The organism is Brachybacterium sp., assembly GCF_036379615.1.
Classification (GTDB): Bacteria; Actinomycetota; Actinomycetes; order Actinomycetales; family Dermabacteraceae; genus Brachybacterium.
Window position 1 is genome coordinate 1 of the sequence record NZ_DASVGJ010000033.1, and the last position, 57671, is coordinate 57671.

Annotated in this window: 48 protein-coding genes and 1 tRNA gene (1 of these 49 running past the window's edge); 22 read left to right on the forward strand and 27 right to left on the reverse strand. The window is 71.3% G+C overall.

Annotation, left to right across the window (positions count from 1 at the left end; all coding sequences use genetic code 11):
* The 3 genes from VF289_RS05475 to VF289_RS05485 all read right to left on the reverse strand — a co-directional run.
* Positions 1 to 899: pectinesterase family protein (locus VF289_RS05475; RefSeq protein ID WP_330881901.1), on the reverse strand; the 899-nt coding region annotated here is incomplete at its 3' end.
* Positions 900 to 922: 23 nt separating this feature from the next.
* A complete protein-coding gene (locus VF289_RS05480; RefSeq protein ID WP_330881903.1) occupies positions 923 to 2917 on the reverse strand; it encodes a DUF6807 family protein in 1995 nt (664 codons plus the stop codon).
* Positions 2917 to 4503: a glycoside hydrolase 43 family protein gene (locus tag VF289_RS05485; RefSeq protein ID WP_330881905.1), complete on the reverse strand. Its 1587-nt coding sequence runs from the start codon at positions 4501 to 4503 to the stop codon at positions 2917 to 2919. The genes VF289_RS05480 and VF289_RS05485 overlap by 1 nt, the downstream gene beginning before the upstream one ends.
* 339 nt (positions 4504 to 4842) lie before the next feature.
* Here VF289_RS05485 and VF289_RS05490 point away from each other — a divergent pair, with 339 nt between their 5' ends.
* The 9 genes from VF289_RS05490 (at position 4843) to VF289_RS05530 (ending at position 15403) form a co-directional block, all read left to right on the forward strand.
* Positions 4843 to 5847, forward strand: coding sequence for a sugar ABC transporter permease (locus tag VF289_RS05490; protein WP_330881907.1), 1005 nt, complete (start codon positions 4843 to 4845; stop codon positions 5845 to 5847).
* Positions 5848 to 5851: 4 nt separating this feature from the next.
* Positions 5852 to 6511: a YesL family protein gene (locus tag VF289_RS05495; RefSeq protein WP_330881909.1), complete on the forward strand. Its 660-nt coding sequence runs from the start codon at positions 5852 to 5854 to the stop codon at positions 6509 to 6511.
* Complete coding sequence (locus VF289_RS05500) at positions 6508 to 8010, forward strand: extracellular solute-binding protein (protein ID WP_330881911.1); 1503 nt, start codon at positions 6508 to 6510, stop codon at positions 8008 to 8010. The genes VF289_RS05495 and VF289_RS05500 overlap by 4 nt, the downstream gene beginning before the upstream one ends.
* A 117-nt stretch (positions 8011 to 8127) precedes the next feature.
* On the forward strand, positions 8128 to 9630 hold the full coding sequence (locus VF289_RS05505; RefSeq protein ID WP_330881913.1) for an extracellular solute-binding protein: 1503 nt from the start codon (positions 8128 to 8130) through the stop codon (positions 9628 to 9630).
* 55 nt (positions 9631 to 9685) lie between these two features.
* Positions 9686 to 10969 carry a glycoside hydrolase family 28 protein gene (locus tag VF289_RS05510; protein ID WP_330881915.1) on the forward strand — a complete coding sequence of 428 codons (1284 nt, stop codon included), beginning with the start codon at positions 9686 to 9688 and terminating at the stop codon, positions 10967 to 10969.
* Between the two features lie 8 nt (positions 10970 to 10977).
* Positions 10978 to 11409 carry a DUF4064 domain-containing protein gene (locus tag VF289_RS05515; RefSeq protein WP_330881916.1) on the forward strand — a complete coding sequence of 144 codons (432 nt, stop codon included), beginning with the start codon at positions 10978 to 10980 and terminating at the stop codon, positions 11407 to 11409.
* Positions 11406 to 12380: a carbohydrate ABC transporter permease gene (locus tag VF289_RS05520; protein WP_330881918.1), complete on the forward strand. Its 975-nt coding sequence runs from the start codon at positions 11406 to 11408 to the stop codon at positions 12378 to 12380. The genes VF289_RS05515 and VF289_RS05520 overlap by 4 nt, the downstream gene beginning before the upstream one ends.
* 124 nt (positions 12381 to 12504) lie before the next feature.
* Positions 12505 to 13452 carry an alpha/beta hydrolase family protein gene (locus VF289_RS05525; RefSeq protein WP_330881920.1) on the forward strand — a complete coding sequence of 316 codons (948 nt, stop codon included), beginning with the start codon at positions 12505 to 12507 and terminating at the stop codon, positions 13450 to 13452.
* Between the two features lie 265 nt (positions 13453 to 13717).
* Complete coding sequence (locus VF289_RS05530; protein ID WP_330881922.1) at positions 13718 to 15403, forward strand: ribonuclease J; 1686 nt, start codon at positions 13718 to 13720, stop codon at positions 15401 to 15403.
* Positions 15404 to 15482: 79 nt separating this feature from the next.
* On the opposite strand, the gene VF289_RS05535 is transcribed toward VF289_RS05530, so the two are convergent.
* Both VF289_RS05535 and VF289_RS05540 read right to left on the reverse strand, forming a co-directional pair.
* Positions 15483 to 17027, reverse strand: coding sequence for an HNH endonuclease signature motif containing protein (locus VF289_RS05535; protein WP_330881924.1), 1545 nt, complete (start codon positions 17025 to 17027; stop codon positions 15483 to 15485).
* A gap of 281 nt (positions 17028 to 17308) precedes the next feature.
* Positions 17309 to 18148 carry a helix-turn-helix domain-containing protein gene (locus VF289_RS05540; RefSeq protein ID WP_330881926.1) on the reverse strand — a complete coding sequence of 280 codons (840 nt, stop codon included), beginning with the start codon at positions 18146 to 18148 and terminating at the stop codon, positions 17309 to 17311.
* Between the two features lie 56 nt (positions 18149 to 18204).
* Between VF289_RS05540 and VF289_RS05545 the strand changes: the two genes are divergently transcribed.
* Complete coding sequence (locus tag VF289_RS05545) at positions 18205 to 19053, forward strand: phytanoyl-CoA dioxygenase family protein (protein ID WP_330881928.1); 849 nt, start codon at positions 18205 to 18207, stop codon at positions 19051 to 19053.
* Positions 19054 to 19078: 25 nt separating this feature from the next.
* On the opposite strand, the gene VF289_RS05550 is transcribed toward VF289_RS05545, so the two are convergent.
* Entirely contained in the window at positions 19079 to 19330 is a 252-nt protein-coding gene (locus VF289_RS05550) for a hypothetical protein (RefSeq protein WP_330881930.1), read from the reverse strand.
* Between the two features lie 45 nt (positions 19331 to 19375).
* Here VF289_RS05550 and VF289_RS05555 point away from each other — a divergent pair, with 45 nt between their 5' ends.
* Positions 19376 to 20119, forward strand: a complete 744-nt coding sequence (locus VF289_RS05555; protein WP_330881932.1) for an HAD family hydrolase — start codon at positions 19376 to 19378, stop codon at positions 20117 to 20119.
* 17 nt (positions 20120 to 20136) lie between these two features.
* Here the strand turns inward: VF289_RS05555 and VF289_RS05560 are convergent, their stop codons facing one another.
* On the reverse strand, positions 20137 to 20610 hold the full coding sequence (locus VF289_RS05560) for a diadenosine tetraphosphate hydrolase (RefSeq protein WP_330881934.1): 474 nt from the start codon (positions 20608 to 20610) through the stop codon (positions 20137 to 20139).
* 58 nt (positions 20611 to 20668) lie between these two features.
* Here VF289_RS05560 and VF289_RS05565 point away from each other — a divergent pair, with 58 nt between their 5' ends.
* Positions 20669 to 20866, forward strand: coding sequence for a hypothetical protein (locus VF289_RS05565; RefSeq protein ID WP_330881935.1), 198 nt, complete (start codon positions 20669 to 20671; stop codon positions 20864 to 20866).
* A 17-nt stretch (positions 20867 to 20883) separates the two neighbouring features.
* On the opposite strand, the gene VF289_RS05570 is transcribed toward VF289_RS05565, so the two are convergent.
* The 4 genes from VF289_RS05570 to VF289_RS05585 all read right to left on the reverse strand — a co-directional run bounded on the left by VF289_RS05570 (position 20884) and on the right by VF289_RS05585 (position 25676).
* Positions 20884 to 21429: an AAA family ATPase gene (locus tag VF289_RS05570; RefSeq protein ID WP_330881937.1), complete on the reverse strand. Its 546-nt coding sequence runs from the start codon at positions 21427 to 21429 to the stop codon at positions 20884 to 20886.
* Between the two features lie 36 nt (positions 21430 to 21465).
* Positions 21466 to 21660, reverse strand: coding sequence for a hypothetical protein (locus VF289_RS05575; protein WP_414644443.1), 195 nt, complete (start codon positions 21658 to 21660; stop codon positions 21466 to 21468).
* A 122-nt stretch (positions 21661 to 21782) separates the two neighbouring features.
* The gene (locus VF289_RS05580; RefSeq protein ID WP_330881939.1) at positions 21783 to 23303 is read right to left on the reverse strand and encodes a hypothetical protein; all 1521 of its coding nucleotides are present in this window, start codon (positions 23301 to 23303) and stop codon (positions 21783 to 21785) included.
* 117 nt (positions 23304 to 23420) lie between these two features.
* Positions 23421 to 25676 carry a glycosyl hydrolase family 95 catalytic domain-containing protein gene (locus tag VF289_RS05585; RefSeq protein ID WP_330881941.1) on the reverse strand — a complete coding sequence of 752 codons (2256 nt, stop codon included), beginning with the start codon at positions 25674 to 25676 and terminating at the stop codon, positions 23421 to 23423.
* 279 nt (positions 25677 to 25955) lie between these two features.
* Between VF289_RS05585 and VF289_RS05590 the strand changes: the two genes are divergently transcribed.
* Genes VF289_RS05590 through VF289_RS05600 form a run of 3 tightly spaced genes read left to right on the forward strand, consistent with a single transcriptional unit; the run spans position 25956 to position 29223 of the window.
* Positions 25956 to 27119 carry a Gfo/Idh/MocA family oxidoreductase gene (locus tag VF289_RS05590; protein ID WP_330881943.1) on the forward strand — a complete coding sequence of 388 codons (1164 nt, stop codon included), beginning with the start codon at positions 25956 to 25958 and terminating at the stop codon, positions 27117 to 27119.
* A 5-nt stretch (positions 27120 to 27124) separates the two neighbouring features.
* Positions 27125 to 28390 (forward strand): DUF993 family protein, encoded by a 1266-nt coding sequence (locus tag VF289_RS05595; protein ID WP_330881945.1) that lies wholly within the window; start codon positions 27125 to 27127, stop codon positions 28388 to 28390.
* Positions 28387 to 29223, forward strand: coding sequence for a sugar phosphate isomerase/epimerase family protein (locus VF289_RS05600; RefSeq protein WP_330881947.1), 837 nt, complete (start codon positions 28387 to 28389; stop codon positions 29221 to 29223). Before VF289_RS05595 ends, VF289_RS05600 begins: the two co-directional genes overlap by 4 nt.
* Positions 29224 to 29297: 74 nt before the next feature.
* On the opposite strand, the gene VF289_RS05605 is transcribed toward VF289_RS05600, so the two are convergent.
* The 7 genes from VF289_RS05605 to VF289_RS05635 all read right to left on the reverse strand — a co-directional run bounded on the left by VF289_RS05605 (position 29298) and on the right by VF289_RS05635 (position 36921).
* A complete protein-coding gene (locus VF289_RS05605) occupies positions 29298 to 30641 on the reverse strand; it encodes a GntP family permease (protein WP_330881949.1) in 1344 nt (447 codons plus the stop codon).
* A gap of 155 nt (positions 30642 to 30796) precedes the next feature.
* Positions 30797 to 31921: a LacI family DNA-binding transcriptional regulator gene (locus tag VF289_RS05610; protein WP_330881951.1), complete on the reverse strand. Its 1125-nt coding sequence runs from the start codon at positions 31919 to 31921 to the stop codon at positions 30797 to 30799.
* Between the two features lie 205 nt (positions 31922 to 32126).
* The gene (locus VF289_RS05615) at positions 32127 to 33119 is read right to left on the reverse strand and encodes a hydroxyacid dehydrogenase (protein WP_330881953.1); all 993 of its coding nucleotides are present in this window, start codon (positions 33117 to 33119) and stop codon (positions 32127 to 32129) included.
* Complete coding sequence (locus tag VF289_RS05620) at positions 33116 to 33898, reverse strand: sugar phosphate isomerase/epimerase family protein (protein ID WP_330881955.1); 783 nt, start codon at positions 33896 to 33898, stop codon at positions 33116 to 33118. The genes VF289_RS05615 and VF289_RS05620 overlap by 4 nt, the downstream gene beginning before the upstream one ends.
* 320 nt (positions 33899 to 34218) lie before the next feature.
* Positions 34219 to 34656 (reverse strand): hypothetical protein, encoded by a 438-nt coding sequence (locus VF289_RS05625; protein ID WP_330881957.1) that lies wholly within the window; start codon positions 34654 to 34656, stop codon positions 34219 to 34221.
* Between the two features lie 180 nt (positions 34657 to 34836).
* A complete protein-coding gene (locus VF289_RS05630; protein ID WP_330881959.1) occupies positions 34837 to 35544 on the reverse strand; it encodes a CE1759 family FMN reductase in 708 nt (235 codons plus the stop codon).
* 219 nt (positions 35545 to 35763) lie between these two features.
* Positions 35764 to 36921, reverse strand: a complete 1158-nt coding sequence (locus tag VF289_RS05635) for an LLM class flavin-dependent oxidoreductase (RefSeq protein ID WP_330881961.1) — start codon at positions 36919 to 36921, stop codon at positions 35764 to 35766.
* Between the two features lie 306 nt (positions 36922 to 37227).
* On the opposite strand from VF289_RS05635, the gene VF289_RS05640 reads away from it, so the two are divergent.
* The 5 genes from VF289_RS05640 to VF289_RS05660 all read left to right on the forward strand — a co-directional run bounded on the left by VF289_RS05640 (position 37228) and on the right by VF289_RS05660 (position 44199).
* Positions 37228 to 38247 (forward strand): isopenicillin N synthase family dioxygenase, encoded by a 1020-nt coding sequence (locus VF289_RS05640; protein ID WP_330881963.1) that lies wholly within the window; start codon positions 37228 to 37230, stop codon positions 38245 to 38247.
* 8 nt (positions 38248 to 38255) lie between these two features.
* The gene (locus tag VF289_RS05645; protein ID WP_330882139.1) at positions 38256 to 39614 is read left to right on the forward strand and encodes a cystathionine beta-synthase; all 1359 of its coding nucleotides are present in this window, start codon (positions 38256 to 38258) and stop codon (positions 39612 to 39614) included.
* Entirely contained in the window at positions 39611 to 40768 is a 1158-nt protein-coding gene (locus tag VF289_RS05650; protein ID WP_330881965.1) for a cystathionine gamma-synthase, read from the forward strand. Before VF289_RS05645 ends, VF289_RS05650 begins: the two co-directional genes overlap by 4 nt.
* Positions 40769 to 40930: 162 nt before the next feature.
* Positions 40931 to 42988 carry a S9 family peptidase gene (locus VF289_RS05655; RefSeq protein ID WP_330881967.1) on the forward strand — a complete coding sequence of 686 codons (2058 nt, stop codon included), beginning with the start codon at positions 40931 to 40933 and terminating at the stop codon, positions 42986 to 42988.
* Positions 42989 to 43125: 137 nt separating this feature from the next.
* Positions 43126 to 44199, forward strand: coding sequence for an Rv2578c family radical SAM protein (locus VF289_RS05660; RefSeq protein WP_330881969.1), 1074 nt, complete (start codon positions 43126 to 43128; stop codon positions 44197 to 44199).
* Between the two features lie 60 nt (positions 44200 to 44259).
* On the opposite strand, the gene VF289_RS05665 is transcribed toward VF289_RS05660, so the two are convergent.
* From VF289_RS05665 to VF289_RS05705, 9 genes are all read right to left on the reverse strand, one after another.
* The gene (locus tag VF289_RS05665; RefSeq protein WP_330881970.1) at positions 44260 to 45627 is read right to left on the reverse strand and encodes a hypothetical protein; all 1368 of its coding nucleotides are present in this window, start codon (positions 45625 to 45627) and stop codon (positions 44260 to 44262) included.
* Positions 45628 to 45679: 52 nt separating this feature from the next.
* Positions 45680 to 46978 (reverse strand): hypothetical protein, encoded by a 1299-nt coding sequence (locus VF289_RS05670; RefSeq protein ID WP_330881972.1) that lies wholly within the window; start codon positions 46976 to 46978, stop codon positions 45680 to 45682.
* Positions 46979 to 47134: 156 nt separating this feature from the next.
* A tRNA-Ser gene (locus tag VF289_RS05675) sits at positions 47135 to 47219 on the reverse strand.
* Positions 47220 to 47399: 180 nt separating this feature from the next.
* Positions 47400 to 48779: a tyrosine--tRNA ligase gene (gene tyrS, locus VF289_RS05680; RefSeq protein WP_330881974.1), complete on the reverse strand. Its 1380-nt coding sequence runs from the start codon at positions 48777 to 48779 to the stop codon at positions 47400 to 47402.
* 266 nt (positions 48780 to 49045) lie between these two features.
* Positions 49046 to 50227 carry a hypothetical protein gene (locus VF289_RS05685; protein WP_330881976.1) on the reverse strand — a complete coding sequence of 394 codons (1182 nt, stop codon included), beginning with the start codon at positions 50225 to 50227 and terminating at the stop codon, positions 49046 to 49048.
* 255 nt (positions 50228 to 50482) lie between these two features.
* Positions 50483 to 50590 (reverse strand): methionine/alanine import family NSS transporter small subunit, encoded by a 108-nt coding sequence (locus tag VF289_RS05690; RefSeq protein ID WP_330881977.1) that lies wholly within the window; start codon positions 50588 to 50590, stop codon positions 50483 to 50485.
* A gap of 105 nt (positions 50591 to 50695) precedes the next feature.
* On the reverse strand, positions 50696 to 52336 hold the full coding sequence (locus VF289_RS05695) for a sodium-dependent transporter (RefSeq protein WP_330881980.1): 1641 nt from the start codon (positions 52334 to 52336) through the stop codon (positions 50696 to 50698).
* A gap of 243 nt (positions 52337 to 52579) precedes the next feature.
* Positions 52580 to 54148, reverse strand: coding sequence for a PTS ascorbate transporter subunit IIC (locus VF289_RS05700; protein ID WP_330881982.1), 1569 nt, complete (start codon positions 54146 to 54148; stop codon positions 52580 to 52582).
* Between the two features lie 79 nt (positions 54149 to 54227).
* A complete protein-coding gene (locus tag VF289_RS05705; RefSeq protein ID WP_330881984.1) occupies positions 54228 to 55100 on the reverse strand; it encodes a PTS sugar transporter subunit IIA in 873 nt (290 codons plus the stop codon).
* Positions 55101 to 55295: 195 nt separating this feature from the next.
* Between VF289_RS05705 and VF289_RS05710 the strand changes: the two genes are divergently transcribed.
* A complete protein-coding gene (locus VF289_RS05710; RefSeq protein WP_330881986.1) occupies positions 55296 to 56666 on the forward strand; it encodes a M20 family metallopeptidase in 1371 nt (456 codons plus the stop codon).
* A 102-nt stretch (positions 56667 to 56768) separates the two neighbouring features.
* Positions 56769 to 57671: the 5' portion of an AbgT family transporter gene (locus VF289_RS05715; RefSeq protein WP_330881988.1), read on the forward strand. 699 nt of this gene lie beyond the right edge of the window; only the first 903 of its 1602 coding nucleotides appear in the window; its start codon is at positions 56769 to 56771; its stop codon lies beyond the right edge, outside the window.

The following is a 57671-nucleotide window of genomic DNA, read 5'->3' on the forward strand; positions in this document are numbered from 1 at the left end:
GCCGGGTCGGGCGCGGCAGCGAGCTGCGGGCCCCTGCTCTCCCGCTCGCCCCAGTCGTCGCCGTGCTCGGCCAGCCGCGCGTCCTCCCAGTCGAAGCCCCCCATCCCGCTCCACGGATCGACCGCCACGTGCGGTCCGACGACGCAGGAGCTGACGATCCCCTGCCCGATCGCATCGGGCTTCCCACCGGGGTGCCAGGGCCGCCCGAGCCGCACGCTCCCGGCCGGGACCCCGTCGGCCGCCGTGAGCCGCGCCCCGTGCACGAGCAGACCGCGCGGGTTCTCGCGCGCCGTCGAGGGGGCCAGCAGGAAGCCGGGGCCGACGCTGCGGATCTCCCCGCCCTCGATCAGGGCGGTCGCCCGGCCGTAGAGGAAGTCGACATCGCCCTCGATGAGGCAGTCGCGCAGGTGGGCGCGGCGCACCGACGCCCAGCCGGGGGCGTCCAGCAGAACCGTGTCCTGCCGGCCGAGCAGGTGGCAGCGCTCCATGAGGATCCGGTCGCCGCGGGTGCGCAGGGCGATCGCCTGGGTGTCGGGCCACTCGGGGTGGAGTCGCTTGTCGAAGGAGTTGGCGACGGTCAGATCACGCACGGTGACATGGTCGGCGTCGATCGTGAGCGTCGCACAGTCCTGCACGAACGGCAGGCCCGTGCGGTCCCGCGCCCCCTGGTGGAGACCGAAGACGATCCGCACGTCCTCGGCGCGACCGGTCGCGGAGCGGATCAGCAGCTCGCTCTCGCGCGGGGCGATCACCACCTGCTCGACGTACTCGCCGGGCTCGATCACGATCTCCCGCACGGCAGGGTCCTCGAGTGCGAGGGACAGCGAGGGGAGGGTCCCGGCGCGGCGGCCGACGAGTGCCGTGGTCCCGGGAGCGGAGAGTGGGATGCCGACGGTCATGGTGCTCCTTCGCACGGGCAGGATCAGCCGAATGCGGCGGCCGGGCCCTCGGCGGCCGTGATCGACGCGAGCAGAGCGGGCACGTCGTCGACGCTCACCGGGTGGTCGAACACGGCGGTGCGCACCACCACGTCCAGGTGCGCGCCGGGGTCGAGACGGCGCGGGGCGTCCCATGCGAGGCTGCTGCCGGTGCCGATGTAGTCCGAGATGCGCACGAACCACGGGTCGAGCCGACCCTGCGCCTCCTCGTCCTGCACCATCAGCAGGCTGCTCCAGGTGGTGCCGTGGCGTCGCTGGATGATGACGAAGGGACTGCGGGACCCGTGCGCCGCGGCTTCCCCGCGCCCGCCCTCGACCAGCACCTGCACCTCGTCGGCAGGGGGCAGGCGCCAGAACAGTCCGCCGTAGCCCGCCCCGAGCCGGCCGCGGTTCGCGGGACTCGTAAACGTCACGGGGTCGGTGACCGGCCGGAGCCGGCTCCGCCAGCGCAGGCCCCATCCGCGCGGGCCGGGCAGCGCGTAGGAGCCGAGGTGACGCTGCTCGTCCAGCAGGCCGGAGCCGTCGTGGGCACGCCACTGCACGCGGGACGAGAGCTCCCGCCCGGCCGGGTCCAGCGACTCCCGCAGGGACTCCTGCACCCCATGGTTGTCCAGCAGGGTCGACCCTCGGCCCTCGACGTAGGTGCGACCGCCCCAGTAGGTGGTGCCGTTGACGTCGGGGACCGTGAGGGACAACCCGAAGTGGTGGCGATGGTCGGTGGGATTGGTGACGGTCATCGCCCGGCCCGCGAGGGAGCGCACGGGATGCAGGTGCGGGCGAGGGCTGTGCACGGGCGGCATGCTGCTGCCGGACGCGGCCACGGCCAGCAGCGTCCCTCCGGCCAGCAGGGTCCAGTCCCGGCCCTCCTTCACCCAGCCGAAGGGCACGTTGCCGATGTCCTCCAGGAGGGAGTCCTCGACGAGTCCGGATCCGGAGACCGTGGGGACCCGGGACGGAGGGACCCGACCGGTGCTGTTCCCGACCAGCAGGATCGGCTCGAGGACCCGCACCCTGCTGCCGGCAGCTCCGTCTGTGCCGTTCGTGCCGTCTGTGCCGTCGAGCCGTTCGCGCAGGAGCGACCACGCGACCGCCCCGGCGTCGAGCTGCTCCTGGCCCACCGTGGTCAGTTTCGGCACCGCGAACTGGGTGAGGTCGATGCCGTCGAATCCCGTCACCGACACATCGCCGGGGACGTTGACCCCGAACTCGTTCAACCGGGACTGCAGCCCGAAGGCGACCAGATCGTTGAAGGCCAGCGCCGCGGTCGCCCGGGAGGCGAGCACGGCCTCCGCCGCGTCGTACCCGGCGGACATGGTCGCTCCGCCCGGCAGCACCTGGAGGGTGAGGGACGGGTCGGCGCCGGTGAGGGAGTGCAGGGCGGCGAGGCGTTCGCGGTGGGCGGCGCTGCGCGGCGGCCCGGCGAGGTACACCAGGTCCCGGTGCCCGAATCCGGTGAGATGCTCCACGAGCTGGCGCATGCCGCTCGCGTAATCGATCGCGACGACGCCGGTGCTCCGGTTCAGCGGCCTGCGGTTCAGCACCACGACGGGGTCCGCCCGGGCGATGACCTCCTCGAGGCTCAGATCGTCCATCCTCGGGGAGACCAGCATGATCGCGTCGCACTGCCGGCGTGCGTCCCGGGCGAGAGTCGCCTCGGAGTCGGGTGAGCCGGCCTCCGCGACCAGCACGCTGTACCCGTCGGCCTCGGCGGCCCGGGAGATGCCGCGCAGGAGCGACTGGTACATCGGGTTCCCCAGATCGGGGATGATCAGCGCGATGGTGCGCGTGCGCCCGGTGGAGAGGTTGCGGGCGGTGATGTTGGGCTGATAGCGCATGCGCTGCGCGGTCTCCCGGACCCGGGCTCCGATCCCGGGGTCGACGGAGGTGTGCCCGTTCAGCACCCGGGAGACGGTGGCGCGGGACACCCCGGCCGCCTCGGCCACCTGCGTGATGGTGGGGCCGCCTCGTCCTCGTGTCATCAGATCTCCCGTTCGTCGCGTCGCACGACCACCGGCCCGAATCGGGCACGACGGTCCTCGAGTCGATGGTGCACCATGCCGAGGGCCGTGGCGAAGAGCCCCACCTCCGCTCCGATCCAATGCCCCTCGACGGCCTGCCAGTCCGCGAGCAGCGGCACCCGGGCGCCCTCCACGAGGGCCGTGAGGGTCACGCGCCCGGTGGGTGCGGTGAGGAGCTCGAGCCCGACGGTGACCTCGGCGCCCGGGTCCTCGTGGAGAACGCGGTGCGCGAGGGTCTCCTCCTCGGCGCCGTCCGCGGTCATCGTGGCGGAGACCAGCGAGATGCCGTCCGCGTCGCGACGCAGCCCCGCCCAGGCGTAGGCGTACCCCAGGACCACGAGCCCGGCGCGCTCCTCGGAGGCGGGAGCCGCGGCGGTCGCCGGGGTCGGCAGGGTGAGGTCCACCGTCCAGGTGGAGGGCTGGCCGGGCAGCTGCTGACCGAGGATCGCCCCGAGATCGCGCAGGTCACCGCGGGGGCTGGGGACGAAGGCCAGGTCCAGGCCCCCGTCGCCGGTGCGGTGCCAGGAAGGGTCCGGGTTCGCCTGCCAGTGCCAGCGCGGGGTGAGGACCGGGGAGTGGAAGTCGTCAGATCGCTGCGGCTCCGACCAGGGCTGCGCCTCGCCCTCGGCTCCGCTCGGGCCCTGCAGCGTCGCACCGAGCGCGGGCAGCTCGGCGAGGGGCCGACCGCGGACGGCGTCGAGGGGCTCGCCCATGTGCGGCCAGCCCTCCTCATCCACCGTCACCGGCTGGACATGGGTGACCCGACCGAACACGCCGCGGTCCTGGAAGTGGAGGAACCACAGGTTGCCGTCCTCGTCGTCGACGAGAGCGCCCTGATGCGGTCCGTTGACCGGGGAGGAGTCCTGCTCGAGCACGATCCGGTGCTCATAGGGGCCGTGGACGTCCCGAGCACGGAAGACCACCTGGTAGCCGTCGGCGACCCCTCCGGCCGGGGCGTAGATCCAGTACCAGCCGTCGCGACGGTAGGCCTTGGGCCCTTCGAGGGTGAGCATGCCGGGGATGTCGGCCCCGTCGATCACGGTGCGGGTGGGGGAGAGGGCGGCGGTGAGGTCCGGCGTCACCTCGAGCACGCTGAGCAGGTTCTTCACCCGGGCGCGGGACTTCGCCCAGCCGTGCACGAGGTACGCGCGGCCGTCCTCGTCCCACAGCGGGCACGGGTCGATCAGGCCGTGGCCGGCCAGCAGCAGGTGCGGCGCGCTCCACGGCCCGGTCGGGTGCGGGGCGGTGAGCACGAAGATCCCGTGGTCGGCATCGGGGTAGACGATGAAGAACGTGCCCGCGTGCTCGCGCAGCGCCGGCGCCCACACACCGCTGCCCCGTCGGGGCAGGGAGTAGTGCTCGGCGGGCACCACGGCGGGCAGCGCGTTGGTGACGTGCTCCCAGTCCACCAGGTTCTCCGAGCGCAGCACGGGCAGGCCCGGTGCCCGGTTGAAGCTCGAGGCGATCATCCAGTACTCCGAGCCCACGCGGATCGCATCGGGGTCGGGCCAGTCCGCGTCGAGGACGGGGTTCGAGAGATGCTCCACGGGGACTCCTGAGCTGAGGTGAGATGCCGGACGATGCACGAGCCGGGGAACCGGTTTCTGGCGTCCTGGTCGCACACCGTATCAGGGCCGGGTTGCAGGGGGAAGAGCGTGCTGTCGAGGCGTGCCGCGCGAGCGCGATCCGGCGATACCTGATCGTGACATCGCTATGAACTGGTGTTTTGTCAGAAATGCAGGTGCAGTCGGCCGGCAGCCTCGAGGAGATTCGGACTGAGGCGTTGACACCGATTGTCACCGAGTCCAGACTGTGGCGAACGCGAGCAACCGGTTACCCAGGGAACGGTTTCTCGCCGACTCTCAATGAGGAGCAGAGGTTTATCCATGGTGTCTGACCCCGTGATCGACTCCGGTGCGAGCGCGCCCCGGCTCGACGTCCCAGCGCTCGCCCCCTCGGCGGGATCCGCACCGCTCGCACCGCGCAAGCGGAGCGTGGGCTCCCAGCTGTGGAGGTACCGGACCCTCTACCTGATGGCGATCCCCGGCATCCTCTACTTCCTGGTCTTCAAGTACGTGCCCATGGGCGGGCTCATCATCTCGTTCCAGGACTACAAGCCGTTCCTGGGGATCCTGAACAGCCCGTGGGTGGGCTTCGAGCACTTCGTGCGCCTCTTCACCGAGAACACGTTCACGATGCTGCTGCGCAACACCCTGATCCTCTCGATCCTGCTCATGGTGATCTCGTTCCCGGTGCCGATCATCCTCGCGCTGCTGCTGAACGAGCTGCGCTCGAAGTGGTTCCAGCGCAGCGTCCAGACGATCATCTACATCCCCCACTTCATGTCCTGGGTGATCGTGGTGTCGATCTTCTACGTCATGCTCACGATCGACGGCGGAGCCATCAACAACGTCGTCCAGCAGCTGGGATTCGAGCCCATCGGGTTCCTCACCGACCCCGAGTGGCTGCGGCCCATGTACGTCTTCCAGCACATCTGGCGCACCGCGGGGTGGGGGACCATCGTGTATCTCGCCGCGCTCACCGCGATCGACATGAACCTCTACGAGGCGGCGGAGATCGACGGCGCCAACCGGTGGAGGCAGACCTGGCACATCACGCTCCCCGCCATCCGCGCCACGATCATCGTGCTGTTCATCCTCTCGATCGGGGACTTCCTCGAGCTGGGCTTCGAGCACATGTTCCTGCTGCTGAACTCCCTGAACCGCGAAGTCGGAGAAATCTTCGACACCTACGTGTACACCGCCGGCATCCAGAACGGCCAGCTCAGCTTCGCGACGGCCGTGGGCCTGTTCAAGGGACTCGTGGGGCTGATCCTCGTGATGATCGCCAACTCCCTCGCCAAGAAGTTCGGCGAAGAAGGCGTGTATTGAGGTCATGTTGTTCTCCTTCGAATCCTTCGCGACGCTGAACCACTGGCTCGGGGCCTTCTGGCGCCTGATCCAGCTGAACCTGCTGTGGATGCTCATGACCCTGATGGGCCTGGTGGTCCTGGGTTTCGGCCCGGCGAGCTATGCGCTCGCGAGCTGCCTGGACGGATGGGTCCGCCGCGGGGAGGGACCGCCGACGACGGCGACCTTCTTCCGCCGCGCGAGGGAGCAGGGATTCCGTCCCGTGGTCATGGGATGGGTGCTGCTCGGGGCAGGCACGGTCATCGTCGTGAACCTCCTCAGCCTGAGCGACTGGTACCTGCGGGTCGCGAACCTCGTGGCGCTCGCCGCGCTCGTGCTCATCGGCGCCTACGTGTTCTTCGTGATGGCGGCGACGGAGGTGGTCGGAGCGAGGCGCCAGATCGTCACCGCGCTGCTGCTGGGCATCGGCTCGCTGCACTGGAGCGTGCTCGGCGCGACCGGCGTCGCCCTCGCCTACCTCGCGATGTTCCGCCTCGCGATGCCCCTGCTCCTCCTCCTGGGGGCCGTGCTTCCGGCCCTCCTGGTGGCCCTGATCCTGCGCTCGGCCTGGCGGGATCTCCCCCGAGACCCTGAAGCGGTGCGCACCGATGCGCCCGCACCCCTGACGAAAGGTGTTCCCGCATGATCCAGCGCAGAAGTCTCCTCAAGGCCCTCCCTGTCGCAGCGGCGGGTGGTCTCGCCCTCTCCGCCTGCGGCGGGAACAGCGGATCCGGCGGGTCGGGCGGCTCCGACGGGTCTCTGACCTGGATGTCGATGCTGCACACGCCCACCACACCTGACGCCGCCGGCCCGGTGATGACGGGGCTCCAGGAGCACTCGGGCATCGAGGTCGAGTTCCAGTGGGTGCCGGACGCCTCGAAGGAGGAGAAGATCACCGCCGCGCTCGCCTCGGGCTCCCTCGCCGACATCAACACGTTGAACCAGGGCATGGCCTCCGTCCGCGAACCGCTGGCCTCCGGACTGTTCTGGGACGTCGAGCCGCTGCTCGCGGAGTTCCCGAACCTTGCGGCGATCAATCCCGCCATCATCGACGCGGCGCGGCTGGACGGGGTGCTCTACGGCGTCCCGTTCCAGAAGCCGATGGCCCGCTACGGGGTGCTGGTGCGTCAGGACTGGCTTGATCGCCTGGGTCTGGAGGTGCCGCACACGACCGCAGAGCTCGAGGAGGTCGCGAGGGCCTTCGCCGAGGGCGACCCCACCGGCACCGGCTCCCAGACCACCGGGTTCATCGACCGCGAGGAGAGCTTCATGGTCGGCTTCCGTTCCTTGAGCGGGTACTTCGGGGCGGGGGATCGTTTCGAGCTGGATCCCTCGGGGAAGATCGTCCCCGCTGCCACGACCGAGGCGTTCAAGGAGGCGATGGAGTGGTACCGCGGCGTGTACGAGGCCGGGGGGATCAACAAGGAGTTCATCACCACCCAGAAGCAGAACCAGCAGCAGGCGATCGCCCAGGACAAGGGCGGTCTCGTGGTGACGGGGCTGTTCGAGGCGAAGAACTACGTGGCGCTGGCGAACGAGATCAACGCCGAGACCGAGGTCGAGTGGACCCTCATCAATGACATCACCCATGAGGACGTGCCGCGCCGGATCCTCTCGGACACCAACGGCGGCATGGGCGGGCTGATGGCCCTCAACACCCAGACCCTGAAGAGCGAGGAGGACGCCAAGCGCGCCCTCGGGCTCATCGACAAGCTCCTGGACGAGGAGTCCTTCGAGCTCATGACCAACGGCGTCGAGGGGACGCACTTCGAGATCGACGCCGACGGCGCGGTGACCATCACCGATCAGACCCGCTGGGAGCAGGAGGTTCAGCCCTACTCGAGCTCGCGGCCCTCTGACCAGGTGGTCCTGTACAAGTCCACCGATCCCTACGTCAATCTCGCCAACGAGCTGATGGCGGAGAACGACGAGTTCGCGATCGTGAACCCGGCCCAGTCCCTGTCCTCGACGACGTACGACGCCCAGTGGACGACGATCGAGACCGCTCTCAACGACGCCTACAACACCTTCATCATGGGCCAGTCCTCCATGGCGGACTACGAGTCGACCATCGAGTCGCTGCGCGGCCAGGGCCTGGACGACATCATCGCCGAGTACACCGAGGCCCACGACGCCGTGAGCTGAGGATGCCGGTGCCGACGGGCTCCCAGCGCCCGTCGGCACCGCCCTGCACGTCCTCCCGAACCCACCCGCACGATCCCTCCCAGGCCGAGGACGGCCGACATCGAAAGGAATCCCAGGATGATTCAGCGCAGAACTCTCCTGACGTCCCTGCCCCTCGCCGCGGCCGGCGCCGTGGGCCTCGCCGCCTGCGGCTCCTCAGGCAGCGGCGGCGGCTCCGGCAGCGCCTCGCCGCTGACCTGGATGTCGATCCTCCACACACCCACCACGCCGGCGGCCGGCGGCACCGTCGAGTCGGGCCTGTCCGAGAGCACCGGCACCCCCTTCGAGATGCAGTGGGTTCCAGCCTCGTCCTGGGACGAGAAGGTCAATGCGGTGATCGCCTCCGGAGACATCGCCGACATCACCACCAACGTCTCGTGGAACCAGTCCGCGGTGCGCCAGGCGCTCACCTCGGGCATGTTCTGGGAGATCGACGATCTCCTGGGCGACTACCCGAACCTGGCCGGCATCAATCCCGCCACCCTCGATGCGGGACGCATCGACGGCAAGCTCTACGGCGTGCCGATGGTCAAGGAGGTCGCCCGTTACGGCGTGCTGGTGCGCCAGGACTGGCTGGACCGACTGGGCCTCGAGGTGCCCCACACGATCGAGGAGCTCGAGGAGGTGGCGATCGCCTTTGCCGAGGGCGATCCCACCGGCACGGGCGCGGAGACGACCGGCTTCATCGACCGCCAGGAGTCCTTCGGTGTGGGCTTCCGCTCGCTGACCGGCTACTTCGGCGCTGGGGACCGCTTCCAGCTCGACGAGGCCTCGGGGAAGATCATCCCCGCCTACATCACCGACGAGTTCAAGGAGGCGATGGAGTGGTACGCCGGCGTCTATGCCGCCGGCGGCATCAACCAGGAGTTCATCACCACCCAGAAGCAGAACCAGCAGCAGGCGATCGCGCAGGACAAGGGCGGCATCGTGGTGACGGGCCTGTTCGAGGCGAAGAACTACGTCGCGCTCGCGGAGTCCATCTCCCCTGACACCGAGGTGGAGTGGACCCTCATCAACGACATCACCCACAAGGACGTCCCGCGCCGCATCCTCTCGGACACCAATGGCGGCATGGGCGGCCTGTTCAGCTTCTCCACCCAGAGCCTGCCGGAGGAGGCCGATGTGCGTCGCGGTCTCGAGCTCATGAACGCGCTCCACGAGGAGCCGAGCTTCCAGCTCATGACCAACGGCGTGGAGGGGACCCACTTCGAGTTCGACGGCGAGGGTGCCCTCGAGATCATCGACCAGGCACGGTGGGAGACCGAGGTCCAGCCCTACAACGGCTCGCGCCCCAACTACGTCGTGGAGACCTACAAGTCCACCGACGAGTACGTCAACCTGGCGAACGAGATGATGGCGGAGAACGAGGAGTTCGCCATCACCAATCCGGCCCAGCAGCTCACCTCGCCCGCGTACGACAGCTCGGCCTCCACCATCGAGCAGGCCCTCAGCGACACCTACTCCAAGGTGGTCATGGGCCAGGCGACGATCGCGGACTACGAGGCGACCATCGAGGCGGTGCGCGGGCAGGGCCTCGACGACATCATCGCCGAGTACACCGAGGCCTACGACGCCCTCTGAGCCTGCCCCGTCGGCTCCACCGCACCGCTTCATCCTCCGAAAGAAGGCACCACCTGTGACCCTCACCGACCAGACCACCGACACCTCGGCCGCACCGGATGCGGCAGCTGATGACCTGGTCACCGCGCGCCTCCAGCGCGAGATCGACGACGCCGCCGCACGCGGCGGCGGACGGGTCGTCATCGGTCCCGGCGTGCATCGCACCGGTGCGCTGCGTCTGCGCTCGGGCATCGAGCTGCACCTCGAGGCCGGGTCGGTCCTGCAGTTCGTCCCCGATCCTGCCCTGTACCCGCCCGTCGAGGCGCGCTGGGAGGGGGTGGCCGGGACCGTGCACTCGCCGTGCCTCTTCGCCCAGGGGGAATCGGATGTGGCGATCACGGGGCTGGGCACCATCGACGGCGGCGGTGCCTACTGGTGGGAGCACCGTGACCAGCTCGAGCTGGCGCGCCCCACCCTCATCGGCCTCCACGAGTGCCACCGCGTCGTGCTGCGGGACGTGGTGCTGCGCAACTCGCCGGCCTGGACGGTGCACCCCGCGCTGTGCGAGGACGTCAGCATCTCCGGGCTCAGCATCCAGAATCCCGCCGACTCCCCGAACACGGATGGCATCGATCCCGAGTCCTGTCGGAACGTGCGCATCAGCGACTGCCACATCGATGTGGGCGATGACTGCATCGCGATCAAAGCCGGTACCGAGCGCACCCCGGAGCGGGTGGCCTGCGAGAACATCACCATCACGAACTGCACGATGGTGCACGGCCACGGCGGTGTGGTCCTCGGCAGCGAGATGGCCGGAGGGGTGCGGAACGTCGTGATCAGCTCGTGCGTGTTCCGCGGCACCGACCGCGGGATACGGGTCAAGACCCGCCGTGGCCGCGGCGGACTCATCGAGAACGTGCGAGTGAGCTCGATCGTCATGGAGGACGTGCTGAGCCCCTTCACCGTCAACTCCTTCTACCACTGCGGCCCGGAGGGGAAGCTGCCCCACGTCGGGGACCGCAGCGCCCGGGACATCGACGAGGGCACCCCGCAGATCCGCGGCCTCCACCTCTCGCACATCACGGCCACCGGCGTGCGCGCGAGCGCCGCGCATCTCTTCGGGCTCCCCGAGTCGCCGCTGCGGGACATCTCCCTGCACGACGTCGCGGTGACCTTCGCCGAGGACCCTGTCCCGGGCACACCTGAGATGGCCGACGGGGTGGACCCGGTCGCGGGCGAGGGCATGCGGCTCGGCTTCGTGCACGACGCACGACTGTCCGAGGTGCGTGTCCACGGCGCTCGCGGGGAGGCCCTCCTGCTCGAGGAGTGCGAGCGCATCTCCGCCGAGGCGGCGGGGTGATGAGCGTGATGACCCGTCCGGCCCCTGTGCGCCGCACGGCGGAGCTCGTGCTCGTCGCCGTCGGAATCCTGCTGTCGATCCTGACCATGGGCGGCTTCACGCTGGTGATGCGCGAGATCGACATGCCCACTTTCGAAGAGGTCGTGATGCCTGCGCTGCTGGGCGGCGGCGACCTCCCCGTCGCGCAGGCCCACGAGATGGCCAGCACGCTCGCGGCCTGGTTCGGCATCTCCCTGGTCGTTCTCCTGCTGCTGAGCGCCGCCGGCATCGCGTACCTCCGTGGCCGTCCGCACCGGCGCACCGCGGGCGCGTGGTTCCTCGGCGCGGGGCTCGTGTGCCTGGTGGGCAGCCAGCTGCTGCTGTTCCCCGTCGCCTTCCTGTTCTTCCTTGCCGCAGGGCTGTTCGTCCTGCGCCCCACCTCCGAGCGGAGCCCCGGATGACCCTCTCCCACACCTCCCCATCGGTCCCCCCGACCCTCGCGGACGAGGTCACCGAGCCCCCGCTCGGAGGCGCTGCGAAGGTGCCGTCCCCGCGGCGCAGAGGACGCCCCCGCACCAGGGGTCAGAAGGTCTTCGGGGTGTTCAACGGGATCCTCCTCACCGGCTTCGCGCTGATGTGCCTGATCCCCTTCGTCCACATCATCGGCAGCTCCTTCGCCACTCCCGGGGAGCTCGCCACCCGGAACTTCGTCCTCATCCCGCGGGAATGGTCCACGGCGGCCTACCAGTACATCCTCTCCACCCCCACGATCTTCCGCGCCATGGGCGTCTCGGTGTTCGTGACGGTGGTGGGCACCTTCGTCAGCCTGGTGCTCACCTCGATGATGGCCTACGCGCTCTCGAAGCCCCAGCTGCCCGGTCGCCGCTACATCAACTTCCTGGTCATCTTCACCATGCTCTTCAGCGGCGGCATGATCCCCAGCTTCATCGTGGTGACAAAGCTCGGGCTGGTGGACTCGCTGTGGTCGCTGATCCTCCCGGTCGCCGTCAACGCCTTCAACCTCGTCATCATGCGCAACTTCTTCCAGGGCATCCCGGCCAGCCTCGAGGAGGCCTCCCGCATCGACGGCTGCTCAGAGGTGGGCGTGTTCACGCGCGTGGTGCTGCCGCTGTCGCTCGCCTCCATCGCGACCATCGGGCTGTTCTACGCGGTGACCTACTGGAACACCTACATGCACGCCGTGCTGTACATCAACGACTCCTCGAAGTGGCCCATCCAGGTGCTGCTGCGCCAGGTCGTCATCGTCTCCAGCGGCATGAACGCCGATGCCACCGCCGTGGACGTCGTCCCGCCCGCGCAGTCGGTGAAGATGGCCGTGATCGCCGTGGCCACCCTGCCGATGCTCGCGATCTACCCCTTCGTGCAGCGCTTCTTCGTCAAGGGAGCCATGATCGGCTCGGTGAAGGGATGAGTCACCAGCGCCCCCTGAAGTGGTCCGATCCGCTGCGCAGGATGCGCGTCCCGGGTGCTGTCGGAGCCTGGGCCGGTCCGCAGTTCAGGCCGGCGCCGGGACGCATCGGAGCAGAATGCCTCGCATGACCGATCACCGCACCCCGCTCCCGCCCACCGATCCGTCGGCGACACGGGAGCGCCTGATCTCGCTGCTGGGACTCGCCACCGCAGAGGCCGACGGCCGGGCACGCCTCGAGTCGATCCCGTCGGCCCCCTCGCACGGGGCTCCCGAGAAGGTGCTGGTCCTCGCCGCCGACGGCACCGACATCCCCGCCTTCCTCCTGCGCCCCGACCCGTCGGCCGCCACCGGTGCCGCCGTGGTGCTGGTGGCCGGGCACGGCCGCGGCATCGATGACCTGGTGCGTACGGATCCGGTCGACGACTACCACGACGGACTCGCCCACAAGCTGGTGCGGGCAGGGGTGACGGTGCTGTGCCCGGAGATGGTCGGCTTCGGCAGGCGACGCGTCCCGCGTCCCGAGGGCGCGGAGCCGTACGAACCGGCGGAGAACTCCTGCGGCATCGACGCCGCCCGCCACCTGCTGCACGGCACGCCCGTGATGGGCCGGCGGGTGGCCGACGCCCGCGCCGCCGCCCAGGCCCTGCGCGGACTGCCGGGCATCGACCCGGACAGGGTGGCCGTCGCCGGCGGCTCCGGGGGAGGGGCCGTCTCGCTGCTGCTCGCCGCAGTGGACACCTCGATCGCCGCGGCGCTGGTCGCGAACTACTTCAGCAGCTTCACCGCGAGCATCGCCGCGATCCGTCACTGCCCCTGCAACATCATCCCGGGCCTGCTGCCGGAGCTCGAGATGGCTGACATCGCCGCTCTCGTCGCCCCACGCCCGCTGATCCTGGAGGCGGGCGAGCGGGATCCGATCTTCCCGATCGCGGCGACCCGTGAGTCCTTCGCCCGACTGGACGGGGTGTGGCAGGCACAGGGGGCGGTCCCGCCCGAGCTCGTGGTCGAAGACGGCGGTCATGCCTTCCGCGCCGAGCGGTCACTCGACGCACTGCGAGAAGCCCTCGCGTGAACCGCGCTGGCGCCGCGGCTCCGCTGCCCTCGGCTCCCGTGCTTCCGCTCCCGTCGCCTCGAGCCCGCACCAGAGTTGGGTTACTGACGAGTACGGCATCCCGAATGCCGCCGAATCGGCGTGCTGAACGTGGCCAATCCGGCATAGATGAGGAAATGACGCGATCCTGACGTACGTTTGAGGGTGTGGACGCTGCTGCGACCGCTGCGACGCGCGCGCCACCCCAGACCTGAGACCCTGACCCTCCGACGAAAGAGACTCCCCTATGCCTTCTCCTCGTACCAAGCTGTCCGCCCCTCCGCGCCTTGCCCGCAACGGGCTGCGCATCACCGCGCTCGGCGGCCTCGGCGAGGTCGGTCGCAACATGACGGTGTTCGAGCACGCCGGCAAGCTGATGATCGTCGACTGCGGCGTGCTGTTCCCCGAGGAGCACCAGCCCGGCATCGACGTGATCCTGCCGGACTTCACCTCCATCCGTGACCGCCTCGACGACATCGAGTGCATCGTCCTCACCCACGGGCACGAGGACCACATCGGCGGTGTGCCGTACCTGCTCAAGGAGCGGGCCGACATCCCCCTGATCGGTTCCGAGCTGACGCTCGCGTTCATCACCGCGAAGCTCAAGGAGCACCGCATCACCCCGAAGACCATCCAGGTCGAGGCGGGGCAGAAGCACAAGGCCGGTTCCTTCGACCTCGAGTTCGTCGCGGTCAACCACTCCATCCCGGACGCCCTCGCGGTCATGATCCGCACCAAGGCCGGTTCCGTGCTGCACACCGGTGACTTCAAGATGGACCAGTTCCCGCTGGACGGCCGCATCACCGACCTGCGCGCCTTCTCCCGCCTCGGCGAGGAGGGCGTGGACCTGTTCCTCACCGACTCGACGAACGCCGAGGTCCCCGGCTTCACGATGTCCGAGCGGGACCTGAACCCCGCGATCGACCAGGTCTTCACCACGTCGCCGCGCCGCATCATCGTCTCCAGCTTCGCCAGCCACGTGCACCGCATCCAGCAGGTGCTCAACGCCGCCCACGCCAACGGCCGCAAGGTCGCCTTCGTCGGCCGCTCGATGGTGCGCAACATGGCGATCGCCCGCGATCTGAACTACCTGGACATCCCCAAGGGCCTGGTCGTCGACTTCCGCAAGATCCAGTCGATGCCCGATCACAAGGTCACCCTGATCTGCACCGGTTCCCAGGGCGAGCCGATGGCGGCGCTCGCGCGCATGGCCAACGGCGACCACCAGATCCAGGTGGGCGAGGGCGACACCGTGCTCATGGCCTCCTCGCTGATCCCCGGCAACGAGAACGCCATCTACGGGATCATCAACAAGCTCACCGACCTGGGCGCGAACATCGTCCACAAGGGCAACGCGAAGGTGCACGTCTCCGGCCACGCGAGCGCCGGTGAGCTCGTGTACTGCTACAACATCGTGCGCCCGAAGAACGTCATGCCCGTGCACGGCGAGTCCAAGCACCTCCACGCCAACGCCGAGCTGGCGCGCCGCACCGGCGTCCCGGAGAAGAACATCGTCATCGCGCAGGACGGCATGACCGTCGACCTCGTGGGCGGTCAGGCGAAGATCTCCGGCAAGGTCGAAGCGGGCCTGGTGTACGTGGACGGCCAGACCATCGGCACCGCCACCGAGGACACCCTCGCCGAGCGCCGCATGCTCTCCGGCGGTGGCGTGGTCACCGTCGTGGCGCTGCTGGACCCGAAGACGAACCAGCCGGTCGAGCCGCTGGAGTTCCTCACCAAGGGCTTCGTGCACGACGACAAGACCTTCAAGGGCGCTGAGACCCAGGTGACCAAGGCTCTCGCGCGTGCCCGCCAGGACAAGATCGACGACATCGGCGAGCTCGAGGAGGTCATCGTCGAGGCCGTCGGCAGCTACCTGCGCCGCACCTACCGTCGTGAGCCCGCCGTCATGGCGGTCGTCGTCGACGCGTGATCCCGCGGTGATCACCGCCTGATCACGAGGGCCCCTCCCTCCCGCGCCGCGGGATCGGAGGGGCTCTCGTCATGGGTGCTCAGAACGGGGGATCGGGATACGCGGTCGCGGCCGCGGTCGGGGTGGGCTCGACATCGGGCTCAGGCTCGGGCGCGTCCTGGAGGGGCCGGAGATGGCGGGCCTCCTCCCAGACCAGCATCTCCTCGTAGATCTCGAAGGAGCGCTGGAGAGCCTCGGCGAGCACGGGCGTGAGCAGGTCCCTGTTCTGCCGCACGTCCATGTGCACGCGACCGTCCACGAGCCAGCTCGTGCTGCCGTCAGGATTCCGCACCGGATCGAGGATTCTTCGAGTCTTCATGTCATGATGCTTCCAGCATAATCGGTGAAGATTCTCGATCGCGGTCTGGCCGCCGTTCTCGGGATTCTTGTGATCGTATTCCTGGATATGGTCGGATTCTCCGATGGTGCAGGTGTTCCGGGTGCATGCGGGAACGGCGCAGACGGGGTCGAGCAGCCGCAGGTGCTCCTGCATCGCCGGGGTCGGTGCGTAGCGATCGGCCTTCAGCGGGAGGAAGGCGCCATCGGTCGGATCGGTGAGGATCCGGTACCAGGTGGGCTCCCCGGCGGCGAGGTGGCGGGCCATCGGGGCCGGCAGCGGGATGGTCCCGTCGATCGTGCCCGGCGCCTCCGACTCCCCGAGGAGGGTCATCGCGGGCACCACGACCTGGAGCCGCATCTGGCTCGTGGGTGCCTCGATCCCACCGGTCTCCAGCACGGACCGGGTGAGGATCGCGTAGCGCAGCGTGGCGAGGGTCAGATGCTGGCCGTCGCGCGCGGCGGCACCGTCGAGATCGAAGGGGACGGGGCGGCCATCGGCCAGGGCGCGGCGCTGTGCGTCCTGGACGGCGCGGGCGGCGACGTCGAGACGGTGCGAGACGTCGACGATCTCGTGGACGGGGCCGGCGATGATGAGATGCGCGGTGCCGTTGTTCTTGGGGACCACCTCGAGCGCCACATCGCGCATCTCCTGCGGGGAGGGCTGCGAGGCGGCCGCCCCGAACCAGGTGATGAGCAGGCCCAGTTCACGGCTGAAGCGGTCCGCGCGGAGGTTCTCGAGGTCCCAGTCGGCGACACGATCGTCCAGCTGGCGGCACTGGTCGGCGCTGAGGCGACGCACACGCCGCAGCAGCAGCTCGAACCAGGAGACCGGGAGGTGGCCCGCGCCGAGACGCTCGAGGGTGCGGGGCAGCCGGGTGACGGCGATGAAGGCATCGCGCAGCAGGGTCCGGGCCTGGTTCAGGGTCACGCGGCGCGCATCGGCCACGAGGATCGCGTAGGTGTCCCCCGCGCCGTCCACGTCCGTCTCGTCCCAGAGCACGGCGAGCCGTCGCAGGCGCTCGGCATAGGCGCGCGCCTCCTGGTCGAGGGAGTCGAACAGCTCGCGGGCGACGAGAGCCTCGATCGATCCCGGCTCGGTGAAGGAGCGGGCCGCGAACTCCTCGGGGTCCAGAGGGCCGCGGGCGCGGACCTCGCGGCGAGGAGGTTCGGTCTCGCGCGACGCGGCGTGCGGTGCCGGTGGCCGGACGTGCTCGCCCGCAGGCCGCCTGTCGATGGTGGACGTCATCGCGGCACCTCCTCGGGGCGATCGTCGTCGATCCTCTGCAGTGTTCTGCAGGTCCCTCGAGTTTACCGGCGCAGGCTTTCCGAGACCAGACCCGGAGCCGTATCTGTGGATACTGTGGATAACCTGCTTGTGTGGAGGAAAGGTCGACGCATTGAGGCTCGTGGAATATGGAGGAATAAAGGGATGGCGTTTCCGTCGGCCGCAATTCGCCGCGCCGCCCCTCCCGACCTGACCCGACCCCCTCCCGCCGCGACCCCGCCCCTCCCGACCCGCGCTCCGCCTCACCGATGCCGCTGCCGGTGCTCCGTCGGGCTCACCCCGTGCACCCCGCGGAACCGCCGCGAGAAGTAGAGCGGATCGCGGAACCCCGCCCGCCGCGCCACCTCGGCGATCGGAGCCGTGGTGAGCTCCAGCAGCCGCGCCGCGCGCTCGAGCCGCTGGGCCTCCACGTAGCGCGCCGGCGGCGTCCCCACCTGCGCCGTGAACAGGTGCGAGAGCCGGGAGGGGGAGAGGTGCGCGACCTCGGAGAGGGAGCCGGGGTTGAGGTCCGAGTCCAGATGTGCGTCGATGTGCTCGAGCACCGCGAGCACCCGTTCGTCGAGCTGGTGGCGCTGCGGGTTCTGGGTGTCGTACCAGAGCAGCGCCGCCTCGAGGCCGTTGAGCGCGAACAGCTCCGGCCGGCCGACGGCGAGACGCGCGGCGCGGGCCGCGCCGCGCAGGGCCTGGCGGACGCGATCCTCCACCTCGGCGCCGAGACGGATCCTCCCCAACCCCGGCGCGATCTCGGGCCAGTCCAGCAGGGCGAGCCAGGTCGCCGGCGGGTGCACGTGGCTGTACAGCAGGCGCCAGCGCCCGGCCTCCGGATCGGTGCCGTAGTCGTGCAGGGTGCCCGGGCGCAGCAGCACCGCCTCGCCGGGATGCACTGCATGGAGGCTCCCATCGGCCGACCGCACGATCCCCGCGCCGGCGACGGTGTGGAGCAGCAGCCAGTCCTGCGTGCCGCGTGAGCGGCGCACCCGGTAGGACGCGTCCTCCTCGAGCTCGCCGAGCAGCACGCGTCCTGTCTCCGGCGGGGGCACCTCGGTCCCGGCCACCTGGCGCCGTACAGCAGGATCGTCCATGTCCTCGCCCTCCGATCACCTGGTCGACAGCCAGCACCTGTCTCCAGACTGACAGCATGACCACATTGCACACCACCCCCACCGACATCGGGCTCACGATCGTCGACGCCGAGGTCGACGCCGAGGGGCTCGCCGCCGCCTACGAACAGGCCGGAGCCGTGCACCTGCGCGGAGTCCTCACCGCCGAGGAGATCCGAGAGCTGCGCGAGGCGTTCACCGAGCACATCGAGACCGACGGTGCCGGCGGAGCCTTCCACGAGATTCCCGAGGACGATCCGCTGCATGCCTACCCGCGCATGATCCAGCCGCACCGCGACGATCACGCCCCCGGCCGGCTCGCCCGGCGGTGGCTGCTCGAGGAGCGCATCATGGGGCGCGTCGCCGCGGCCGTCGGCCCCGTGTGGGCGGCGCAGTCGATGTTCTACTTCAAGCCCGCCGGAGCGCGCGGCCAGGCCATGCACCAGGACAACTACTTCCTGCAGTCCCATCCCGAGACCTGCATCGCCGCCTGGGTCGCGGTGGACGACTGCGACGGCGAGAACGGCGCGCTCGGCGTGGTGCCCGGCACCCACCGCTACGAGATCGAATGCCCCGAGGAGGCCGATGCGACCGAGTCCTTCACCACGATCACCGTCTCCATCCCGGAGCACCTCAGCGTGGTGCAGACGGACATGCGCGCCGGCGACATGCTGATCTTCCACGGCAGCCTCGTGCACGGCTCGAAGCCCAATACGAGCACCGACCGCTTCCGACGCTCACTGATCCTCCACTACATCCCCGAGGGCAGCCGGGAGGTCGCCTCCTCCTACCAGCCGCTGCTCGACGCCCGCGGCGACGAGGTGCGCATCGAGACCTCCGAGTACGGCGGCGAATGCGGCGAGGGGTGGGTGGTGGGCAACCACTGAGGCCGACGGGCAGGGGAGGGGCCGGCTATGCCCAGGGCTCCAGCTCCTCCGCCCGGAAGTACATCTGCTGCGTGCCGGCGAAGCGCACGAGGTAGGTGGAGTCGTCCTCCTTGAGGTAGACGACCGTCCCGTACTGGTGCTGCATCGGCCCGTCCTTGGCGCGGACCCCGTCCCCGATGGCGTACTCGTCCATGCTGTCCTCGATCTCTGTGGTGGTGCGGCAGGTTCCCCTCCAGGTTCCCGCATCCGCACGGGGAGCGGTAGGGCGGTTCGTCATGGATCCGCGGGAGGGAGCGGTCCGTGCAGGTCCTATCGTGGAGGCATGGGGAGATCCGACCCGAGTGCGCGCAGTCTGCCCGGCGGAGCGACGCGCCCGACGATCCGCGCGGTGATCCTCGACCTCGACGACACCCTCTTCGACCACACCGAGTCCGCCCGACGAGGGCTGGCTCTGACCGTCGCCGAGCTCGGCGGTCGGGCCACGACGACCGTTCTCGACTCCTGGGAGTCCACGGCGGAGCGGCTGATGAGGCAGCGGCGCCACGGCGTGCTCGATCGCGAGGGCTATCGGCACGAACGGGTGCGGACGCTCCTGCGGGAGCTCGGATTCCCACAGCGAGCGGCCGAGAGCGAGCCGCAGCAGCTCGATCGGATCTACGAGCGCTTCCTGACGCTGTACGAGCAGGAGTGGGTCGGCTTCGACGATGCGATCCCGCTGCTGGCAGAGCTGCAGGACAGGGGCCTGCGCGTCGCGATCCTCACCAACGGTCCGGAGGAGAGGCAGCAGCGCAAGGTGCAGGCGCTCGGCCTCGCCCCGTGGGTGCTCGGAGTCTGGACCAGCGACAGTCTCGGTGCGAAGAAGCCCGACGAGCGGACCTACCTGGAGGTGTGCGAGGCGCTCGCCGTAGAGCCGTGCTCCGTGCTGCACGTCGGGGACCATCGCGAGCACGATCTCGACGGGGCGAGGTCAGCAGGGCTGGCCTCGCTCCATCTGGACCGGTCACAGCGACGACCGTTCGCCCCGGACAGCATCACAGGGCTCCTGGACGTGCTCGACCGCCTCTGAGCTGGCCGGTGCAGGCGTCACGGACGGTGGGGGATCAGAGCCCTGGTGAGGGCGGTCCGCAGTTCGTCGTGCCGCGGTCCGAGACGCGTCCCGGGGTCGGTCCACCGCTGCCCGGGATGCATCCAGACGGGCTTCGTGACGATCTCTGCCGGCTCCCAGTCGTACCGCGGCCAGACGTGCGCGTGGAGGAAAGCGTCGGTGTTCCCGAGGATCTCGAGGTTGACGCGACGGAACGCGGGATCGCGCTCACGGCAGGTGCGCTCGACCGCCTCGCCGAGCAGGTCCATGCTCGCCAGGAAGCGGGTCCGTTCCGGGCGGCGGAGAGCCGAGAGCCGGTCGACTCCCGGGCGGTCCGTGAGGAGCACGCAGTAGCCGGGCAGGAACTGCACGTCGCCGATCACCGCGAATCCGCCGGGCAGGCGCGACAGCACGGTCGGGTTGGTCCCGGCGAGCGCACTGGCCACACGATCCTCCTGCCAGCGCGCGGTCATCGTCGCGCCGCCATGTCGCAGGGGCGGGGCCGTGGCTGGGAGGGCATGTCCTCACCCTATGCACGCGTCCGCTCGGTCGCACCGGGCTGCGCTCGTCCCCGTCCGCCCGCTCGACCTCGAGCACGGGTCCTGGTCCGCGGCCTTCCAGGTGCTCGTCGGCGGCGTCATGCAGGGGACGCTCGGGATCGCGCAGCACCATCTCTCCGCGGGTCGGATCGGCCGACGGACCCTGCTCGCGCATCTGCGCGCGGCCTGAGCGCGCCCCTGATCCCGTCAGTCCGGGACGCTCTGCGGCTCCCACTCCAGCACTGCGTCGACGAGATCGTTGACGGGTCGCGCGCTGTCCAGACGGAGCACCGGGACGTCGGGGGTGCTCAACCATTCCTCGTGGCCGGCGCGGCTGCGGCCGGAGAAGGCGGGATCGTCGTAACCCAGCGCCCACTCGCGGAACTCGGTCCACGCCTGCGGGTCGATCTCCTGGCCCTCGCGCCGCACCTGCTCACGGGCCTCGAGGCGGCGCAGGCGCTCGGCCGGGTCGAGGGTCACGAACACGACGGCATCGCACCGGGCGAGCACCTCGTCGCCCCAGCCGTTCATCGCGCCGGAGAGCACCCACGCCTCCCTCGGGGCGAACACCTGCTCCATCAGCGCGACGCGTGCGGCGGGCTCCCGCTTCTCCCGAAAAGGGGGCGTGGTGGGCGCCCAGAAGTAGTCATCGGCGTCGGCGTGGGGCACGGCCCATCGGTCAGCGAGGGCCCTCGCGAGGGTCGTGGTGCCGGAACCGCTGGCGCCGAGGACGTGGAGGCGGGAGCGCTGCATGCGTTCATTGTCCCCATTTCCCCGACGTCCCGCCGCTCAGCGGTGGGCGCGGTGGCACGCCATGGGGGTCAGCGCGGCGTCCTCGTGGTGGAGGGCGTCGGCCGCGCGGAGGGCGAAGTTCGCATCGCGCAGCAGCTCGCGGCCCAGCAGCACCACGTCCGCCTGGCCGGTGAGCAGGATCTGCTCGGCCTGGACCGGCTCGAGGACGAGGCCGACGGCGGCGAGCGGCACCTGGTAGCCGGGGCCGACGGGGATCTCGGCCGGGACCTCGCCGCACGGTTCCCCGGCTGGAGGCTGTCACCGAGGCCCGCAGCGCTGAGCGGTGCGCGGACTGCTCAGCGCATGGAGCGGTGTCACTGGTACGACACGAACCAGGGCCGCGGCTCGACCTCGTAGGTCTCCTCCGGCGTGAACATCGGGGTGTCCTCGTCGTAGAAGTTCTTCCACGCCATGTGGATCCCCTCGGGCAGCCCGGTCTGCAGCGCCCGGTAGGTACCGAGCTTGTCGCCGGGGACGCCGTGGCCGTCGGCGTGCAGGGTGATCGCGAGCTCGGGGCGGGAGGTGTCCACGTCCTGCCGATCGCTGATCATCGCGTGGGTGAACTGATGCAGGATCAGCACCTTCTGCGGCAGGCCGTTCTCGGCGGTGAGGTCCGCGAGCCAGGTGGAGACCTCGTTGATCTCCGCGGCGGTCACCGAGCCGATCTGCTCGAGGTGCTTCTGCCCGGGCTCGAGCCGCCACTCGGGATCCAGGGCGAGCCCCACGTGCGGGGCGAGCAGCAGGTCCTCGTAGAGCGTCGCCTGGGTGAGGAAGTCGGTGGTGCCGGGCTGCAGGTCCAGCACCACGTACACGCCGGCCTCCGCGGCGGCGTCGATCCATTCGCCGAGGGTCCCCGTGCCGAGCTCGGTGGAGTGGTTGCCGTCGGCGCCGGCCTCCCCGGCGGCGATGGTGGTGATGATCTCCCAGGCCGGCATGACCGGCTCCTCGCTGAGGCCGTCGTACTCCGCGACCAGCTCCTGCACGCGGGTGATCGAGTCCTCGAGGCCCTGTTCGCCGAGCACGCCGAGGGAGGGGGTGCCCGGGGTGCCGTACATCGCGACCATGCGCCGACCGGGGAAGACGGTGGTCCCGCCGCCGGGCAGCTGCGGCATCGCGAGGGTCGAGGCGAGGCCCGCGGCGAAGGCGTCGGCCGCACCGAAGCCGGCGCCGAGCGCCAGGACGCCGGTGGCCGGGTCCTCGCCCGCCGCGGTGGCGGCGGCCTCCAGGGAGGCGCTGCTGCGGCCCAGGTCCCCGCCGGGGATCTCGACGACGGTGCCCCCGGCGACCTCGACCAGGGCCGAGGCGACCGCGCGGACGGGCGCGGCGGCCTCGGGATCGACGAGCAGGGTCACCGCCGCTGCGGGGTCGCTGCGGGTCGCCGTGGGCAGCTCGGCTCCGTCGGCCCCGTGCTCGATCACGTCGAAGTCCTCGCCGAGCGGGCCGAGGTCTGTGCCGGCGGCGGCCACGAGGGTGCCCGTTGCCAGACGGGAGAGCTCCTCGGCGACCGCGGAATCGGTGCCCACCAGCAGCGGGAGCCCGGCCGCGGCGCTCACGGCCGCAAGCTGCTGCGCGTTCTCCTCGGTCGCGATCACGACGGCATCCGCGGCCGTGAACAGCGCCGTGCTGAGGGCCGAGGCGGTGGGGGCGAGATCGGTGCCCGGCAGCACCGTCGAGGCCGGCGGCGCCTCGACCACGGCCACCCGGACCCCGTCATCGGTGCAGGCACCGAGCATCCCGGCGGCCGCGAGTGCCACCGCTCCGGCGAAGGCCCGACGGGAGAGCAGCGGATGGCGTGCAGCCCGAGAATTCGTCGCCTCATGCATCTGTCGGGCCATCCTCCACGCTCCTCACATCGCTCGGGGAACGGTCATCGTGCCAGAGCCCCGGGGCCGGGCGGCGACCGGAGCGCCGACGCGCCGGAGAACAGCAGATGACGATCGGTAGGTCCCCGGTCAGCGCCGCACGCGGCCCGGGGAGCTCCCGATCGAGACCTCCACCGGCTCCAGATCGACCAGCTCGACGAGGCTGCTCCAGTCCCCGCAGCGCACCCGGTGGGTGCCCAGCGCCCCGGGCCCGAGCGCCCGCAGGGTGAGCTGCGTGAGCGTGCCCTCGCTCCAAGTCATGTCCACGGCGATCCCGGGCCGGGCGCGCAGGCCGCGCACGGAGCCGTCGGCCATCAGCTCCGGCACGGCGGGCAGCAGCTCGATCTCGCCGCGGTGGCTCTGGACCAGGCACTCCGCCATCGCGGCGACGATCCCGAGGTTCCCGTCGATCTGGAACGGGGGATGGGCGGAGAACAGGTTCGGGTACAGGCCGCTGCGGGCCGTGCCGTCCTCCGCCTCGGCCGGGCGCAGGTAGAGCTCGAACAGGGCCTGGACCCGGTCCGCGCGGCGCAGTCGCGCCCAGAGGCAGGCCTTCCACACCAGCGACCAGCCGGTGGCCTCATCACCGCGGGCCTCCAGGGAGGCGGCCGCGGCGCTCTCCTCGCTTGGGCTCGACGGGGCGGCGCCGGGGTAGAGGAATCCCAGGTGGGAGACGTGCCGATGGTGCGGCTCGACCTCCTCCAGGCCGTCGCGGTGCCATTCCAGCACGCGCCCGTCGGCCCCGATCCGCGGGCCCGGCACCAGATCGAGGGACGAGGCGGCGCGCTGGACGACGGGGTCGTGCTCCTCGCCCAGCAGCGCGGCGGCGTCCACCAGGTGCCGGGCCGTCTCCCGCAGCAGCCAGCGGTCCATGCCGGTGCCCTCGCTGAGGCTCACCGCGGTGCCCTCGGCGGTGCGCCAGAGGTTCTCCGGGGAGGTGGAGGGGAAGGTGGCCAGGTGCCCATCGGCGCTCTCGTGCAGCAGGCAGAGCCCGAAGGCGACCGCCTCCCGCAGGGCCGGGAAGCGCTCGGCGGCGATCTCCTGCGGCTCGCGCCCGCTGCAGGCGGCGAGGGTGTCCAGCAGCTGCTCGAGCCACAGTCCGCCCATCGGCCAGGTCGACCACGAGGGCTCGCCGCGCACCGGCTCGGTGTAGCCCCAGGGGTCGGAGTTGTGGTGGACGGTCCAGCCGTCGGCCCCGTACAGCCGCCGCGCGGTCTCCCGTCCGGCGGTGCGCAGCATCGCGACGTACTGCTCGAGCGCCTCCGCGGCCTGCGGGACGTGGGCGATCCCGGCCGCCCAGTGGTTCATCTCCAGGTTGATGTTGACCGTGAAGTTCGAGGACCAGGGTGCCTCGAGCCGCGCATTCCACAGGCCCTGCAGGTTCGCCGGCGGCAGGCCGGGGCGGGAGGCGGAGGCCAGCAGGTAGCGACCGTAGGCGAAGGAGGTGGCCAGCAGCTGCGACGGCGCGGACTCCCCGAGCTCGAGCGCGACCTCGTCGGCGCCTGCCCGGGGGTGTTCGCGATGGCGACGCAGCAGCTCCACCTCCCCGCGGGCGAGGGCGGCCTCCGCCTGCGCCGTCGCCTCGTCGAGCATGTCCTGCACGTCGCGATCCGGTGCGCGGCCGAGCCCCTGCCAGGTGGTGGCGATCGCGCAGACCACGAGCACCCGGTCGTCGTCCCGGCGGGTGCGGATCACCACGGCGGCGCGGCTCGCGGCCTCGGGGTCCCAGGCGATCTCCTCCTCACGCCGGAACTGGCCGGCCGGCACGTCAGAGGGAGCACGCAGCAGCACGGTGAGGGAGCCGTCCGCGGCGTCCCGGCGCTCCTCGACGAGCGGGGAGTCGAACTCGAGCACCAGGTCGGCGCCGACGGGGCAGGGTGCGGCGTGGATGAGGACCTCGTCGGCGGCGCTCACGACGCTGAGGTGATCACCCTGCGCGGTGAGCACCCGGTGCTCCGCGGCGGCGAGATCGAGGACCCGCTCGGCGGGGGTGCCGCCTCCAGGCATCGACGCTTCCGGGACGCCCACGACCAGGTCGCCGACGGGCAGGTAGGCCTGGGACCAGGAGGCGCCCAGACGCTCGATCTGCTCCTGGGCCTCGGGCACCGCGCCGTTCTCGAACAGGGTGCGGGCGCGGTCCAGCGCCTGCTGGGCCTCACGACGGGGCGTGCGGTGCGGGGCATCCGTCCCCGGGCCGCCGGACCACAGGGTCGACTCGTTCAGCGAGAAGCGGGCGCGGGCGGGGTCGCCCCAGACCATCGCTCCGAGCCGGCCGTTGCCCAGCGGGAGGGCCTCGAGCCAGCGCTCGGCGGGGCCGCGTCGGCGGAGTGCGGGGGAAGGCTTCACGGGGGACCTTTCGTCGGCGCAGAAGGACGGCGGGGCCGCATCGCCCCGTGCACCGTCGTCGACCACATCATCCGCCGCGGCGGTGACGAGGTCCTTCCTATGCGCCGACCTGTGGTCGAGGCCACACCTTGCCCGGAGTTGTCGCCGGGCGCCCCGGAGCCACCGTCTCGGAGAAGCGCTTGCCCGGCGCGGCTCCGTATGCTTCACTGGGAGGAACGGAAAGCGGTTACCGTCGCCTCGGTGCGGAGGTCGACCCACGACACGGAGGAGAGCCGTCACATGGCCACACGCAGGATCGGGATCATCGTCAACGGCGCCACCGGGCGCATGGGCTATCGCCAGCATCTGGTGCGATCCCTGCTCGCGATCCAGGAGCAGGGCGGAGTCGAGCTCGCCGACGGGGATCGCCTGGTTCCTGATCTGCTGCTGGTGGGGCGCAATGAGGAGAAGCTGCGCGGCGTCGCCGAGAAGCACGGCCTGACCAGCTGGACCACCGACGTCGACGAGGCGCTCGCGAACCCGGACTACGAGGTCTACTTCGACGCCCTGGTCACGAACCTGCGCGTGGAGAACCTCAAGAAGGCCATCGCGGCCGGCAAGGCGATCTACACCGAGAAGCCCACCGCCGAGACCTTCGAGGACGCCCTCGAGCTCGCGACGCTCGCGAAGCAGCACGGCACCGTCAACGGCGTCGTCCACGACAAGCTCTACCTGCCCGGCCTGCTCAAGCTGCGCCGCCTGATCGACTCCGGATTCTTCGGTGAGATCCTCTCGGTGCGCGGCGAGTTCGGCTACTGGGTCTACGAGGGGGATTGGCAGGCCGCCCAGCGCCCCTCCTGGAACTACCGCGCCGAGGACGGCGGCGGCATCGTCGCGGACATGTTCCCCCATTGGAACTACGTCATCGAGGAGCTGTTCGGCCGCATCGAGGACGTCTACGCCCAGACCGCCACCCACATCGCGAAGCGCTGGGATGAGAAGGGCCAGGAGTATGTCGCGACCGCCGACGACGCCGCCTACGGCGTCTTCCGCCTCGAGGGCGGCACCGTCGTGCAGATGAACTCCAGCTGGGACGTGCGCGTGCACCGCGACGAGCTGGTCGAGTTCCAGGTCGACGGCACCAAGGGCAGCGCCGTGGTGGGCCTGCACGGTGCGCACATCCAGCCGCGCGAGGCGACGCCGAAGCCGGTGTGGAACCCCGACGTCAAGGACTCGCACAACTACTACGACGACTGGATCGAGGTGCCGGACAACGCCGGCCCCGACGGCTACGACAACGGCTTCAAGGTGCAGTGGGAGGACTTCCTCACCCACTATGCCGAGGGCCGCGAGTACCCCTTCGACTTCCTCTCCGGCGCGCGCGGCGTGCGCCTGGCCGAGGCGGGGCTCACCAGCTCCGCCGAGGGTCGCCGGATCACGCTCGATCCCCTCACGGAGGTGTGAGCGCCATGAGCGACCTGCAGCTGACCCTGCTGGACGAGGACGGCGCGCTGCGCACCCTCGCGCTCGCCGAAGCGGCCGCCTTCGCCCCGCCCACGGCGCCGCTGCGCTCCCGCGTGGTCTTCGCCGCGGTGCACGTGATCCCGCAGGTGCACGGGGACAACACCCCCGGCGCCCCGGCGGACATCGACTGGGAAGCGACCCTGGCCTTCCGGCGCACCATGTGGTCGCGCGGGCTCGGCGTGGCCGACGCGATGGACACCGCGCAGCGCAACATGGGCCTGGATCCCGCTGCGACGCGCGAGCTCATCGCCCGCACGGCCGAGGCCGCCCGCGCCGCGCTCGCCGATCCCGAGATCGCGGCGGTGTTCCCCGCCGGGGCGAGCGTGCGAGATCTCGTCGTCGCCGGGGTCTCCACCGACCAGCGCGGGGAGCACGAGCTCAGCCTGGACCAGATCGTCGAGGCGTACGTCGAGCAGCTGCGCGCCACCGAGGCCACCGGCGCCGGCGCCGTGCTCATGGCCAGCCGCCACCTCGCCCGCGCCGCCACCACCCCTGCCCAGTACGAGGACGTCTACCGCCGTGTGCTCGACGCCGCGACCGAGCCCGTCGTGCTGCACTGGCTGGGCACCGCCTTCGACCCGCAGCTCGAGGGGTACTTCGGCAGCGCCGATCCGGCTGCCGGGGCGGACACGCTGCTGCGCATCATCGAGGCGGACCCCTCGCGGATCCGCGGCGTGAAGATGAGCCTGCTGGACGACGCCGCCGAGATCGCCGTGCGCGAGCGCCTCCCCGAGGGCGTGCGCATGCTCACCGGCGACGACTTCCACTTCTCCCACCTCATCGTGGGGGACGGCACCGCGACGACCGAGCCCGGGGCCGCGCTGGCACCGGGGGAGTACTCCGATGCGCTGCTCGGGGCCTTCGCCGCCACCGCGCCCGCCGCGTCGGCCGCCGTGCAGGCGCTGGATGCCGGGGACGCCGCCGAGGCGCGGCGCATCCTCGATGCCTCCGAGGAGCTGGGACGCCACGTGTTCTCCGCCCCCACCTTCCACTACAAGACCGGGGTCGCCTTCCTGGCCTGGCTGAACGGCCACCAGAAGGCGTTCACGATGGTCGCCGGCATGCACAGCGCCCGCAGCCTCCCGCACCTCTCGCGCACCATCGAGCTCGCCGCCACCACCGGCAACCTCGAGCAGCCGGCCCTGGCCGCCGAGCGCTGGCACGCGATGCTGCGCCTGGCCGGGTACGCGATCGACGAAGGAGCGGCATGAGCACGCAGCGCCTGTCCCTGAACCGCTGGACCTTCCGCACCACGCCCCTGCAGGAGTTCCTCGAGACGACCGTCTCCCACGGGATCGATGCCGTGGGGCTGTGGCGCCAGGATGTCGCCGAGGTGGGGGCCGACGCCCTGCGCCGCCGGGTCGACGACGCCGGCCTGCGGGTGAGCTCGCTGTGCCGCGGCGGGTTCCTCACCGCCTCCGCCGAAGCGGACCGCGCCGCCGCGCTCGAGGACAACCGCCGGGCGATCGAGGAGACCGCCGCGCTCGGCGCCCCGACGCTGGTGCTCGTGGTGGGCGGCGTGGACCGCGAGGACAAGGACCTCGTCGGCGCCCGCTCCCGGGTCGCCGAGGCGATCGCCGAGCTCGCGCCCTACGCCGCCGAGCGCGGGGTGACCCTCTCGATCGAGCCGCTGCACCCGATGTTCGCGGCGGACCGCGCCGTGGTCTCCACTCTGGACCAGGCGCTCGACATCGCCGAGGCCTCCGGCAGCCCGGCAGCGGGCGTCGTCGTGGACACCTATCACGTGTGGTGGGACCCCTGCCTCGAGCGCGCCATCCAGCGCGCTGCGGCCGCGGGTCGCCTGTTCAGCTACCAGGTGTGCGACTGGAACCTGCCGCTCGCTGCCGAGCCCCTGCACTCCCGCGGCTACATGGGCGACGGCTACATCGACTTCCCCTCCATCACCCGCATGGTCGCGGCCACGGGCTACACCGGGGACATCGAGGTCGAGATCTTCAACGAGGACGTCTGGGCCACCCCGGCCGACGAGGCCGCGCGGATCATCGCCGAGCGCTACGAGCAGCTGGTGCTGCCGCACGCCTGAGGACTTCGCCGTGAGCGAGTGCCGTTGCCTCCGCGCCCGGCGCGCTCTGCGCGGCAGGGGCCGGAAGGAGCCGCTCAAACGATGAAGCCCAGCACCATCACCAGGGGCAGGGAGACGACCGATGCGATGGAGGTGACCATCGTCAAGGTCTTCAGGGTGCCTTGGGTGCTCAGGCCGATCAGCGACTTGAACATCCAGAAGAAGTTGCTGTTCACCTGCAGGGCGAACATCGCGCCCGAGGCAACGGCGAGGCCGATGACGATCGGGGAGACATCGATCGATCCCAGCACGGGGGCGATGATCCCGGCGGCGGCGATCGCGGCCACCGACACGGATCCGATCGCCAGGTGCAGCAGCGCGGCGATCGACCAGGCGAGCAGGATGCTGATGATGACGGGCGCGCCGGCGTCGGCCGTGAAGAGGCCGGCGAGGATCGCGTCGAGCCCCGTCTCCGCGATGACGGCACCCAGCGAGCCGCCGATGCCCGTGATGAGCAGGATCTCGCCGGTGGTGCGGAATCCCTTGCTCATCGCCTGGTTCGATCCTTCCGCCCCCAGGGCGCGACGGGCCAGCAGGTAGGCCCCGAGCAGGCCGACGAACAGGGCGATGTTGGCGTCGCCGATGAAGGCGATCGCGTCATGGGTGGCCCCGAACAGTTCGGCGAAGGCACCACCTGCGATCATCACCAGCGGCACGAGGATCGGCAGGAGGCAGACGATCAGCGGAGGCATCGTGGCCCGCGCCGCAGATGGCTCTTCGGTGTTGAGGGAATCCGTCGTCTCGTCAGCCGCTTCGTCGGCGGAGGGCTTCCAGTAGCGGCCGCGGAGCATGAGGCGGAAGATCAGCGTGGTCAGGATCGCGGTCAGAGGCCCCAGGATGATGCCGTAGAGGATCCAGGTCCCCAGCGGGATGCTCATCAACCCGGCGATGGAGACCGCGGCCAGTCCCGGGATCACGAAGACGTACCCGGCGAAGATCCCGGTCCCCAGGGCCCCGGCCATGAGCGGCAGTCCTCGCTGGCCGATCTGCGGGCCCGCGGACCGCACCACCGGGGAGGCCAGCACGACCTGGACGTCCACGTAGATCGACGGGAACACGGTCGACATCGCGGCGGTCAGCGCGTAGGGCAGTCGTCGACCGCCGACACCGTTGACCAGCAGCGTCACCATTTTCTGGAAGGCCCCCATCTCGTAGAGCAGGGAGCCGATGAGGACGCCGAACCCGATGAGCAGGCCGACCTCGGCCATGATGTCTCCGAAGCCGAGGGTGATCGCGCCGACGGTCTCGGTGAAACCCACACCGGTGGCGAGGCCGAGATACAGAGCCCCGATGATCAGGGCGATCACCGGGTCGAGCTTCGCCTTGATGATGAGGGCCACGATGCCGGCGATGGCGATCGCGGTGTGCAGGATGACCACGAGCTGCTCCTGGTGAGGTGCGAGGCGACGTCGCCGCATTGCCCCGACGCCATGACCGTGACAGTCTGCGGCACGGTCGGCTCATTTCCCCGGCGCTGCTTTCGCGTGTCGGGGACTGCCCGGCTGCATGAGCAGGAGGGCGGTGAGCGGGCGGGTCAGGCGCGGGCGGCCAGTGCTGTGGACTCGCGCAGCAGCACCTCGCCGCGCACATGCACCTCGGTGGCGGCCGCATCGCGAGCGGTCCTCGAGGGGGCGTCGTCCGTGCCGCTCGCCGCAGTGGCTCCGGCGGTGTCGGTGGTGTCCTCGTGATCCAGGACGAGGCGGTCGAGCACCCACTCGACGGCCTGGCGCGCCATGTCGTGCAGGGGGAGCGCGATGGTGGTGAGCGTGGGGTGCGAGTCCTCGCCGTCGGGCACGCCGCCGAATCCGGCCACGGAGACCGTGCCGGGCACGTCGATCCCACGTCGTCGCAGCTCCCCGAGCGCGCCGAGCGCCATGACGTCCGCCGGAGCGAACACGCACAGCGGCAGGTCCTCGCTCGCCGTCGTCGTGGCGAGGTGGTCCTGGATGCTCGCGGCCAGCGCGTAGCCGCCCTCGCGGGTCAGCCCGGCTTCGATGTTCAGCTCCGGCTCGATCCCCGCCTCGGTGAGCGCGGTGACGAATCCGCTGGTGCGGTCCGCGGCCGAGGGGATGCCGGCGATGCCCTGGACCACGGCGAAGCGCCGGTGACCCTCGACGATCAGGGCCGTGGCCAGCTCGTGCGCGGCGGCGGCGTTGTCGGGCACGATGGTGCGCCCCACGCCGACGGCCTGGCCCATGCCCACCACCTTGCCGCCGTTGCGGTCGAAGCCCTCCAGCAGGGTGCTGATCGCGGCGTCGGACTCGTTGCCGTAGCGGTGGGAGCCCACCAGAACCAGCGCATCGACCTGCTGGGCGATCAGGGAGCGCAGCGCCCGCACCTCGGTGTCGATCTCGCGGTCGGTCTGCGTGAGCAGCACCTGGGACTGCGAGGCGAACACCTGCTGCTGGACCTCACGGGCGATGGTCGCGAAATAGGGGTCGGCGATGTCATGCACGACCAGGCCGATCAGTCCCGAGCGGGAGCGGGCCAGGGCCTGGGCCTGGGCGTTGGGGACGTAGCCCAGCTTCGCTGCGGAGGCCTCCACCTTCTCGGCGACGGCCTTCCCGGGGATGCGGGAGGAGCCGTTGAGCACTCGGGAGGCGGTGGCCAGGGAGACCCCGGCGTCCTGGGCGACGTCGCTGAGGCGCACGGCGGGCATCGGGAGCTCCTTCTTCTCGGGGGCGCGGTCGTGACGAGGCGGGGAAACGCTGTCCCGACTCCGGCCAGCATAGCGAGGCGCCGATCACCAGGCGGGGCATACGGGTACTCCGGCGGCGTGACTTTCGTCCTCCGCCGGCTCGGGCCCCGCCCCTCCGAGATCGCTCCGGCGAGGAGGGGACCTGGCCCGGACGCGACGGATCGCCTCAGGCGGAGACGTCCCGCCGGGAGCCGTCGACCGGGAATCGCGGCGACTCGTCGGCGCCGAGCCGCCTGACCTCCTCGAGCGCCGCCTCGCCCATCCGATGCAGCTCATTGCCCTGCGAGCCGGCCAGGTGCGGGGTGATCATCGCCAGCGGCGCTTCCCACAGAGGGTCGTTGACGGCGAGGTCGTCGTGCACGTCGAGCACCGCAGCGAGGCGTCCGGAGACCACCTCCTCGCGCAGCGCATCGAGGTCCACCAGGGCGGGCCGGGCGGTGTTGAGGAAGGTGGTCCCCTCGCGCATCAGCGCGAGCAGCTCCCGGCTGACCATGCCCCGGGTGGAGGGGACGTCCGGGGCATGCAGGCTCACCACGTCGCTGCGCGCGTAGAGCTCCTCCGGTTCCACCTTGGTCGCGCCCAGCGCCGCGATCTGCGAGGCGTCGGCGAAAGGGTCGGTGATCAGCACCTCGAGGTCGAAGTGTCGCAGGTGCTCTGCCACCAGCACACCGATGCGGGAGGCGCCGATGAGGCCGACGACAGCACCGTAGTTGCCGATCCCGGGAGCGAAGAGAGTCGCCGGGCGCAGGGTGCGGTCGCTGCGGTAGCGGTGCTCCTGGGCGAGGGAGCGCTTCCCGGCCAGCAGGATCTGGGCGAGGGTGAACTCCGCGACCGGGACCGCGTTCACCTCCGTCGCCGAGGTGACCACCACGTCGCCCCGGTCCCACACGGCGTCGGTCACGACGTGGCGCACCGTCCCGGCGGTGTGGACGATCGCCCGCAGCCGGGGCAGGCGCGCGAGCGCCGCGGCGTCGACAGGGCCCGAGCCCCAGCCGGTGAGCAGGACCTCCACCTCCGCAAGGTCGTCGTCGGCGGCGTCGGCGAGATCGGGGACGGTGCGCTCGGTGTCGATCACGGCCAGGGTGCGCAGCCGTGCGAGCTGGGCCTCATCGAACATGCGGTGCTGCAGCCCCGCGGGCATCGCCAGCAGTGCTCTCATCGGGCGGCCTCCTCGCCGGCGGTGATCAGGGTGCGCAGGGCGTCCGCCTCGCGGCGCAGCAGGGAGGGGTCGTCCTCGGGGACGAACTCGAGCAGGGCGTCGCGGTCCGAGCCCTCGGCGGCCAGGATCGCGAACGCTCCCTGCCAGAGCTCCGCCCGCTCGGCCAGCGGCAGCCGCTGATGACCCGGCCACCAGGAGAAGATGTGGATCGTGGAGGTGCGGGGCAGCACCTGGTGCAGGGTCTTGAGCGCCGCCGCGACCCCCATGTCCTGGTGGGGCTGCCAGTAGGAGAGCACGGTGTCGCGGTCGATCTGATCCAGCAGACGCAGGGTCGAGCCGATCCCATCGGTCAGGGTGCCGCCGTGGAACTCGAGGCCGACGTCGATGCCGTGCTCCGCCGCGCGGTCCGCGAACTCCTGGATACGACGCACGATCAGGGCGCGCTCCTCGTCGGTGACGTCGGCCGAGCCGGTGCCGCCCGCCCAGACCCTAATCCGCGACGCACGGAGGGCACGGGCGGCATCCAGCACGGCCTGTCCCTGAGTGCGGACCTCCCCGTCCGTGCCGGTGAATCGCAGGTAGGAGCCGTAGGAGGCGACCGCGAGCCCCGCCTGCACGGTGAGGGTGCGGGCATGCTCGGCGGCGGCGGCATCACCTGGCGGGACATGGACGTCACCGGCCCATTCGATGCACTCGAGGCCGGCGGCCGCGGCATGGGTGACGACGGATTCGACGTCGAGGTCGCGGAAGGTGACGGAGCAGAGCCCGGGGCGGATCATGCGTCCTCCGATCGGCACGGGAAGCGTTTGCCACAGCGTACGGCACCATCGTAGCAGGTCACCGGCACAGCAGGGCGCAGACGGGCGCGTGGCCGGTGGGCGTGGATCCGCACATGAGGGACCTCTCATGATCCTCTGTTCCTGATCTCATCGACTCGGGATGTACTGCTGGTCGGGAAGCCGGGCTCCACCGAGGCATCGGCCCCGCAGCGCGCACCCGGTGAGGTGGGCGCGCCGAGGGAGGATGAGCACATGAAGAGGAAGACGGTCTGGACCGTCGTGGCCGGCGCCGGCGCCGCCGCACTGGTCCCCGGAGCCGCCTACGCACTGGTCGCCAGAGGTCCGTCGATGCCCACCGAGGGGCCCGGGATCGGGAACGGCGAGCTGGGCGCCTCGGTCGGGGATCCGACCGCAGAGCCGACGGACGAACGGGTGACCGGCCCTGACCCGGCCGACAGCGAGCCGGCCGATGCGAAGGCCGCCGGCGCCGAGGAGTCCGACGACGCCGCGTCCTCGCACGGGAAGCCGGCCCCGCACCAGGTCCCCGCCGTCGAGGCGATGGCGTCGGCGTCATCGCCCGTGATCCCCTCCGCGCTCTCGGCGGTCACCGCGGTCTCTGTGGCATCCGCTCCGTCGGCGCAGTCTGCGGCCCCGGCACCGAAGCGCTCGAGCACCTCCTCGACGGGATCGTCCTCCTCGAGCACGCCGAGGTCGTCGAACACGACGTCGTCCTCGAGCACGCCGACGCCGTCGAGCACGAGTCCGGCTCCGACGCAGAAGGTGCAGTCGGCGCCCTCCGCGCAGTCAGCGCCCTCTGCGCAGTCGGCACCCAGCCCGGCGACGCCGGACTCCCCGCCCTCCGCGCCCAGCCCCGACTCCCCGCAGTCCGCGGACGACGACGACTGATCCCGGACTGACTCCCGACTGACTCCGAGGGGTCAGTCGCGGCCGAGCAAGGTCCCCATCGGGACGAAATCGGCGAACTCGGGATCCAGCATCGGCGCGGAGGACGACCGGCCGGCGACCGCATTGCTGGCGTCGGACCCGTAATCGGCGTCGGCCGTCTCCGGTGCGACCTCGCCCAGTCCTGCCCGCAGCATCACGGCGAGTTCTGCGGCCGCACGACGCACCCGCACCGTCAGCGGCTGCTGATCGGCCTGGCCCTCGGTGTCCGCGCCGAAATCCGCCGAGGCCGCGAACACCACGGTGGGGGCCACCTCAGCCTTCAGGTAGCCGAACATCGGCCGGATCGCGTAGTCGATCGCGAGAGAGTGTCGGGCGGTGCCGGCGGTCGCGCCCAGCAGCACCGGCTTGCCCTTCCACAGCTCCATGTCGACGGCGTCGAAGAAGGTCTTGAACAGGCCCGAGGGGCCGACGTTGAAGACCGGGGCGACCGCGATGATCGCGTCCGCCGCGCGCACGTGCTCGATCACCCTCGCGAGGCGCTCGCTGGGGAAGCGCGTGAGCAGGGTGTCGGTGATGTCGTGCGCGTACTCGCGCAGCTCCACCGTGGTCACCTCGACCTCGGCGCCGTCACGGCCCAGCGCCGCCGCGGACTCGCGAGTGAGCTGATCGGTGAGCATCCGGGTGGAGCTGGGGGTGGAGAGCCCTGCGGTGAGGGCCAGGAGGCGGTACGTGCGGGTCATGGGGAGATCCTCTCGGCGAGGTGCGAGGTGCGAGGTGCGAGGTGCGAGGTGCGATGGGGCCTGGGCCTGGGCCTGGGCGTGGGCCTGGGTGGGGTGAGTGGTACGAAGCGGGGGGAATGAGGGGTCCATTCCCCCCGCTTCGTGACACTCAGGGGTGTGGGCGCGGGGCCTCGGGGCCTCGGGCCCTCGGGGCGGGGGCTGGGCGGGGTAGGGCTCGCCTCAGCGGCGGGCGTCCTCGGCGCGCAGGCCGGTCCAGTTGTCGCCGGTCTCGAACTTGTACGCGTCGTCGAAGGCGCCGTGCTCGGCGGTCGCGGCGGCGACGCGAGCGGCGTGGGTGGGGGCCTCGGGGACGTCAGCCGGCTTGCGGGCCTCGAGCTCACGGCGCAGCACGGGGACCACCTCGGTGCCCAGCAGCTCGATCTGCTCGAGGACCGTCTTCTGCGGCAGGCCCGCGTGGTCCATGAGGAACATCTGGCGCTGGTAGTCGCCGACGTTGTCCGCCATGATCAGGTAGCGCTCGATGACCTGCTCGGGGGAGCCGACGGTCAGCGGGGTCTGCGCGGTGAAGTCCTCCATCGAGGGGCCGCCGCCGTAGACGGGGGCGTTGTCGAAGTAGGGGCGGAACTCGGTGATCGCGTCCTGGGAGTTCTTGCGCATGAACGCCTGACCGCCCAGGCCCACATAGGCCTGGTGGGCCGCGCCGTGGCCGTAGTGCTCGTAGCGCTCGCGGTAGAGCTGGACCATCTGCTTGGTGTGGCTCATGGGCCAGAAGATGTTGTTGTGCAGGAAGCCGTCGCCGTAGTACGCGGCCTGCTCGGCGATCTGCGGGGAGCGGATCGAGCCGTGCCACACGAACGGGGCCACGCCGTCCAGCGGGCGCGGGGTGGAGGTGAACTGCTGCAGCGGGGTGCGGAAGTTCCCCTCCCAGTTCACGACGTCCTCGGTCCACAGTCGGCGCAGCAGGTCGTAGTTCTCGATCGCGATCTCGACGCCCTTGCGGATGTCCTGCCCGAACCAGGGGTAGACCGGGCCGGTGTTGCCGCGGCCCATCACCAGGTCCACGCGGCCGCCCGTGAGGTGCTGCAGCATCGCGTAGTCCTCGGCGATCTTCACCGGGTCGTTGGTGGTGATCAGCGTGGTCGCGGTGGAGAGGATGATCCTCTCCGTCTGCGCGCCGAGATAGGCCAGCGTGGTGGTGGGGGAGGAGGTGACGAAGGGCGGGTTGTGGTGCTCGCCGATCGCGAAGACGTCCAGGCCCACCTGCTCGGCGAGCTTGCCCTGCTCGATCATGGACTGCAGGCGCTCGTTCTCGGTGGGGACCTTCCCGGTGGTGGGGTCCGGGGTGATGTCGGCGATGGTGAAGATTCCGAACTGCATGGCAGGCGCTCCTGGAGTGGTGGTCGGGGCCTCGGGAGGGGAGTCGGGCGGCCGTGGAGCCCGTTCCGGCGAACCCTCCGAGATTGCTTCAACTTTAAACTACCTAGCGACGGGGCGCAACTCCGCGGTGACGCACGTCGCCGCATGACACTGTGGTTCATGGGTGGAAATCTTTGTTAATGTCTCCCCATGGCTCTACTTATGGTGCGTCGTCTCGTCGCGGACCTGACGCGGGCGCGTGCAGACCGGTGTCCTGCGGCGCATGCGCGCTGACACCTCGCTGCCCCCACGACCAGGAAGACCCCCATGACCACGACATCGCTGTCCCTGCCCGTCCTCGACCTGTCCCTCGCCCGTGACCCCGCCGCTGCGGAGGAGTTCCGCACCTCCCTGCGGGAGGTCACGCACGACGTCGGCTTCTTCTACCTCGTCGGCCACGGCGTGGACCCCGAGCTCGCCCCGCGCCTCATCGACGTGGCCCGGCAGTTCTTCGCCCTGCCCGAGGCGGAGAAGCTCGCCATCGAGAACACGCTGAACCCCCACTTCCGGGGCTACACACGCATCGGCGGAGAGCGCACGCAGGGGAAGGTCGACTGGCGCGAGCAGATCGACGTCGGCCCCGAACGCGACCCCCTGCCCACCGGGCCCGGCCACCCGGACCACAACGTGCTGCAGGGCCCGAACCCGTGGCCCGCCGCACTGCCCGAGCTGCGCACCGTCCTCACCGCGTGGAACACGGCGATGGCCGAGGTCTCCGACCGGCTCCTCGCCGCCTGGGCCCAGTCCCTGGGGCAGCGGCGCGACGTCTTCGCCGACGCCTTCGGTGATGCGCCCGCCTCCCTGACGAAGGTGGTGCGGTACCCCGGCAAGGCGCCCGACGGCACCGAGCAGGGCGTGGGGTGGCACAACGACTTCGGTGTGCTGACCCTGCTGCTGGTCGAGCCGGGAACCCGCGGCCTGCAGGTCGAGCACGAGGGCCAGGCGCTGGACGTCCCGCCCGTGGAGGGTGCGCTGATCGTCAACATCGGCGAGATGCTCGAATGGGCGACCGACGGCTACCTCAAGGCCACCCGGCACCATGTGCTGGCCCCGCCCGTCGGCACGGACCGCATCTCCGTGCCCTACTTCCACAACCCCTCCCTCGATGCCGTCTTCCCCAGGATCCAGCTGCCGCCCGAGCTGGCCGCCCGGGCACGGGGCGTGACCGCCGACGCCGACGAGGACGAGATCCTCGCCGAGTACGGTCTCAACGCGCTGAAGAGCCGTGTGCGCGCCCATCCGAACGTGGTGGAGGCGCACCACCCCCACCTGAGGAGGACTCGATGAGCCGGGAGATGACGTACGCCCGCTCCGTGGTCGACCTCATCGGCGGCACCCCGCTGGTCCGCCTGAACCGTGTCACCGAGGGGATCGGGGCCACGGTCCTGCTCAAGCTCGAGTACCTCAACCCGGGCGGATCGATCAAGGATCGGATCGCGGCGGCGATGATCGAGGATGCCGAGACGTCGGGCGCCCTCGCCCCCGGCGGCACGATCGTGGAGCCGACCAGCGGCAACACCGGCGTGGGCCTCGCCATGGTCGCCCAGGGCAAGGGCTACCGGTGCATCTTCGTGGCACCGGACAAGGTGGGCGCGGAGAAGCTCGACGTGCTGCGGGCCTATGGCGCCGAGGTGGTCGTCACCCGCACGGACGTGCCGCCGGAGAGCCCGGAGTCGTACTACGGAGTCTCCGATCGTCTGGTCCGGGAGATCCCCGGCGCCCACAAGCTCGACCAGTTCTCCCACCCCGCCGCCCCGCGCAGCCACTACGAGACCACCGGGCCCGAGATCTGGGAGGACACCGCGGGGCAGGTCACCCATCTGGTCGTCGCCGCGGGCACCGGTGGCACCGTCACCGGCACCGGGCGCTACCTCAAGGAGGTCTCGGGCGGTGCGGTGGAGGTCGTCGTCGCCGACCCCGACGGGTCGGTGTACTCCGGCGGGAGCGGACGGCCCTACTTCCTCGAGGGCGCGGGCGAGGACATGTGGCCGGCCAACTACGACCCCGCCGTGCCCGACCGTGCCCTCGCCGTCGACGACGCCGAGTCCTTCGCCATGACCCGGCGCCTCGCCGAGGAGGAGGCGCTGTTCGTCGGCGGCTCCTCCGGCATGGCCGTGGTCGCCGCCCTGCGCACGGCCGAGGACCTGCCCGCCGATGCCGTCGTCGTCGTCATCGCACCCGACGGGGGCCGCGGCTACCTGGGCAAGGTGTTCCACGACGACTGGATGCTGGCCCACGGATTCACCCGCGCCGAGAACGGCCCCGTGGCCGGGGACCTGCTGGACGCCCAGCGCGAGGTGGTCTCCGTCGGCCCCGAGACCTCCCTCGCCGACGCCGCCGCGACGCTGCGCACCTCGCAGCTCGGCCAGATCCCGGTCCTCGCCGCGCCGCTGCCGGCCCGCGAGGGCGAGATCCGCGGCGCCGTCACCGCGCTGGGCCTCGCCCAGGCGCTGCGCGCGGGCGCCTCGCCCACCGAGCCGGTCAGCGAGCACCTGAGCGAGATGCCGACCGTCGGCGTCGGCCGATCGCTCGATGCCCTGGCCGACCTGCTGGCCGGCGTCCCCTCCGCCCTCGTGCTCGACGGCGGCCGCGCCGTCGGGCTCCTCACCCACCACGATCTGCTCACCCACGCCGCGACACAGGAGACACGATGACCGAGACCACCCCCGGATTCGACACCCGCGCCATCCACGCCGGCCAGGAGCCCGATGCCGCCACGGGCGCGGTGAACGTCCCGATCCACCAGTCCTCCACCTTCGCGCAGGACGCCATCGGCGCCCTGCGGGGCGGGTACGAGTACGGCCGGGCGGGCAACCCCACCCGGACCGCGCTGCAGGAGCAGCTCGCCGCGATCGAGGGCGCGCGCCACGCGTTCTCCTTCGCCTCGGGCCTGGCCGCCGAGGACGCCCTGATCCGCGCCCTGCTGAAGCCCGAGGACCGGATCGTCATCGGCAACGACGTCTACGGTGGGACCTACCGGCTCATCGACCGGGTGCTCGGTCCCTGGGGCCTGCGCCACCAGGTGGTCGACATGTCCGACCTCGCCGCCGTGGAGGAGACCGTCACCGGCGGATCCACCGCCCTGGTCTGGGTCGAGACGCCCTCGAACCCGATGATGACGATCTCCGACATCGCCGCGCTGGCCGAGATCGCCCACCGGGCCGGTGCCCTCCTCGTGGTCGACAACACCTTCGCCTCCCCGTCCCTGCAGAACCCGCTCGCGCTCGGCGCGGACATCGTGGTGCACTCCACCACGAAGTACATCGGCGGACACTCGGACGTCATCGGGGGCGCGGTGATGCTCGACGACGACGCCGCGGCCGAGAAGATCGGATTCCTGCAGTTCGCCGCCGGCGCGGTCTCCGCGCCCCTGGACGCCTTCCTCACCACGCGCGGGATCAAGACCCTCGGCGTGCGCATGGAACGCCACTCGGAGAACGCCCAGGCGATCGCCGAATGGCTGCAGGGCCGCGAGGGCGTGAAGGCCGTGCACTACCCGGGCCTGCCCGGCCATCCCGGGCACCAGCTCGCCGCCGCCCAGATGCGCGGCTTCGGAGGGATGCTCTCGGTGTCCTTCACCGGTGGGGGCGAGGCCGCCCGCACGGTGGCCGAGTCCACCCGCCTGTTCACCCTCGCCGAATCGCTCGGCGGGGTGGAGTCGCTGGTGAACCATCCCGCGCAGATGACCCATGCCTCCGTGCAGGGCACGGAGCTCGCCGTGGGGGAGGACCTGCTGCGTCTCTCCGTGGGCCTGGAGAGCCTCCCCGACCTGCTGGCGGACCTGGACCAGGCGCTCTCCCGCCTCTGAACCAGGACGCGCGCCGCGGCGGGGCACCCTCGTCCCGCCGTGGCGCGCGGAGATCCGCTCGGCGCCGGCGAGAGGTGCCGGTGTCACGAACGCGGGGGAATGGGCTCGTGATCGCCCTGGTGCGTGACATGGGCCCGCCGGTCCCTGGCAGGATGGTGCCCCATGACACACCAGAGCCTCACGACCCTGTTGGACGCGGCCCGAGTGGCCGGACTCGAGACCACCGAGGGCGGCCGGATCCTCGCGAAGGTGTCCCGGCCGGACGCCAAGGGCACCGCCTACCGCAGCAGCCTCGTCGAGATCGACGGCGACCGCCTGCTCCCGCTCACCCGCGGCAGCGCCTCCGTCGGCGCCGTCGCCGCAGCCGAGGACGGCACCACCTTCTTCACCGCGAAGCGCGTGGGCGAGGACGGCGAGGAGGCCGACGACGCCCAGCTGTGGGGCCTGCCCCAGCGCGGCGAGGCCCGCGAGCTCGCCTCCCGGCCCGGCGGCTTCGGCGGCCTGACCGTCGCGGGCCGCCACCTGATCGCCGAGCTCGAGGTGCACTCCCAGGCGGCCGACGAGACCGAGCACGCCGCGCTGACCAAGGAGCGCTCCACGGCTAAGGTCACCGCCGCCTTCCACGCCGGATTCCCCACCCGCTACTGGGACCACGACCTCGGCCCCACCCGGCCCGTGCTCGCGATCGCCGCCCTGCCGGGCGACCTCGCGCTCGCCGAGCGCACCCCGGCACCCGCCGGCGCCGACGCCCAGGCCTCGTCTGCCGACGGCGACGACGAGGACCAGCCCACCCAGGTCCTCCACTTCCGCCACCTCCCGATGCCGGCCGGCCGGCTGCTGGACTGGACCGTGGACCGCCACGGCGAGCGGGCCCTGATCGCGGTGCAGGACTCCCGCGGCGACCTCCTCGCCGTCCCGGACCTGTACCTCCTGGACCTCGTGGGCGGCGAGGCGCCGCGTCTGCTCCGCGAGGGCACGGCCGAGGTCGAGCACGGTCCCGGCGCGTTCAGCCCCGACGGCGGCCGCGCCCTCATCGGCCGTCACCGCACCTGGACGCAGACGGCCGCCATGGGCGTCGGCGTCGAACTGCTCGACCTCGCCACCGGCGAGGCGACCCCGGTCTGGCCGGAGCTCGATCACTGGGTGGATCCGATCTGGCTGGACGAGGACACCCTCGTCGCGACCAGCGACGACCAGGGGCGCGGCTCCGTGTGGATCGGCGGGGTCCACGACCCGGCCCCACGCCGTCTTGCGGGCGGCCCGGAGCAGGAGCTCGCCTTCTCCTCGGCCTCGATCGCGGGCGGCGCGATCATCGCCTCCGCCTCCGGGATCGCGGTCGCCCCGCACCCGGTGCGGATCGATCCGGCCACCGGCGAGGTGCAGGCGCTGCCGAACCCGGCCGATGCCGTCGCGCAGACCGGCACCCTCACCGAGGTCGCCGCCACCGCCGAGGACGGCACCGCCCTGCGGGCCTGGCTGCGCCTGCCCGAGGGAGAGGGCCCGCATCCGCTGGTCGTCTTCGCCCATGGCGGGCCCTGGGGCTCGTGGAACGCGTGGACCTACCGCTGGAACCCGGGCCCCTTCGTCGCCGCCGGCTATGCCGTGCTGCTGCCGGACCCGGCGATCTCCACCGGCTACGGCCAGTCGATGATCGATCGCGGTCAGCACGAGCTCGGCGGCGCGCCGTACACCGACATCCTGGCGCTGACCGACGCCACGATCGCCCGTGCGGACATCGACGCCGAGCGCACGGCCTTCGCGGGCGGCTCCTACGGCGGCTATATGGCGAACTGGGTCGCCGGCCACACCGGTGACCGCTTCCGCTGCATCGTCACCCACGCCTCCCTGTGGGACACCGCCACCATGGGTTCCACCACCGACAACTCCGGGTGGGAGCGGCCGATGCGGGAGCAGAACGCGCACTTCAACCCCAAGGACTCCGTGGCCGACATCGTCGCCCCGATGCTCGTGATCCACGGTGACAAGGACTACCGGGTGCCGATCGCGCAGGGTCATGCCCTCTGGTACGACCTCCACGAGTTCTCCGCGACGCCGCGCGACGCCGAGGGGCGCACCCGCCACCGCTACCTCTACTTCCCCGACGAGGGCCACTGGATCCAGGGCCGCGGCAACGCGCAGGTCTGGTACGAGACCTTCCTCGGCTTCCTCGACGAGCACGTGCGCGGCGAGGCGTGGGAGCGGCCGGCGACGCTCGGCTGACGTGCCGGGATTCCCGGTGAGGTGCTGGGACGGCCGAGGGGCGGGGCGGTCCGTCGGCCGCCCGGCCCGGCGGCTCCCCATCGCTCCCGCGGCAGCCCCACCTTGACATCGGGTCGAACAGGCGTTCGAATGTGTGCATGCGATGGAGTGGGCAGGAGATCGGTCGGGCACCGGAGGGGCAGCAGTCCCCGGCGCTGCTGGGCCTGTCCGGTCTGGTGCGCAGCGTGCAGACCCCGGAGTTCCAGGGCGTCACCTTCCACGAGGTCACGGCGAAATCGGCGCTGAACAAGGTGCCGGCCTCCAGCTCGATGCCCTTCGAGTGGACGGTGAACCCGTATCGCGGCTGCTCGCACGCCTGCGTCTACTGCTTCGCCCGCAGCACCCACCGCTACCTCGAGCTGGACGCGGGGGCGGACTTCGACCAGCAGGTGGTGGTCAAGGTCAACGTCGCCGAGGTGCTGCGGGCCGAGCTCGAGCGGCGCTCCTGGCGGCGGGACCTCGTCGCTCTCGGCACCAACACCGACCCCTACCAGCGGGCGGAGGGGCGGTACCGGCTGATGCCCGGGATCCTCTCCGCCCTCGCCGAGAGCGGCACGCCGATCTCGATCCTCACCAAGGGCACCCTGCTGCGCCGAGACCTGCCCCAGCTCGTTCAGGCAGCGGAGCGCGTGCCCGTGGACCTCTCGATGTCGATCGCGGTGTTCGACGACGCGCTGCAGAAGTCCGTCGAACCGGGCACGCCGAGCACCGCGGCACGCCTGGCCACGGTGCGCGCCGCGGCCGATGCCGGGTTCCGCGTGACCGTCTTCCTCATGCCGATCATGCCGTGGCTGACGGACTCCGACGCCCAGCTGGACGAGGCGCTCGCCCGGATCTCCGAGGCCGGAGCGGAGCACGTCATCCACGGCGCGCTGCACCTGCGGCCCGGCGCGAAGGAGTGGTTCCTGGAATGGATCGAGCGGGAGCATCCCCAGCTCGCCACCGGCTACCGCCGCTTCTACGGGAGCTCCTCCTACGCCCCGGCCGGGTACCGTCGCACCCTCGCGCGCCGGCTGCGCACTCTGCTGGAGCGGCACGGCCTGACCTCCCACGAGGACACCGACCAGCCCGAGCAGCGACGGCTCGCGGCCGACGGTGCTCGCCGGGCACGGTCCGCTGCGCTGTCCGCCCCGCTCGCGCTGGACCTCGCCCCACAGCCGGCGCTGTTCTGAGATCGGGTGCTGAGGCCGACCGCCGAGCCCCGAGAGGGCCGACGGCTCCGACGCCGCCTCTCAGGCCACCTCGCCCGCAGGCGCGGACCAGGTCCCGCAGGCGCCGAGGTCGCCGCCGCTGTCCCGCCCGGCCCGCACCCACGCCGCGCGCGACTGCGGGGAGGGCTCGCCGGAAGTGGCCGGCGACGCCTGCGCCTCGGTCGAGGTCACGAAGTCCTCGACCCGGCCGTCGGGCTGCGGCCCCGTCGGCAGCTGGAAGACCGCGACGGAGGACAGGCACGAGATCTGCAGGGCCCAGCGGCGCTGCGCCCCGTCGGCCCCCTCCTGATCATCGGCCAGCGCGACCTGCAGCGCCCCGTAGTAGCCGTCGAGCGACGCCGCGGACAGCACGAACAGGGTGTACGAGTACGAGAGGTGCCACATGTACAGCTGTGGCGCCTCTTCGGCCGAGGTGTGGGAGAACCCGGGGTCCCAGGCGGAGGGCCAGTAGAGGGTGTTGTCGCCGTGGCACACCACCGGCGCGGCGTCGGTGAAACGCGCGGGCTCGCAGGCGGCGTCGGCGGGCAGCGAGTCCGTCGTGTAGGTGACCACCTCGGGGGCCTCGAACTCGATGCCCGCCGGTCGCAGGGCGTCGGCCCAGGAGGTGGCCAGGCAGTCGGCGCCGTCCTGCAGGAACGCCGTCAGCTCCGCCGCGGGCACCGCCCCGCCCGCAACGTCGGGGAGTGCGCAGCCCCCGGGCCCGGACAGCTGCGCCTGGAGCAGGGGATTATCGGTGAGCACCTGCTGGAGCTCCTCCGCATCCCCGACCGGGGTCTGGCCGTCCGTCAACGGCTGCCAGTGCCCGGGCTCGGCGCGAGGGGAGCCGTCGGCCGGTCCGGTGCCGTGGGGGTCAGCTCCCTCCGGATCGGTGCCGGCCGGGTCGCCGGTCGCCGTGGCGGATGGACGGTCCCAGGGGCTCGCGAGCCACAGCGCCGTCAGCCCTCCGCCGATGCCCAGCAGCAGGAGCATCGCGCAGCCGAAGGCGACCGCCGGGAGCAGCAGGCCGCGGCGCCGCGGGGAGCGGGTGGCGTCGATCCCCGGCGGGATGGCCGACGGGGAGCTCGGACCCGGATCCGTCACCGGCCGGGGGCCTGGCGCGGGCTGAGGGCTCGGCGTCGTCCGGAGGTCCGGCGGCTGCGCGGAACTGTCGAGGCGGGGCCGACGGTCGAAGCTCTGGATCGGCCCCTGATCGGGCACGGCCGGACGCCCGAAGGGCGCACGATCGATGAACTCCGGCGGTGGGGGCGGCGAGGGCTGCTGGGGCTGCGAGGTCGGCGAGGGCTGCGAGGACCCGTCCGCCGCCGGAGGGACCGCCGGGCGCATCACGGTGTCGTGGTCATCAGGTGCGTCCTCGGGGGATTCGACGCCCTCGCCCCTGCTGCTCATCACGCTCCCGTCCCTGCGGCCCTGCGATCCCGGTACTGCGCCGGCGGGCTCGTGGTCAGGTCACGTCCTCGACGTCGGCCGCCCAGGTGTTGCAGGCGGAGAGGTCACCACCGGAGTCGAATCCCGCCGAGATCCATCGCACCCGGGCCTCGGGGCTGATGGTGTGCGGCGGCTCGCCCTCGGTCCAGCTGCGGGTGTCGGTCAGGGCGTCCCGCAGGGCCGGCGTGGGCTCAGCTCCGCTCGGGACCTGCATCGACGTGGCTGAGGCGATGCACTGACGCTGCAGAGCGAATCGCCGCCAGGCCTCGTCGAAGCGCTCCTCGTCGGTGGTCTCCAGCTGGTCGCGCATCGTCTGGTAATAGACGGTCAGCGAGCTGTTCCAGGTCATGGTGTTGGTGTAGATGAAGGAGAGGTCCCACAGGTAGCCGCCCGGGACGTTCGCCGGGTCCGAGAACTCCCGGGCCGTCCCGTAGCCGTCCGGCCAGTAGATGGTGGAGTCGAGGTTGCACATGCGCGGGAAGTCCGCGGCGAAGCCGTTGTCGCAGGTGGCGTCGGCCGGGACGTCCGGGTGGTGGTAGACCACGATCTTCGGGCTCACCCAGGGCAGGCCGCGGTCCGAGCTCGCCGTGGACCAGATCTGGTTCAGGCAGGTCGCGGAGGCGTTCAGCACGGCCTCCAGCTCCTCGACGCTCGGCTCCACCGGGGTGTCCGGCAGATCGCACGAGGGCAGGGCGGGCAGCGTGCCCTCGGTGAAGGGGTTGGTCTCCATGACCTCCCACAGCTCATCGGCGGAGCCGGTGGGCGGGTCGTACGGCGCCACCACCTCGAAGGGGGACTCCTCGGCCGCCTCCGGCGTGGTCGTCTCAGAGGTGGCCGACTCCGTCGGGGTCGAGGACTCCGGGTCCTCCGCGGTGGTCGTCGGGGACTCCGGCCCGGCGGTGGCCTCCTCGCCGCCCTGGTTCAGCACCAGGAACGTGATCCCGCCTCCCACCACCAGCAGCATCGCGAACACGCAGGTGAGCGCCACGCCCGCGATCACCCACGGGCGCTTGGACCTGGGTGTCTGCGGGGGGCCGCCGGGACCCTGCGGGGGGCCGTATCCCGGGCCCTGCGGAGGGCCGCCCGGGCCCTGCGGGAAGCCGGGGTGGGGCGCCGACGGTGGGGACTGCCAAGGGGCGGGGGAGGGGGCGCCGAACTGGCCGCCCTGAGGAGCGCTCCCCGGCTGGGGCTGGCCACCCTGCGGGACCCCGTTCTGCGGGGAGCCGTTCTGTGGGGTGCCGCCCTGCGGGGTCCCGTTCTGCCACGGTTCGCCCTGCGGCTGATTGCCGGGTCCACCCCATCCTGAGCTCGACATCGACTCCCCCTCGCGTGTGTCGGGACTCTCCTGGGCAAAGGATATCCGTACAGCGCGCGGTGCGATGCGCCGCGGGCATGCAGGGCGACCTGCGCCGGGCATGCGAAAGGCCCCCGATCTGCGATCGAGATCGCAGGCCAGGGGCCATTTCGTGAGCGGAGGATGGGGGATTTGAACCCCCGAGGGCGTTAACCCAACACGCGTTCCAGGCGTGCGCCATAGGCCGCTAGGCGAATCCTCCAGCGCTCGTAAGAGCAGGCATCAGCGTACCGGACGCTCCGGGGTGGTGCGAACCGGGACGGCACAGGTCACATTCACCACCCTGCGCGGCGGCGACGAACGCACCGATTGTGCGCTGACGACCTATGTGTCCGCTCGGCATCGGTCCTCAGCGCACAATGCTCCGGGGCATGCCGGTGCCTCACCCGGGCGCCGGTGGATCTGCGACCTCGAGCCGGAACCAGCGCCGTCGCCCTGCACGCAGGACCTGCGAGGGTGAGAGGGTCAGGAGCTCCTCCGGGTCCGGGAGGCGGCGTCCCTCCAGCTCCACCCCGCCACCGGCCAGGAGGCGTCGTGCCTCGCTGCGGGAGAGTTCGGGACGCGCCGTCGTCACCAGGTCGAGTGCCGTCATCGTCGGGCTGCGCAGCGCGAGCGGGACCATTTCGCGGGGCTGCTGCCGTGCCGAGAACACGCGCAGGAACTCCCCGCGGCTGCGCTGCGCCGCGGATGCCCCGTCGTACCGCGCGACGATCGCCTCGGCAAGGTCGAGCTTCGCATCGCGTGCCGTGACGCCGCCGAGGCGCGCACGTCGGCCCAGCTCCTCGACCTGCTCGAGCGGCAGGTCCGAGTAGACGAGCGCCCACTGCCCCACGAGCTCGTCCTGCAGCGTCATCAGCCGGCCGAGCTTCTCCTCCGGCGCCGCGCACAGCCCCACGTAGTTGTCCAGCGACTTGGACTGCTTGGGCCCGCCGTCCAGCCCCGGCGTGACGGTGCTGGTGATGATCGTCTGCGGCACCTGACCGTGCTTGACCTGCAGCTCCCGCCCCATCGCCTCGTTGAACAGCTGGTCGGTGCCCACGATCGTCAGATCCGAAGCCAGGGCCACGCTGTCGAAGCCCTGCAGCACCGGGTAGATCAGCTCGTGCATCGCGATCTCGGTCCCCGCGGTGATCCGGGAGCGGAACATGTCGCGGGAGACGAGGTGCCCGTGCGTGACCAGGCTCAGCTCCGCGAGCAGGCCCGCGACTCCCATCTCGTCGAACCACTCGGAGTTCCGACGGATCTGCAGCAGCCCCGGCTCGGTGCGCAGCACCCGAGTGACCTGACCCAGGAAGGACTCGGCGTTCTCGCGGATCTGCTGCTCGGTGAGGACGGGGCGGGTGGTGTTGCGGCCGGTCGGATCCCCGATGCGGCTGGTGGTGTCCCCGAGCAGGAAGATCACGGTGTGGCCGTGGTCCTGGAGGGCACGCATCATCCAGAGGTTCACCGCATGGCCGAGGTGGAGATCGGGAGCGGTGAGGTCCACGCCGAACTTGATGCGCAGGGGACGTCCCTCGCGGAGTCGGGTCAGCAGGTCTTCGCGTCCGACGATCTGGTCCGTGGTGCGTTCGAGGGCGGCGAGCAGCTGTTCAGGGGAGGTGGGTCCGTCCGGTGCTCCGTCCGAGCCGGGCACGACCTGGTCGGCGGGCCGGAGAGCGGTCGGTGGGAGGTCGGAGGATCGGGGGACGGCGGGCTGGGAGTCGGCGGGTCGGGGATCGGCGGGTCGGTGGGCGACGGGCCGGTGCGGGGTCGGCGTGGTCATGGGGGTCCTCTCGGGAGGGCGAGGGACCTCGGGACCAGCCCCTGCCGTGGAAACGGAGAAGGCGAGGACCATGTGGTCCTCGCCTGGGGCTCTGGGTCGAGCGGTGCTACGTCACCTCGCCTGCCTCACGGCCTCGGCGCGCACCACGGCGCGGCTCGTCCCAGAGCCGTGCCGATAGTCGATGCGCAGGTGCATGCGGGAAGGGTAGCGCATGGCCGGGCATCGATTCCGCGCTGAGGACCTGTGCGCCGTGCCCACATAGGTCCTCAGCGTGAAAACGGCGACGCGGGGCGGGGCAACGAGGGCTGGGGCGACGCGGGGCGGCGCGACGAGGGCTGGGGTGACGCGGGGCGGGGGATCGGTCGGCGTAGAGCCCTGCCCGCAGCACCTCGCCAGGCGCTCTCCGGCGGAGCCGCATGGCCGCCTGCGAGGAATGTGCGTCGCAGCGCGCTGAGGAAGCGGCCAGGTGCACGGATGTCGGCCGCTGTCAGCCGGCGCAGGGTCCATCCCGCCGATTCCAAGGAGTCCCGTCGAGCGTGCTCCTCCCTCCATGCGCCTCTGCGTCGGTGCATGTCCCCGTCGTACTCCACACCGATCAGGAGCGAGGCATAGGCATTGTCGATGCGCCGAGTGATCCCGCTGTGCGGATCGGGGACGCGCAGGTTCGGGATCGGCTCGGGGAACCCGGCGCGGGTGACGAGCAGGCGGGTTCGCGTCTCACCGGGGGACTCGACACCCTCACGAGCATCGGCGAGCGCTCGGAACACCCTTCGATATCCCGGCCGTCGGCGGTAGGGCGTGAGCGCACGCCGCACGGAATCACGGGTCGCCGCCCCGAAAGCGCTGTTCGGACCGAGGAAGTGGTCGATCGCGATGACCACCTCATCGTGCTCGAGAGTCGTGGCCAGCTCCCGCAGCAGCTCAGCGGGGGAGGAGAGGAGCAGGCCGTGCCACCTGCGGGTGGCGCCCGGCGCCATCTGATGAACCGTCACGTTCCGTCCCGCACTCCGACTCCGGTCGGGAGGGACCCGGCAGTGCATGCGAGGGAGTCTCAGCTCGAGCGCGGAATGTCCCGGAGCGAGAGCATCGAGGTCCGTCAGGGGTGGTGCTTCGGGGGAGTCCCGACGGGCGAAAAGGCTCAGCCGTCGCCGGCCACTGCGAGGATCACGCAGGCGGACCAGGAGTCCGATCCCGTTGTCGGCGTCGACGGGGACCGGTACTCCGTACAGGACAGCTGCAGTGGTGTGGCTGAGGACTGCGCCGGGGATCAGCGTCGTCTGCAGGGCGGACGCGACGTCGTCGAACCAGGCCGGGTGATCGCGGGGAGTGAGCAGACCGGGCAGCGGCCGGAGGAACTGGGGACCGGCCAGGCGTGTGGTGGAGACGCCCATCTCGCGCCATCGGCTGCGCGGGAGCAGGGCGCCGCCGGGGAGGGGAGTGGCGCGCATGCTCGGACCGTAGACGCCGCATCGCCGGGGTGCCATCGGTCGCGGTGCGCTGTGGAGAACTCGGCATGGGGGAGGAAGGGCACGGGAGGGGACGGGCGGCGTGAACCGGTGCCCTTCTCGGCGAGCGCCCCCATTCTGCGCTGAGGGCCTATGGGACGGCCGCGGACAGGTCCTCAGCGCAGAATCGGCGACACCGGGGGCGTGGACGGGCGCCGACGGGGGCGGCAGCGCGAGTGCTCGGCGACGCCAGCAGGCTCAGTCGTCGGCCTCGGGGTGGCGGGTGAGGTTGACGATGGCGGCGACGAGGCCGCCCCAGACGGTGACGATCGCGACGATCATCATGGCGATGGAGGCGAAGGACATGATCACTCCTGAGGTGGGGAGGAGCGAGGAGCTCCTGGACGGGAGGTCGGGCTGAGGGGCGGCGGAGCCGGTCGGCGGGGTCGCGCGAACGGCTCCGCCACGCGGTCACGGGGCGGAGCGCAGCTCGTGCGGGGTCGCGGCCTCGGGGGTGGTGATCAGGCCCTTGCCGGCCACGGCCTCCGGGGCGATCGGGTCGCCGTCGGAGTCCGTCTTGTACAGGTTGGAGTTCTTCGACCACGGGATCAGCGACAGCCCGATCGCGACGACCACCAGACCGATCGCCATCAGCCAGCCGAACACCAGGTTGAACCAGCCGGGATACCCGCTGTAGGTGGTCTCGGAGGTGACCAGGGTGATCGTGTTGAAGATCAGCGTGACGCCGAGCACCACCGGGGCGATCACTGCCACGCACAGCATCCAGATCCAGCCGATCCGGAAGGTGCCACGCTGGTTGAGGTGGTCGCGCAGGGTGGGCAGACCCCGCACGATGTAGGCGACCACGATCGTGGAGACGGCCGCCGCCGCGACGATCCCGTACTCGTTGGCCCACTTGTCCATCACGTCCAGCAGCGGGAGCCCCATGGTGGTGGAGAACAGCACGATGGAGACCACGGCCATCGGAATGCTGACCACGAGGGTCGCGGGAACGCGAGCCAGGCCGAACTTGTCCTGGATCGAGGCGATGACGACCTCGACGATGGAGATCAGCGAGGTGAAGCCCGCCAGCACCAGCGAGCCGAAGAACAGCACGCCGATGATGGCGCCCGCCGGGGCCTCGCTGATGATCGTCGGGAAGGCGATGAAGGCCAGGCCCACACCGGAGGTGACGACCTCGTCGATCGCGACGCCCTGCGCCTGTGCCATGAAGCCGAGCGCCGAGAACACGCCGATGCCGCAGAGGATCTCGAAACCGGAGTTGGCGAAGCCGACCACCAGGCCGGAGCCGGTGAGGTCGGTCTTCTTCTTCAGGTAGGAGGAGTAGGTGAGCATGATGCCGAAGGCCACCGACAGCGAGAAGAAGATCTGGCCGTAGGCCGCGATCCAGACGCCGGGATCGGTCAGTGCGGCCCAGTTGGGCTGGAAGAAGGCGTCCAGGCCGTCGATCGCGCCGGGCAGGAACAGCGAGCGCACCACCAGGATGATGAACATGACGATCAGCAGCGGGATGAAGACGGCGGAGCTGGCGGCGATGCCCTTCTGCACGCCGAGAGACATCACGACGATCACCGCGAGCCACACTACGATCATCGAGATCAGCACGGAGGGCACGAAGTCGAAGGAGACGGTGGCGTCGGCCCCGCCGAGGGCCTGGGTGTACTCGTCGAAGAACGCGCCGGCGTCCGCACCCCAGCGCTGGTCGAGGGAGAAGATCGTGTAGTTCGTGGCCCAGGCCAGGATCAGTGCGTAGTACAGCGCGATGATCAGCGCGATGAGCACCTGCCACCAGCCGATGAACTCGGTCCAGCGGCGGAAGCGGCGCCACGCGGCGGGGGCCGAGCCGCGCCAGCGGTGCCCGAGAGCGTAGTCGAGGAAGAGCAGCGGGATGCCCGCGGTCAGCAGTGCGACCAGGTACGGCAGGATGAACGCGCCGCCGCCGTTCTCGTAGGCGACCGCGGGGAAGCGCCAGATGTTGCCGAGGCCGACGGCGGAGCCGATCGCCGCGAAGATGAACGCGGTCCGGCCGGAGAAGGCACCGCGGTCGGCGCTCGGGGCGGCCGCACCGGCAGATGGGGACGTTGCACTCATGGAGAGCCTCCGGGGAGCTGCGCCGCAGGGGGACGGCGCGAGGGAGAAGAGCCGACGACGGTGACGGCTCGCGGGAGGGACGCCGTGGTGACGACGTCCGTGGCGGTCGCCACGAGGCGACCGGGAACCGCAGGGGTGCGCGGTCCGTACGGGGGTGCCGGCGCGGGATCGCCGCGGAGCACTTGGTGAATCGTACCGGTCCGGCCTACGGGCTGTCGGCCGGACCGGTGCGCCCCGGGCGCGTCAGTCGGCCGGCGGGGGCGGGGGCGTCGGCGCGCCGACCGGGGGAGCGACCCTCGGGTAGCTCCCGGCGCCCGGGGCGGTGCGCTGCGGTGCGGCTGCGGGGTCGCCGCTCGGCGTCGCGGAGGCGCCGACGGCCGTGCGAGCCGGGGACGGGTCCCAGCCGGCGTCGACCACACGGCGCTGCATGAGGATCGCGCCGCCGAGGAGCACCGCGGCCACCACGACCAGCAGCACGATGCCGGGCAGGACGCCGGTGCGGGCGGAGTACCCGATGAGGATACCGAACCAGCCGAAGTCGGTGTCGCCGAAGGTGGTGTTCGCGGAGCCGAAGGAGCCGAGCACCTTCAGCAGCAGCGCGGGCAGGAAGGTGACCAGCAGACCGTTGACGAAGCCGCCGGCGACGGCGCCGCGCCGGCCGCCGGTCGCATTGCCGTAGACGCCCGCCGCGCCGCCGGTGAAGAAGTGCGGCACCAGTCCCGGAAGGATCAGAGCGAGGCCGAGCACCGGCCCGAGCCACACGCCGAGCACGAGCAGGCCGATCAGGCCGCCCGCGAAGCTGGAGAGGAAGCCGATCAGCACGGCGTTCTGGGCGTAGGGGAAGACGATCGGGGCGTCCAGCGCCGGGATCGCGCCGGGCACCACCTTGGCGGCGATGCCCTGGAAGGCGGGGACCAGCTCGCCGAGGATCGTGCGCACGCCGAAGAGGATCACGGCCACGGCGATGCCGAACTGCAGGCCCTGGGTCACGGACTGCATGAGGTAGTTGCCGACGTCGCTCGCGCCGCCCTCGAAGGCGTCGAAGGCGGTGGCCTGCCCGGCGCGCACCAGGTACACGACCGCGACCACGAGATACATCAGCACCATCGACAGGGCGGTGGCGACCATGGAGTCGCGCAGGAAGCGCAGGGACTCGGGCACCTTGAGGTCCTCGGTGGAGCGGCTGCGACCCTGCGGGTCCACGAGGCGGCCGACGGCGCCGGCGGCGATGTAGCCAGCGGTGCCGAAGTGGCCGATCGCGATCGAGTCGTCCCCGGTGATGCGGCGGGTCCAGGGCTGGGCGAGGGCCGGCAGGGACACCATCAGGACGCCGAGCAGCACCGCGCCGAGGACGACCACGACGACCGTCGGCATCCCGGCCGAGGCCATCACCACGGTGATCAGGGTGGCCATGAACAGCAGGTGGTGGCCGGTGAGGAAGACGTAGCGCAGCGGGGTGAAGCGCGCCAGCAGGATCGCGACCACGAAGCCGAGGATCATCAGCCACGCGACCTGTGCGCCGAACTGCTCCTGGGCGATGCCCGCGATCGCCTCGTTGGTGGGGACGACGCCCTGGGCGCCGAGCGCGCCCTGGATCATGATCCCGAGCGGGGCGAGGGATGCGGTGACCAGGGTGGCTCCGGCGCCGATGAGCAGGAAGCCGAGCACGGCCTTGAGGGCGCCGCCGGCCACCTGGCCGACGGACTTGCGCAGGGCGATCAGGCCGATCGCGGTGATGATGCCGATGAGATAGGCGGGGACGCTGAGGAACTCGTTGACGAGGAACTCGGCGATCGTGACGAGCACGTTCATGGTCTTGCTCCGTGACGGTGGGGTGGGGAGCGGCGGCGCGCGGGCCGCCGGGGAGGGGCGGTGGTGTCGGGCGGAGGGGTCAGACGGCGTAGACGCGGCGCAGCACGGCGTCGATCTCCGCCTGGGAGGTGAAGTTCTCGATCACCTCGACCGGCACGCCGAGGTCGCCGAGGGTCTCGGCGATCGCGCCGGAGGTGAGGATGACGTCCGCGTCCGTGGCCCGGCCCTTGGCGGAGATGGTGTCGGTGGCCTGGATGTCCAGGTAGGGCGACCAGCCCCAGCGGTCCAGCACCTGCTCGGCGGTGTTCTTCAGGAACAGGCTGGTGCCCAGGCCGTTCCCGCACACGGTGAGGATGAGGTTCTTGGAGGGGACCGCATCGGGGTCCACGGCATCGGGGTCCACGGCATCAGGACCCGCAGCAACGGGGTCCTCGGCGGCGGGAGCGGCGATGCCCGCTCCGCCGGCGTCTGCTCCGTCGGCGTCCGCCCCCTCGGTCGACGGCCGTTCGGCCCCGAGTGTTGCGAGCACCGCGGCAGGATCGGCTGCGGCATCCAGGGCGCGCCGGCGCTCCGGATCTGCGAGCACCCCGGCCAGGGAGGCGAGCGCCGCCTGATGCGCAGAGGAGTCCGCGGCGGCCAGCGCCATGACCAGCGTGACCGGGTCGTTGGCCGCGTTGCCGAAGGGGACGGGTTCGGCCAGGCGCACGAAGGACAGCGCAGTGCGCAGCACGGAATCGTCGGGACGGGAGTGCGCGAGGGCGAAGCCCGGGGCGATGACGATGTACGGGCCGTGCTCCTCGACGGTGCGGATCATCGCCTCGGTGTAGGCGTCGGTGGTGGCGCCGACGGAGACCAGCAGGTCCCCGGCCTGTCGGATCGCCGAACGCCACTCGGGGGCGGGGGCGTCGAGGACGATGGCGGCCGGGTCGACCAGATCGCTGAGCTGGGACATGGGGAGCTCTTCTTCTGCAGGGGAACGCGGTGGGGGCCTCGAGGCTACGCCTCGCACCGTTCCGGGCCGGTGTCGGGTTCGCGCAGGTCACATGTGAGCGTCCCGGACACCCTGACCGAGCGTTCCCCGACCGGTCCCCGTCCGTCCGCCGAGAGATCTCCGCGGGTCGTCGGGCCGTGGCCTACCGTTACCCGCATGTCCTTCGAGTCGACGCCGCGCGACGGCGCCCAGCACACCGAGGTGTCCACCGCCTACCTCCGCCAGCTCGACGAGGAGCGGGAGACGTCGATGCGGACCTCCTCCCACCCGGGTTCCTCCTTCGCGGGCGCCCCCGAGGCGCTGCACGAGCAGCTCGAGCAGCAGGTCGCGGCCGGCGCCGAGGAGATGGTCGCCCTCATGCTCGACCTCGCCGAGCATCCCGAGGTCGCCTTCGAGGAGCACCGCTCCGCCCGCGCGATCGCCGACGTGCTCGCCGCCCACGGCGTCGAGGCGCAGGTGGGCGTCCACGGCCTGGACACCGCGCTCCGGGCCGAGATCCGTGGCGCGGGCGCCGACCGGGAGGACGCGCCGACGTATGCGATACTCTCCGAGTACGACGCCCTGCCGGGAGTGGGGCACGGCTGTGGCCACAACGTCATCGCGGTGATGGGGCTGGGCGCGTTCCTGGCGCTGGCCGCGCTCGCGACCGCGGACCCGTCGGCCGTGCCAGGCCGGGTGGTGCTCCTGGGGACCCCCGCCGAGGAGGGCCACACCGGCAAGGAGCACATGGCCCGCGAGGGCGCCTTCGGGGGCCTGGACGCCGCGGTCATGGCCCACCCCTATGGCTACGACCTGGCCGATCAGACCTGGCTGGGCCGCCGCACCCTCACCGTCGAGTTCCACGGTCACACCGCCCACGCCTCCGCCCAGCCGTACATGGGCCGCAATGCGCTGGATGCGGCGAGCCTGATGTACCAGGGGATCGGCCTGATGCGCCAGCAGACCCCGCCCACGGATCGCGTCCACGCCGTGATCCGCGAGGGCGGCGAGCGGGCGAGCGTCATCCCTGATCACGCGAAGCTCGACCTGTACGTCCGCTCCCAGCGCCCCGAGACCCTCAAGGAGCTCTCCCGTCGCGTCGAGGACGTGGCCCGCGGCGCCGCGCTGATGGCCGGCGTCGGCGTGAGCATCCACTGGGACGAGCATCCGCCGTCCCTGCCGGTGCGGACCAATGAGTCGCTCACCGGGCGCTGGGTCCTCTCGCAGCGCCGGCGCGGCCGGGACCCGCTGCCCCACGGCGTGGTCTCGCCGTCGCTGGCCGCCTCCACCGACTTCGGCAATGTCAGCTATCGGATCCCCGGCATCCACCCGGTCATCCGGATCTCCTCGCCGGAGGTCGCGCTGCACACCCGCGAGTTCGCGGCGGCCGCCGTCGGCGAGGACGCGCGCACCGCCGCGGCCGACGGGGCCTACGGCCTGGCCGCGACCGTGCTCGACTCCCTCCACGACCCCGCGCTCGCCGCCGCGGTCACCGAGGAGTTCGCCGCCGCCGGCGGCGCGATCGACGTGCCGAGCTACTTCGACTGAGCGTGCGGCGTCGGTCGGCCCGCCTGCCGCGGCCGACCGCCCTGACCCGATCGCCCTGTCCCGATCGCCCTGTCCCGACCCCACGACTCGAGGGAAGCCCCCATGAGCGACACCAGCGCACTGCAGAGGAAGCCCGGCGTCACGGACCGGCTCCTGAACAAGGTCGAATGGGCGGGCAACAAGCTGCCCGAGCCGTTCATGCTGTTCCTGATCCTGTTCGCGATCACGGGCGTGGTCTCCACCGCCATGGCCGCGGCGGACATCACCGTCACCGTGCCCGGCACCGATGAGCCCACCGTCATCAAGGGCCTGTTCACCGGCGAGGGCATGACCTGGCTGACCACCAACCTCGGCGCGAACTACGTGGGCTTCCCGCCGCTGGCCACGGTGCTGCCGATCCTGCTCGCGATCGGCATCGCCCAGCACTCCGGGCTGCTCGGCGCCGCGATCCGCAAGCTGTTCGGCACCTCCCCGGCATGGGCCCTGCCGTACGTGGTGGGCTTCGTGGGCGTGATCTCCTCGATCATGGCCGACTCCGCCTTCGTGGTGGTGCCGCCGCTGGCCGCGCTCGTGTTCAAGGCCGCCGGACGCCACCCCATGGCGGGCCTGCTGGGAGGCTTCGCCGCAGCCGGCGCCGGGTACTCCACCAACATCGTCCCCACCTCGCTGGACGCGCTGTTCGCCGGCATCACCACCTCCGTGATGGGGGCGTTGCCGGGCTACGACTTCACCCCGGTCAACCCGGTCTCGAACTGGTTCTTCAACATCGTCGCCTCGATCATCCTGGGCGTCGTGGCGGGCCTGGTGATCGACAAGCTGGTCGAGCCGCGCATCGTGCGGATGGGCATCAGCCGCGACGAGATCTCGGCCGACGGGGAGGAGCCCGACGCCGCCGGCGCCGCAGACACCACCGACGCCGAGCACATGCGCGCGAAGCTCACTCCGGCCGAGAACAAGGGCCTGCTGATCGCCGTGCTCAGCGCCGTCGGGCTCACCGCGGCCTTC

Coding starts and splice junctions, on each gene's coding strand:
- VF289_RS05635 (WP_330881961.1), bottom strand. CDS start 36,921: ATGCAGTTCGGAATCTTCACCATCGCCGACATCACCCCGGACCCCACC.
- VF289_RS05620 (WP_330881955.1), bottom strand. CDS start 33,898: ATGATCCGCCCCGGGCTCTGCTCCGTCACCTTCCGCGACCTCGACGTC.
- VF289_RS05520 (WP_330881918.1), top strand. CDS start 11,406: ATGACCCTCTCCCACACCTCCCCATCGGTCCCCCCGACCCTCGCGGAC.
- VF289_RS05705 (WP_330881984.1), bottom strand. CDS start 55,100: ATGTCCCAGCTCAGCGATCTGGTCGACCCGGCCGCCATCGTCCTCGAC.
- VF289_RS05655 (WP_330881967.1), top strand. CDS start 40,931: ATGACACACCAGAGCCTCACGACCCTGTTGGACGCGGCCCGAGTGGCC.
- tyrS (WP_330881974.1), bottom strand. CDS start 48,779: ATGACCACGCCGACCCCGCACCGGCCCGTCGCCCACCGACCCGCCGAT.
- VF289_RS05525 (WP_330881920.1), top strand. CDS start 12,505: ATGACCGATCACCGCACCCCGCTCCCGCCCACCGATCCGTCGGCGACA.
- VF289_RS05560 (WP_330881934.1), bottom strand. CDS start 20,610: ATGACCGCGCGCTGGCAGGAGGATCGTGTGGCCAGTGCGCTCGCCGGG.
- VF289_RS05645 (WP_330882139.1), top strand. CDS start 38,256: ATGACGTACGCCCGCTCCGTGGTCGACCTCATCGGCGGCACCCCGCTG.
- VF289_RS05650 (WP_330881965.1), top strand. CDS start 39,611: ATGACCGAGACCACCCCCGGATTCGACACCCGCGCCATCCACGCCGGC.
- VF289_RS05600 (WP_330881947.1), top strand. CDS start 28,387: ATGAGCACGCAGCGCCTGTCCCTGAACCGCTGGACCTTCCGCACCACG.
- VF289_RS05700 (WP_330881982.1), bottom strand. CDS start 54,148: ATGAACGTGCTCGTCACGATCGCCGAGTTCCTCGTCAACGAGTTCCTC.
- VF289_RS05580 (WP_330881939.1), bottom strand. CDS start 23,303: ATGGCCCGACAGATGCATGAGGCGACGAATTCTCGGGCTGCACGCCAT.
- VF289_RS05690 (WP_330881977.1), bottom strand. CDS start 50,590: ATGTCCTTCGCCTCCATCGCCATGATGATCGTCGCGATCGTCACCGTC.
- VF289_RS05610 (WP_330881951.1), bottom strand. CDS start 31,921: ATGCCCGCCGTGCGCCTCAGCGACGTCGCCCAGGACGCCGGGGTCTCC.
- VF289_RS05490 (WP_330881907.1), top strand. CDS start 4,843: ATGGTGTCTGACCCCGTGATCGACTCCGGTGCGAGCGCGCCCCGGCTC.
- VF289_RS05500 (WP_330881911.1), top strand. CDS start 6,508: ATGATCCAGCGCAGAAGTCTCCTCAAGGCCCTCCCTGTCGCAGCGGCG.
- VF289_RS05545 (WP_330881928.1), top strand. CDS start 18,205: ATGACCACATTGCACACCACCCCCACCGACATCGGGCTCACGATCGTC.
- VF289_RS05630 (WP_330881959.1), bottom strand. CDS start 35,544: ATGACCCGCACGTACCGCCTCCTGGCCCTCACCGCAGGGCTCTCCACC.
- VF289_RS05505 (WP_330881913.1), top strand. CDS start 8,128: ATGATTCAGCGCAGAACTCTCCTGACGTCCCTGCCCCTCGCCGCGGCC.
- VF289_RS05590 (WP_330881943.1), top strand. CDS start 25,956: ATGGCCACACGCAGGATCGGGATCATCGTCAACGGCGCCACCGGGCGC.
- VF289_RS05670 (WP_330881972.1), bottom strand. CDS start 46,978: ATGTCGAGCTCAGGATGGGGTGGACCCGGCAATCAGCCGCAGGGCGAA.
- VF289_RS05515 (WP_330881916.1), top strand. CDS start 10,978: ATGACCCGTCCGGCCCCTGTGCGCCGCACGGCGGAGCTCGTGCTCGTC.
- VF289_RS05615 (WP_330881953.1), bottom strand. CDS start 33,119: ATGAGAGCACTGCTGGCGATGCCCGCGGGGCTGCAGCACCGCATGTTC.
- VF289_RS05535 (WP_330881924.1), bottom strand. CDS start 17,027: ATGACGTCCACCATCGACAGGCGGCCTGCGGGCGAGCACGTCCGGCCA.
- VF289_RS05660 (WP_330881969.1), top strand. CDS start 43,126: ATGCGATGGAGTGGGCAGGAGATCGGTCGGGCACCGGAGGGGCAGCAG.
- VF289_RS05550 (WP_330881930.1), bottom strand. CDS start 19,330: ATGACGAACCGCCCTACCGCTCCCCGTGCGGATGCGGGAACCTGGAGG.
- VF289_RS05570 (WP_330881937.1), bottom strand. CDS start 21,429: ATGCAGCGCTCCCGCCTCCACGTCCTCGGCGCCAGCGGTTCCGGCACC.
- VF289_RS05695 (WP_330881980.1), bottom strand. CDS start 52,336: ATGAGTGCAACGTCCCCATCTGCCGGTGCGGCCGCCCCGAGCGCCGAC.
- VF289_RS05540 (WP_330881926.1), bottom strand. CDS start 18,148: ATGGACGATCCTGCTGTACGGCGCCAGGTGGCCGGGACCGAGGTGCCC.
- VF289_RS05555 (WP_330881932.1), top strand. CDS start 19,376: ATGGGGAGATCCGACCCGAGTGCGCGCAGTCTGCCCGGCGGAGCGACG.
- VF289_RS05565 (WP_330881935.1), top strand. CDS start 20,669: ATGCACGCGTCCGCTCGGTCGCACCGGGCTGCGCTCGTCCCCGTCCGC.
- VF289_RS05685 (WP_330881976.1), bottom strand. CDS start 50,227: ATGCGCGCCACTCCCCTCCCCGGCGGCGCCCTGCTCCCGCGCAGCCGA.
- VF289_RS05530 (WP_330881922.1), top strand. CDS start 13,718: ATGCCTTCTCCTCGTACCAAGCTGTCCGCCCCTCCGCGCCTTGCCCGC.
- VF289_RS05495 (WP_330881909.1), top strand. CDS start 5,852: ATGTTGTTCTCCTTCGAATCCTTCGCGACGCTGAACCACTGGCTCGGG.
- VF289_RS05595 (WP_330881945.1), top strand. CDS start 27,125: ATGAGCGACCTGCAGCTGACCCTGCTGGACGAGGACGGCGCGCTGCGC.
- VF289_RS05710 (WP_330881986.1), top strand. CDS start 55,296: ATGTCCTTCGAGTCGACGCCGCGCGACGGCGCCCAGCACACCGAGGTG.
- VF289_RS05480 (WP_330881903.1), bottom strand. CDS start 2,917: ATGACACGAGGACGAGGCGGCCCCACCATCACGCAGGTGGCCGAGGCG.
- VF289_RS05640 (WP_330881963.1), top strand. CDS start 37,228: ATGACCACGACATCGCTGTCCCTGCCCGTCCTCGACCTGTCCCTCGCC.